At 47.6% G+C, this 57,671-nt stretch carries 51 protein-coding genes and 1 pseudogene (1 of these 52 running past the window's edge); 34 read left to right on the top strand and 18 right to left on the bottom strand.

The window, feature by feature from the left end:
* A protein-coding gene (locus tag AEA42_RS03770; protein WP_348625485.1) for a ribonuclease T2 crosses the window boundary here: on the top strand, positions 1–722 show its 3' portion. Its footprint begins 361 nt before the window's first position; only the last 722 of its 1,083 coding nucleotides appear in the window; its start codon lies beyond the left edge, outside the window; it ends in the stop codon at positions 720–722.
* 232 nt (positions 723–954) lie between these two features.
* On the opposite strand, the gene AEA42_RS03765 is transcribed toward AEA42_RS03770, so the two are convergent.
* The 3 genes from AEA42_RS03765 to plsB form a co-directional block, all read right to left on the bottom strand.
* On the bottom strand, positions 955–1,737 hold the full coding sequence (locus tag AEA42_RS03765; RefSeq protein WP_037426612.1) for a VOC family protein: 783 nt from the start codon (positions 1,735–1,737) through the stop codon (positions 955–957).
* Between the two features lie 132 nt (positions 1,738–1,869).
* Entirely contained in the window at positions 1,870–3,126 is a 1,257-nt protein-coding gene (gene mtr, locus AEA42_RS03760) for a tryptophan permease (protein WP_037423680.1), read from the bottom strand.
* Positions 3,126–5,549 carry a glycerol-3-phosphate 1-O-acyltransferase PlsB gene (gene plsB / locus AEA42_RS03755; RefSeq protein WP_037423683.1) on the bottom strand — a complete coding sequence of 808 codons (2,424 nt, stop codon included), beginning with the start codon at positions 5,547–5,549 and terminating at the stop codon, positions 3,126–3,128. Before plsB ends, mtr begins: the two co-directional genes overlap by 1 nt.
* 285 nt (positions 5,550–5,834) lie before the next feature.
* On the opposite strand from plsB, the gene lexA reads away from it, so the two are divergent.
* The 6 genes from lexA to AEA42_RS03725 all read left to right on the top strand — a co-directional run bounded on the left by lexA (position 5,835) and on the right by AEA42_RS03725 (position 11,968).
* The gene (gene lexA, locus AEA42_RS03750) at positions 5,835–6,455 is read left to right on the top strand and encodes a transcriptional repressor LexA (RefSeq protein WP_037423686.1); all 621 of its coding nucleotides are present in this window, start codon (positions 5,835–5,837) and stop codon (positions 6,453–6,455) included.
* Positions 6,452–6,964 carry a SulA-like leucine-rich domain-containing protein gene (locus AEA42_RS03745; protein ID WP_037426610.1) on the top strand — a complete coding sequence of 171 codons (513 nt, stop codon included), beginning with the start codon at positions 6,452–6,454 and terminating at the stop codon, positions 6,962–6,964. Before lexA ends, AEA42_RS03745 begins: the two co-directional genes overlap by 4 nt.
* 405 nt (positions 6,965–7,369) lie before the next feature.
* Positions 7,370–8,911 (top strand): cytochrome c oxidase subunit II, encoded by a 1,542-nt coding sequence (gene coxB, locus AEA42_RS03740; RefSeq protein ID WP_055647006.1) that lies wholly within the window; start codon positions 7,370–7,372, stop codon positions 8,909–8,911.
* A gap of 9 nt (positions 8,912–8,920) precedes the next feature.
* Positions 8,921–10,513, top strand: coding sequence for a cytochrome c oxidase subunit I (gene ctaD / locus AEA42_RS03735; protein ID WP_037426604.1), 1,593 nt, complete (start codon positions 8,921–8,923; stop codon positions 10,511–10,513).
* A gap of 1 nt (position 10,514) precedes the next feature.
* Complete coding sequence (locus AEA42_RS03730) at positions 10,515–11,096, top strand: cytochrome c oxidase assembly protein (RefSeq protein ID WP_037426601.1); 582 nt, start codon at positions 10,515–10,517, stop codon at positions 11,094–11,096.
* The gene (locus AEA42_RS03725) at positions 11,093–11,968 is read left to right on the top strand and encodes a cytochrome c oxidase subunit 3 (RefSeq protein ID WP_037426598.1); all 876 of its coding nucleotides are present in this window, start codon (positions 11,093–11,095) and stop codon (positions 11,966–11,968) included. Before AEA42_RS03730 ends, AEA42_RS03725 begins: the two co-directional genes overlap by 4 nt.
* Before the next feature lie 28 nt (positions 11,969–11,996).
* Here the strand turns inward: AEA42_RS03725 and AEA42_RS03720 are convergent, their stop codons facing one another.
* Complete coding sequence (locus AEA42_RS03720; protein ID WP_055647005.1) at positions 11,997–12,227, bottom strand: DUF2909 family protein; 231 nt, start codon at positions 12,225–12,227, stop codon at positions 11,997–11,999.
* On the opposite strand from AEA42_RS03720, the gene AEA42_RS03715 reads away from it, so the two are divergent.
* From AEA42_RS03715 to AEA42_RS03695, 5 genes are all read left to right on the top strand, one after another.
* Positions 12,172–13,083, top strand: a complete 912-nt coding sequence (locus AEA42_RS03715; protein ID WP_055647004.1) for an SURF1 family protein — start codon at positions 12,172–12,174, stop codon at positions 13,081–13,083. The genes AEA42_RS03720 and AEA42_RS03715 overlap by 56 nt on opposite strands.
* 67 nt (positions 13,084–13,150) lie before the next feature.
* The gene (locus AEA42_RS03710) at positions 13,151–13,696 is read left to right on the top strand and encodes a hypothetical protein (RefSeq protein WP_055647003.1); all 546 of its coding nucleotides are present in this window, start codon (positions 13,151–13,153) and stop codon (positions 13,694–13,696) included.
* Positions 13,696–14,769: a COX15/CtaA family protein gene (locus tag AEA42_RS03705; protein ID WP_055647002.1), complete on the top strand. Its 1,074-nt coding sequence runs from the start codon at positions 13,696–13,698 to the stop codon at positions 14,767–14,769. Before AEA42_RS03710 ends, AEA42_RS03705 begins: the two co-directional genes overlap by 1 nt.
* Before the next feature lie 2 nt (positions 14,770–14,771).
* A complete protein-coding gene (gene cyoE, locus AEA42_RS03700) occupies positions 14,772–15,674 on the top strand; it encodes a heme o synthase (RefSeq protein ID WP_055647001.1) in 903 nt (300 codons plus the stop codon).
* Between the two features lie 60 nt (positions 15,675–15,734).
* The gene (locus AEA42_RS03695) at positions 15,735–16,364 is read left to right on the top strand and encodes an SCO family protein (RefSeq protein WP_197278417.1); all 630 of its coding nucleotides are present in this window, start codon (positions 15,735–15,737) and stop codon (positions 16,362–16,364) included.
* Between the two features lie 15 nt (positions 16,365–16,379).
* Here AEA42_RS03695 and AEA42_RS03690 read toward each other — a convergent pair whose 3' ends face one another.
* Positions 16,380–17,426 (bottom strand): polysaccharide deacetylase family protein, encoded by a 1,047-nt coding sequence (locus tag AEA42_RS03690; protein ID WP_037423857.1) that lies wholly within the window; start codon positions 17,424–17,426, stop codon positions 16,380–16,382.
* 22 nt (positions 17,427–17,448) lie between these two features.
* Between AEA42_RS03690 and AEA42_RS03685 the strand changes: the two genes are divergently transcribed.
* Both AEA42_RS03685 and AEA42_RS03680 read left to right on the top strand, forming a co-directional pair.
* Positions 17,449–18,816 (top strand): MATE family efflux transporter, encoded by a 1,368-nt coding sequence (locus AEA42_RS03685; protein ID WP_055646999.1) that lies wholly within the window; start codon positions 17,449–17,451, stop codon positions 18,814–18,816.
* 77 nt (positions 18,817–18,893) lie between these two features.
* Complete coding sequence (locus tag AEA42_RS03680) at positions 18,894–20,831, top strand: S9 family peptidase (protein WP_055646998.1); 1,938 nt, start codon at positions 18,894–18,896, stop codon at positions 20,829–20,831.
* A 65-nt stretch (positions 20,832–20,896) separates the two neighbouring features.
* Here AEA42_RS03680 and nfuA read toward each other — a convergent pair whose 3' ends face one another.
* Together nfuA and AEA42_RS03670 are read right to left on the bottom strand one after the other, a co-directional pair.
* On the bottom strand, positions 20,897–21,475 hold the full coding sequence (gene nfuA, locus AEA42_RS03675; RefSeq protein ID WP_037423725.1) for a Fe-S biogenesis protein NfuA: 579 nt from the start codon (positions 21,473–21,475) through the stop codon (positions 20,897–20,899).
* A 167-nt stretch (positions 21,476–21,642) separates the two neighbouring features.
* Positions 21,643–22,449, bottom strand: coding sequence for a ComF family protein (locus AEA42_RS03670; protein ID WP_055646997.1), 807 nt, complete (start codon positions 22,447–22,449; stop codon positions 21,643–21,645).
* 25 nt (positions 22,450–22,474) lie between these two features.
* Here AEA42_RS03670 and bioH point away from each other — a divergent pair, with 25 nt between their 5' ends.
* Positions 22,475–23,269: a pimeloyl-ACP methyl ester esterase BioH gene (gene bioH, locus AEA42_RS03665; RefSeq protein ID WP_055646996.1), complete on the top strand. Its 795-nt coding sequence runs from the start codon at positions 22,475–22,477 to the stop codon at positions 23,267–23,269.
* Between the two features lie 61 nt (positions 23,270–23,330).
* Positions 23,331–23,882, top strand: coding sequence for a hypothetical protein (locus AEA42_RS03660; protein ID WP_055646995.1), 552 nt, complete (start codon positions 23,331–23,333; stop codon positions 23,880–23,882).
* 56 nt (positions 23,883–23,938) lie between these two features.
* On the opposite strand, the gene AEA42_RS03655 is transcribed toward AEA42_RS03660, so the two are convergent.
* From AEA42_RS03655 to greB, 3 genes are all read right to left on the bottom strand, one after another.
* Complete coding sequence (locus AEA42_RS03655; protein ID WP_055646994.1) at positions 23,939–25,903, bottom strand: LTA synthase family protein; 1,965 nt, start codon at positions 25,901–25,903, stop codon at positions 23,939–23,941.
* 215 nt (positions 25,904–26,118) lie between these two features.
* Positions 26,119–28,485: a Tex family protein gene (locus AEA42_RS03650; RefSeq protein ID WP_055646993.1), complete on the bottom strand. Its 2,367-nt coding sequence runs from the start codon at positions 28,483–28,485 to the stop codon at positions 26,119–26,121.
* 129 nt (positions 28,486–28,614) lie between these two features.
* Positions 28,615–29,130 (bottom strand): transcription elongation factor GreB, encoded by a 516-nt coding sequence (gene greB / locus AEA42_RS03645; protein ID WP_037427391.1) that lies wholly within the window; start codon positions 29,128–29,130, stop codon positions 28,615–28,617.
* A 375-nt stretch (positions 29,131–29,505) separates the two neighbouring features.
* Between greB and ompR the strand changes: the two genes are divergently transcribed.
* The 3 genes from ompR (at position 29,506) to AEA42_RS03630 (ending at position 33,681) form a co-directional block, all read left to right on the top strand.
* Positions 29,506–30,231: a two-component system response regulator OmpR gene (gene ompR / locus AEA42_RS03640; protein WP_037423742.1), complete on the top strand. Its 726-nt coding sequence runs from the start codon at positions 29,506–29,508 to the stop codon at positions 30,229–30,231.
* A gap of 40 nt (positions 30,232–30,271) precedes the next feature.
* Positions 30,272–31,588, top strand: a complete 1,317-nt coding sequence (gene envZ, locus AEA42_RS03635) for a two-component system sensor histidine kinase EnvZ (protein ID WP_037427393.1) — start codon at positions 30,272–30,274, stop codon at positions 31,586–31,588.
* A 116-nt stretch (positions 31,589–31,704) separates the two neighbouring features.
* Complete coding sequence (locus AEA42_RS03630) at positions 31,705–33,681, top strand: methyl-accepting chemotaxis protein (RefSeq protein WP_055646992.1); 1,977 nt, start codon at positions 31,705–31,707, stop codon at positions 33,679–33,681.
* Positions 33,682–33,763: 82 nt separating this feature from the next.
* Here the strand turns inward: AEA42_RS03630 and AEA42_RS03625 are convergent, their stop codons facing one another.
* The gene (locus AEA42_RS03625) at positions 33,764–35,047 is read right to left on the bottom strand and encodes a DUF5666 domain-containing protein (protein ID WP_055646991.1); all 1,284 of its coding nucleotides are present in this window, start codon (positions 35,045–35,047) and stop codon (positions 33,764–33,766) included.
* Positions 35,048–35,135: 88 nt separating this feature from the next.
* Here AEA42_RS03625 and AEA42_RS03620 point away from each other — a divergent pair, with 88 nt between their 5' ends.
* From AEA42_RS03620 to AEA42_RS03610, 3 genes are all read left to right on the top strand, one after another.
* Positions 35,136–35,804: a response regulator transcription factor gene (locus AEA42_RS03620; protein WP_055646990.1), complete on the top strand. Its 669-nt coding sequence runs from the start codon at positions 35,136–35,138 to the stop codon at positions 35,802–35,804.
* A complete protein-coding gene (locus tag AEA42_RS03615; RefSeq protein WP_055646989.1) occupies positions 35,776–37,059 on the top strand; it encodes a HAMP domain-containing sensor histidine kinase in 1,284 nt (427 codons plus the stop codon). The genes AEA42_RS03620 and AEA42_RS03615 overlap by 29 nt, the downstream gene beginning before the upstream one ends.
* A gap of 99 nt (positions 37,060–37,158) precedes the next feature.
* Positions 37,159–37,548, top strand: coding sequence for a NirD/YgiW/YdeI family stress tolerance protein (locus AEA42_RS03610; RefSeq protein WP_047535597.1), 390 nt, complete (start codon positions 37,159–37,161; stop codon positions 37,546–37,548).
* A gap of 102 nt (positions 37,549–37,650) precedes the next feature.
* Here the strand turns inward: AEA42_RS03610 and AEA42_RS03605 are convergent, their stop codons facing one another.
* On the bottom strand, positions 37,651–38,127 hold the full coding sequence (locus AEA42_RS03605; RefSeq protein WP_037423763.1) for a peroxiredoxin: 477 nt from the start codon (positions 38,125–38,127) through the stop codon (positions 37,651–37,653).
* A 203-nt stretch (positions 38,128–38,330) separates the two neighbouring features.
* On the bottom strand, positions 38,331–38,921 hold the full coding sequence (locus AEA42_RS03600) for a hypothetical protein (RefSeq protein ID WP_055646988.1): 591 nt from the start codon (positions 38,919–38,921) through the stop codon (positions 38,331–38,333).
* A gap of 300 nt (positions 38,922–39,221) precedes the next feature.
* Here AEA42_RS03600 and AEA42_RS03595 point away from each other — a divergent pair, with 300 nt between their 5' ends.
* Positions 39,222–39,665 (top strand): hypothetical protein, encoded by a 444-nt coding sequence (locus AEA42_RS03595; RefSeq protein WP_055646987.1) that lies wholly within the window; start codon positions 39,222–39,224, stop codon positions 39,663–39,665.
* 285 nt (positions 39,666–39,950) lie between these two features.
* On the opposite strand, the gene AEA42_RS03590 is transcribed toward AEA42_RS03595, so the two are convergent.
* Positions 39,951–40,871, bottom strand: coding sequence for a choice-of-anchor H family protein (locus tag AEA42_RS03590; RefSeq protein ID WP_055646986.1), 921 nt, complete (start codon positions 40,869–40,871; stop codon positions 39,951–39,953).
* 360 nt (positions 40,872–41,231) lie between these two features.
* Between AEA42_RS03590 and AEA42_RS03585 the strand changes: the two genes are divergently transcribed.
* From AEA42_RS03585 to AEA42_RS03570, 4 genes and pseudogenes are all read left to right on the top strand, one after another.
* Positions 41,232–41,534: a PepSY domain-containing protein gene (locus AEA42_RS03585; RefSeq protein WP_037423775.1), complete on the top strand. Its 303-nt coding sequence runs from the start codon at positions 41,232–41,234 to the stop codon at positions 41,532–41,534.
* Between the two features lies 1 nt (position 41,535).
* Positions 41,536–42,231 (top strand): response regulator transcription factor, encoded by a 696-nt coding sequence (locus tag AEA42_RS03580; protein ID WP_037423778.1) that lies wholly within the window; start codon positions 41,536–41,538, stop codon positions 42,229–42,231.
* A complete protein-coding gene (locus AEA42_RS03575) occupies positions 42,224–43,588 on the top strand; it encodes an ATP-binding protein (protein WP_055646985.1) in 1,365 nt (454 codons plus the stop codon). Before AEA42_RS03580 ends, AEA42_RS03575 begins: the two co-directional genes overlap by 8 nt.
* Before the next feature lie 149 nt (positions 43,589–43,737).
* Positions 43,738–45,240: pseudogene (locus AEA42_RS03570) on the top strand (DUF3300 domain-containing protein).
* A gap of 60 nt (positions 45,241–45,300) precedes the next feature.
* Here the strand turns inward: AEA42_RS03570 and AEA42_RS03565 are convergent.
* A complete protein-coding gene (locus AEA42_RS03565; protein ID WP_037423787.1) occupies positions 45,301–45,777 on the bottom strand; it encodes a hypothetical protein in 477 nt (158 codons plus the stop codon).
* Positions 45,778–45,851: 74 nt separating this feature from the next.
* Positions 45,852–49,532, bottom strand: coding sequence for an EAL domain-containing protein (locus AEA42_RS03560; protein ID WP_055646984.1), 3,681 nt, complete (start codon positions 49,530–49,532; stop codon positions 45,852–45,854).
* A gap of 568 nt (positions 49,533–50,100) precedes the next feature.
* On the opposite strand from AEA42_RS03560, the gene AEA42_RS03555 reads away from it, so the two are divergent.
* From AEA42_RS03555 to AEA42_RS22535, 7 genes are all read left to right on the top strand, one after another.
* A complete protein-coding gene (locus AEA42_RS03555; protein WP_050991325.1) occupies positions 50,101–50,421 on the top strand; it encodes a hypothetical protein in 321 nt (106 codons plus the stop codon).
* 188 nt (positions 50,422–50,609) lie between these two features.
* Positions 50,610–51,638 (top strand): ubiquinol oxidase subunit II, encoded by a 1,029-nt coding sequence (gene cyoA / locus AEA42_RS03550; protein WP_047535575.1) that lies wholly within the window; start codon positions 50,610–50,612, stop codon positions 51,636–51,638.
* A gap of 2 nt (positions 51,639–51,640) precedes the next feature.
* Positions 51,641–53,620 carry a cytochrome o ubiquinol oxidase subunit I gene (cyoB, locus tag AEA42_RS03545; protein WP_055646983.1) on the top strand — a complete coding sequence of 660 codons (1,980 nt, stop codon included), beginning with the start codon at positions 51,641–51,643 and terminating at the stop codon, positions 53,618–53,620.
* A 1-nt stretch (position 53,621) separates the two neighbouring features.
* Entirely contained in the window at positions 53,622–54,242 is a 621-nt protein-coding gene (gene cyoC, locus AEA42_RS03540; protein WP_047535571.1) for a cytochrome o ubiquinol oxidase subunit III, read from the top strand.
* On the top strand, positions 54,242–54,583 hold the full coding sequence (gene cyoD, locus AEA42_RS03535) for a cytochrome o ubiquinol oxidase subunit IV (RefSeq protein ID WP_055646982.1): 342 nt from the start codon (positions 54,242–54,244) through the stop codon (positions 54,581–54,583). Before cyoC ends, cyoD begins: the two co-directional genes overlap by 1 nt.
* Positions 54,584–54,596: 13 nt before the next feature.
* Positions 54,597–55,529, top strand: coding sequence for a heme o synthase (gene cyoE, locus AEA42_RS03530; RefSeq protein WP_055646981.1), 933 nt, complete (start codon positions 54,597–54,599; stop codon positions 55,527–55,529).
* A 94-nt stretch (positions 55,530–55,623) separates the two neighbouring features.
* On the top strand, positions 55,624–55,800 hold the full coding sequence (locus AEA42_RS22535) for a hypothetical protein (RefSeq protein WP_197278416.1): 177 nt from the start codon (positions 55,624–55,626) through the stop codon (positions 55,798–55,800).
* A 75-nt stretch (positions 55,801–55,875) separates the two neighbouring features.
* Here the strand turns inward: AEA42_RS22535 and AEA42_RS03525 are convergent, their stop codons facing one another.
* Positions 55,876–56,334, bottom strand: a complete 459-nt coding sequence (locus AEA42_RS03525; RefSeq protein WP_055646980.1) for a hypothetical protein — start codon at positions 56,332–56,334, stop codon at positions 55,876–55,878.
* A 129-nt stretch (positions 56,335–56,463) separates the two neighbouring features.
* Complete coding sequence (locus tag AEA42_RS03520) at positions 56,464–57,222, bottom strand: hypothetical protein (protein ID WP_055646979.1); 759 nt, start codon at positions 57,220–57,222, stop codon at positions 56,464–56,466.
* Positions 57,223–57,671: the final 449 nt, after the last annotated feature.

The following is a 57,671-nucleotide window of genomic DNA, read 5'->3' as shown; positions in this document are numbered from 1 at the left end:
AAAGCCTAAAAGAACGAGGTACGCTAGAGAAACGCCAAGGCCATGTGTGTCAAATCGAGGATAATTACGACTCCCATGTGCTTGCCTTAAGTTGGCAAAGCACCTTTTGTGAACTCTATGGCAGTCGTAAAGCAGAATGCCGCGCCTTAAGCCAAACCAGTGATGCGCCTCAATGGCAACACTTTAGCCTGCATGGCCTCTGGCCTAATCGCCAGCAATGTGGCACTCGTTACGGCTTTTGCAGCAGCGTAAAACAACAACCAAGTGATTTTTGCGATTATCCTGAAGTACCACTCAATGCCTCTGTGCAAAAGAATCTGGAAGAAGTGATGCCAAGTGCTCGCTACGGTACCTGTTTAGAACGCCATGAATGGTGGAAGCACGGTACCTGTCGTAATCAAGACCCCAATGACTATTTTTTACTGGCGACTCAGCTGACGCAGGAAGTCAATGCCTCGACATGGGTACAACAATTTATCCATGAAAGAATTGGTAAAAAAGTCACACAACAAGAGTTGAATCAAAGCTTTGATACTAGCTTCGGTAAAGGTGCACACACTAAGATCACGCTTGATTGCGCCAAGGGACTCTTAAGCGAAATCCGGATTAATCTTCCACAAGAGATCAAGCTATCAGACTCAATTCCGAGCCTACTTGCTAAAGCACCCAAGGCGAAAAAGACTAACTGCCCAGACCCACTCTCTATCGACAAACCAAACTAACTTAATCTGAACTTGGGGTAACGAGTGTCGAAAAAATCTAAATTTAACAAACCAAGATAATGCCATAAACTATTGTTTTTAAAATACAATTTCTCATGACTGAATGCGCAGATTTTGTGCATATCAAGGCGCTCTGTCGTATGCCATAGCGAGCTATGGTTAGACAGAGCAACGCAGAGAGGCCCGAAAAGATGCCTATTCAGCGGCGCTACTTATCCCTGCTCAGGTTAACTTATTGGTTTTCATTTTGGGATAGGTGTATTACTGCGAAAGTAGCACCTTGGGCGTCAGCAATCACCGCAAAACGTCCCACATCAGGGATATCGCTTGGCGGCACGCATAGCTGTGCGCCCAGCCCCTGCGCCTTAGCGGCAAAAGCATCACAATCCGCCACCACAAAATAAGGCATCCAATGGGCGGGGATCTCGCCCCATTCCGGCATCATTTTCATCATTCCCCCCATAGACTGACCGTCAATTTGCCACTCGGTGTAATCGATGCCGGGCACATGACTGGGGAGCGCGGTCCAAGGAAACACTTGAGTGTAAAAACTGGCTTCGGCGCTAGGTTCACGGCAAGCCAGCTCCACCCAACACAGGGTATTTTCTTCACCTTGGCGACGTGAGCCCGAGTGGTTTTTCGCTTGCCACAGGGCAAAGCGTGCTCCTTCGGGATCGCTCACCTGCGCCATCACGCCCGCATCACCCACCACATGCGGTCCCATGTGCAATTGCCCACCCGCAGCCAGGATGGCGGTAACCGTCGCTTCGATATCCTTAACCGCAAAATAGATCCGCCAATGGCTAGGGATCTGTGGTTCCGACTCAGGGATTTGATACATGGCCCCTAAATCGTCCCCCTCCAGATTGAACAGCGAGAAATGACCATTAGGAATTGCCATTTCCACCGCATTCCAACCAAACAGCGCATGGTAAAAACCCTGTGCATCCTGCCAGTCATGGCTCGCCAATTCAACCCAACAGGCCTGTCCCTGTGCGTACTGAGTAATCCTCATTGCAGACTCCAATCAAACAGATAATGTGTTCGAGTTAAGCTGGAGTTTATGCAACTGTCCAGTTTTGGCGGTAAAAAGATGAATACAAAGAAAAAGCCCTCAATTTGAGGGCTTGATTTGCGAGCGAAATACTTAGGAGAACTGCGGTAATAGATTCGCCATCGCGAGTAGATGACAAGCACCCGTCACAACACCAAACAACACTACAAGGATAATTAACGGCGTGCCACCAAAGACCCTAAAACCTTGATGGTTAGGGAAGAGTTGTCTCGACTTGTAGGCCATCAGCGCTGGCACGATAACAGCCCACACGGTTGCCGCTAAGGCTGCAAATCCAATGGCAATTAAAAAGCCATCGGGAAACAGCAAACCAAATATGGTGGGCGGCACAAAGGTGACAATTGCCGTTTTCATCCGGCCAGAGCGCGTATCGTCGAATCCGAATAAATCGGCCAAATAATCGAATAAACCTAAGGTCACACCGAGGAAAGAAGACGCCACAGCTAAATTAGCAAACAGGGTTAACATGCTGTTTAACCAGCTGCTTTCCATTACCTTTGACAGGGCGCCGACTAACACGCCCATATTGCCACCCTGGGCAATAATCTCACTAAACTGGCTGCGGGGAATATTGCCCATAGTGGCGACTAACCAGCAGGCATAAATGATCAGCGCGATAAAAGTCCCGACAAAAATGGCTTTGAAAATGGTCGATGAATCTTTGCCATAATACTTCACCAGACTCGGCACGTTGCCATGGTAACCAAAACTGGCTAGACCAAATGGCAAGGCCGCCCACAGATAAGGCATAAAGCTTTGCTTTCCATCCGGTTCGAGTAACTTAGTCACATCGATTTCGATCAGCAAATTACCAATCGCGAGGAAGAAAGTGATGATCATCCCGCCGAGCATAATGGTCGTAATACGATCCACCGCCTTGGTACTGATCAACACGATACAGGCGAGCACGACAGCAAATACTAATCCGGCGACACTTTGAGGCAGCTCAATCCCCATGCCTTGGAGACTATGGTTAACAATCGAGCCACCGCCACTGATGTAGGCGTAGGTTAAGATGTAGAGCACGAAGGCAATGGACACCCCATTCACGATGCGCCAAAACTGCCCTAGGGTTTCCTTGGTCAGGGTATCGAAACTCGCTCCCGGCTCGAAATGCAGGTTGGTTTCGAGCAGTAACAGTCCCGACATCAACATGCAAAACCAAATACCGAGTAACATCAGTACCGAGTAGCCAAACCACATGCCAGCGCCCACAACGGGCAGAGAAAACATCCCCGCCCCGACTGTGGTACCGGCAATAATCATGGCACCACCGAGCAAAGATTTGCCCACCGGCTTATTCTTCGCCGCATTCATATGGTTAGCCATTAAGCGATATGCTCCGCGGTCACGCTGGCGACAATCGTTTGCCTTACAGAGGCTCTGAGTAAGCTATTAGCTTGATCGCGAATGCGCTCAACATCAGATTTATCTTCCTTACCAGAGAAATAACCCAACTCTTTTAGCTTAACACTCAAGGTGTTATAGAGTTTCTTATCGTAAAATTCTGGTGCGGTAATGCCATGCAGCGCCCCTAGACGTTGGGCAAGCAGATGGCTTTCAGACTCGAGATCCGAACGCTCCATCTTAGGTCTGTGGGCCAGCAGATTGAAGATAATGGCATAGCGTTGCAAGGTCTCACTAACGCTGCCAGCCAACAATAACATTTGGCTGGTGTGCTCGGTCACAACCGACAACATATCGCTTTCCTGCACTAGACCTTGCTCAATAAACAGCTCGAGCACTTGATTCACGTAGCTTGGGAGATCTTTGATCCCCATAAACAACTCCGCCTTCAATAACGGATAAAAGTCGTTCACTATCCCAAGGATTTGCGCTCTTGAAATCTGTTTATTATTGATTAAACAGCTGGCAATTAATGACGGAATAATAAATAAGTGAATGATATTATTGCGATAGTATGTCATTGACGTCGCTTGTTTTTCATCAATTGACACTATCTCACCCAAAGGATCGGCGTTGATGGAGAACTTGTTCAGCTCTAATCCTTGCTGTACTAAGTGCTTGCCATCACCTTCGGCAACCGACGTAAACGACGTGTAAGGCACACGCTTAAGCAGGGTCAGGTATAAATCTAACTGACGCTCGAGCAAACAACGCTCTAAGGCATTTTGCTCCGACGCCAACAACACTAAACTGGTCAAGGTAATAGAGCTGGCGGCAGCGGCGTCGTTAATCCGCGTCATCACCCGATTTGCTAACACGTTCACCGCTGGGGTTAACCAAGTCGGTTTTTGCTCAGGATCATCAGCCACTTCACTGCGCCAGTTTGGTGCCGTTTCATTCAAGAAATTTTGCAATGTAATCGGCTCACCAAAGTTGACATAACCTTGGCCAAAATTACCTAATTTACGAATAGCACCAAAGACTTGCCATACAGATTCTTTCTGTTTTTTCTTACCGCTTAGCTCTTTGTGATAGGTCGCCACTTCCATCACGTGATCGTAGCCTAAATACACAGGCACTAAGGTGACTGGGCGTTCGATACCACGCAGCACACTGTTGATCGTCATAGCGATCATGCCCGTTTTAGGCGCCAATAGACGACCGGTACGAGAACGGCCACCTTCAGAGAAATACTCAACCGAATATCCCTTAGCAAACAGCTGATCGAGGTACTCACGGAACACGGCCGTATAGAGTTTGTTGCCGTTAAAACTACGGCGAATAAAGAAAGCCCCGCCACGGCGGAACAGCGGCCCCGCAGGCCAGAAGTTTAGGTTGATACCCGCAGCAATATGCGGTGGCACCATACCTTGGTAATACAGAATGTAAGATAACAGCAGGTAATCCATATGGCTGCGATGGCAGGGCACATACACAATCTCATGACCATCGTGGTGTAACTGCCGAATATGCTCGGCACCTTTGATGTTAATACCGCTGTAGAGCTTGTTCCATAACCACGTTAAAAAGCGCTCAGCAATACGTACGAGACTATCGGAATAATTCGCCGCAATTTCATCAAGATATTCAATTGCTGTTTCACGCGCTTGGGTTTCAGAAATCTTCTTGCTCGCGGCTTCTTCCTGAATCGCCTTGCGTAAGGATTCAGATTTCAGCAAGGAATGGAATAACGCCTGACGATTAGGCAACACAGGCCCCGTCATCACCTTACGTTGGCGGCGGAAATGCACTCTCGCTACTCGAGCCAATTTATGGGCAATGCCCATATCGGTACCATGTTCGTCGGCCATGTAACGCAGCGATACCGCATTAGAAAATTGCACAAAGTTGTGACGGCCCAAAAATAGGATCATCAAGCACTTACGTAACCAAGTAGGGTTCTCGCGCTCAAGCACTGCCGCCTTCATGGTGTCGTCTTCTTTACCCGGAGTACGACCCCAATACAGACTCACAGGCACCAGCTGGATATCTAACTCTGGCTTTTCCTTATGGACGGCCAACAAACGCATAAAACATTCGAGGAATGGCTCATTGCTGGCGCGTTCACCAAATAAGGGCTTACGACCTTCAAGGCATACCACCCGTGGCGCCACAACGCCATTCACCACCAGCGGCTCGTAAGGGCTTGGCAAACCAAGTTTCGTGGTGATCTCGCTTAACGCAGCAATATCACTCAGGGATTCTGTTTTCATTACATAAGCAAGCGGTCTGGAGGCATCCAGATTCAGATCGGCAAAGGGATCCTGTGGCACAACAATAGTGTGCACTAAGTGCTTTTGGATCCAACGTAATGATTTCAACCAAAGAGAGTCTTGTTTAGGCATTATTCTTATGCAATGTAAGTACGTTCATTAGCCCCATAGAATACCAGATTCTAGAGAATATACCCAAACAACCTAAAGATGCAGGATTCAGCTGCTGATTTTAATGACTTAGTAACGCACTTTAGGCGACACCATTTATTGATACCGTGCAAATGGCATTCACCCCATAGATGACGATTACGGTTATTTGCAGATCTAGCTGACCAAGTTAAAAGTGGTTAATACTTGCACTACCAATAATACTGTATATACTAACAGTAACTGTATAGAAAAACAGGAAAGACCATGAGACCGTTGACGCCACGCCAAGCCGAAATTTTAGAGCTGATTAAACGTAATATTGCCGAGACTGGCATGCCACCCACTCGGGCCGAAATTGCCACCCGTTTGGGTTTTAAAAGTGCAAATGCCGCAGAAGAACACCTTAAGGCATTGGCGAAAAAAGGCTGCATCGAGATCATGCCTGGTACTTCCCGCGGGATCCGTCTCCCTGTAGAGGAAGAAGATAACCGCGAAACAGGCTTGCCACTTATCGGCCAAGTGGCAGCGGGTGAACCTATTCTCGCCCAAGAGCATGTCGAACAGTATTACCAAGTCGACCCCAGCATGTTCCACCCTGCTGCCGATTTCCTGCTGCGCGTAAAAGGCGACAGTATGAAGAATATCGGCATCCTTGAGGGTGACCTGCTTGCCGTTCATAAAGTACAACAAGCGCGCAATGGACAAGTTGTTGTTGCTCGCGTTGACGATGATGTAACCGTAAAACGCTTTGAAAAAAAAGGTAATTTAGTCTACCTACATGCCGAGAATGAAGACTATTCACCGATTAAAGTCGATTTGAGTTTCCAAAGTCTAACAATTGAAGGGCTCGCCGTAGGGGTGATCCGCAACGGAGATTGGCTATGAACAAACTATTAGGTAATGCCCCGCGTCACCCCGGTTTATGGCTCGATACGGTTCGAGATACAGAGACCGACTGGCAGCATACATCAATAGTCACTATGCCAACTCAGAGCCAAGGGCGCCAAGAGCTGACACAGCTGAGCAAACAACTTGCCCAACTGAGCCAACAGGGAAGATGGATAGTGCTCATCAACCCACCTAGTATTGGCTACAAGCAGCTATTAGCAAACGCAGGTGTGCGTATGGATCGCGTACTATTGGTTCACGCAAAAGATGAGGTCGAAACCCTTTGGGCGATGGAAAAAGCCTTAACCAGTGGCACATCTAGCGCAGTGATTACTTGGATTAACGCCCTAGATACTCGCGATAATCGTCGCCTACAAATTGTAGCAAAGAGCGCACGTGCAATGGGTATCGTGCTTGAAGGTTCAACGAATGACCAACCTTCTAGCACCAATCTCACACAATCGGCTAAATTTACTCAACCCGCATTTTTCAGCTCTGTTCATTAAAAATTTTTCACACCGTATTTAGCCTTGAAAGCCGCCTCACCTGTGAATGTGAGGCTTTTTTTTGGCAATTTTTCAGACAATTAGAAAAAGAAGTGATCTTGATCAATTTTTAAACAGCAAGTATGTTTGATTTAGGCGCACATGATATATGGCCTGTTTAGGCAGAAATATCGCGTTATTTTCGAATATCGCTCGCCCACAAAAATTGAGAATAATGGATTTATTCAGCAGTATGTGCCAGTGTGGCTAATACCAGCAGTAACAATACTTGATCATAAGTAAGCCGCCAACGCACGTTGAAGTCAGAAACACTTTTTTGGGAACTGAAGAGTTTGCATAGAGTTGAGACTTACTGTGTTGCTCTTCTTTGTAGTTGCTATTTGCAATTAGCAGAGGAGAAGTCTTGTGAAGCAATGGTTGTATTGTTTACTCGTGGTGCTATTCGCCCCACCGTTGGCCGCAGCAGACATGCGGTTCAATATGACGCCTGGCGTAACAGAAATCAGTGGCAAGGTATACCACCTGCACATGACGATTCTGTATATCTGCTGCGCGATAGGCTTAGTGGTTTTTGGCGTGATGATTTATGCCATGATCAACCACAGAAAATCCAAGGGCGCGGTCGCGTCACACTTCCATGAGAGTACAAAAGTTGAAATCGCTTGGACGATAATTCCCTTTATCATTCTGATCTTAATGGCGATTCCGGCAACTAAAACTCTGATTGCCATGGAAGACCCCAGCAATGCCGATCTCACGGTAAAAGTCACAGGATCGCAATGGAAGTGGCATTACAGCTATTTCGATCAAGATATTGAGTTTTACAGTATTCTCGCCACACCAAGACCTCAAATCGAAGGTAGTGAGGCCAAGGGAGAGCACTACTTACTCGAGGTCGATAAGCCCCTTGTCCTGCCTGTAAATAGAAAAATCCGCTTTCTGATGACTTCTGAAGATGTTATCCATTCATGGTGGGTACCAGATTTTGCAGTGAAAAAAGATGCTAACCCAGGGTTTATCAACGAGGCGTGGACCCATATCGATAAACCCGGCATTTACCGTGGTCAATGTGCCGAACTTTGCGGCAAAGATCATGGATTTATGCCGATAGTGGTTCAGGCACTGCCCGAAGCCGAGTTCGATGCTTGGGTTGCAGAACAAAAACAAGCTGCCAATGCCGCAGCGCAAGCCGCACAAGCCGCCTTATCACAAACACTGAGTAAAGAAGAGCTGATGACTCAGGGTGAGCAAGTTTACCTTGGTCACTGCGCAGCCTGCCATCAACCTAATGGCGAAGGTCTCAAAGGCGTATTCCCACATCTCAAAGGCAGCCCCATAGCTACCGGGCCACTGAGCGGTCATCTTGAAATCGTGCTCAATGGTAAAACGGGTACGGCCATGCAAGCCTTCAGTAAACAATTAACGCCCCAAGAAATTGCCGCAGTGATTACCTATGAGCGTAATGCGTGGGGCAACAACACGGGTGATGCGGTGCAAGCCAAAGACGTTGATGCCCATAAATCCGGTGGCACCAATAGCGAACCAGTAGCAACGACTCAGCCCCCCTCAACCACCGATGCGCCCAAAGCGGCGACAGAGCCCATCGCCAGTGTCGATCCCGCGAGTCTTCCCACGCTCAGCCATGATGAACTGATGGCCGAAGGAGAAAAGACCTATGCCACAGTTTGCGCCGCCTGCCACCAGCTAACGGGTGCAGGTATGCCTCCCGCCTTCCCCGCCCTTGCTGGTAGCGTTATTGCAACAGGCCCAGTCGCCAATCACATCGATATAGTGATGCACGGTAAACCGGGCACGGCGATGCAGGCATTTGGCAACCAACTCACGCCACAACAACTTGCCGCCATCATTACCTATGAGCGCAATGCGTGGGGCAACAATACCGGCGATACAGTGCAACCCGCTGATATTGCTCGCCATGGACAGTAGGGGATTAAGATGAGCACACTGACTCAAGATCAAATTGCCGCCCATGATGAACACCATCACGGTGCACCTAAAGGCATCATGCGCTGGTTACTCACCACCAACCACAAGGACATTGGCACCCTGTACCTATGGTTTAGTTTCATTATGTTTTTAACTGGTGGTGCGATGGCCATGGTGATCCGCGCCGAACTCTTTCAGCCCGGATTACAACTCGTTGAACCTAACTTCTTCAACCAAATGACCACAGTGCATGGGCTAATCATGGTATTCGGCGCAGTGATGCCAGCCTTTACCGGACTAGCTAACTGGTTAATCCCGATGATGATTGGTGCGCCAGATATGGCGCTTCCACGTATGAACAACTGGAGTTTTTGGATCCTGCCCTTCGCCTTTGCAATATTGTTGAGTTCATTGTTTATGGAAGGCGGCGGCCCTAACTTTGGTTGGACCTTCTACGCACCACTCTCGACCACTTATAGCCCTGACAGCACAGCATTATTTGTATTCTCGATCCATATCATGGGGATAAGTTCGATCATGGGTGCCATCAACGTGATCGTAACCATAGTCAACCTGCGCGCGCCAGGGATGACGTGGATGAAGTTACCGCTGTTCGTCTGGACTTGGCTGATTACCGCCTTCTTGCTGATCGCCGTTATGCCCGTACTCGCTGGGGCCGTCACTATGGTGTTAACCGATAAGTTTTTCGGTACTAGCTTCTTCGAGGCGGCTGGCGGCGGCGATCCTGTGATGTTCCAGCATATCTTCTGGTTCTTCGGTCACCCCGAAGTCTACATCATGATTTTGCCTTCCTTCGGCATTATCTCCGCCATAGTCCCGGCTTTCAGCCGTAAACCATTATTCGGCTATGCATCCATGGTGTATGCCACGGCGAGTATTGCGATTTTGTCCTTCCTCGTGTGGGCGCACCATATGTTCACCACCGGTATGCCTGTGTTTGCAGAGTTATTTTTTATGTACTGCACTATGCTGATTGCCGTGCCGACTGGGGTAAAAGTGTTTAACTGGGTAGCCACTATGTGGCGCGGCTCACTGAGTTTTGAAACCCCAATGTTGTTCGCGGTGGCCTTTATTATTCTGTTCACTATTGGCGGCTTCTCTGGCCTGATGCTCGCCATCACGCCAGCCGACTTCCAATACCACGATACTTACTTTGTGGTGGCTCACTTCCACTACGTGTTGGTCACTGGTGCGATTTTCTCCATAATGGCAGCGGCCTATTACTGGCTGCCAAAATGGACCGGCCATATGTACAGCGAAAAGCTCGGCCAGTGGCATTTTTGGTGTTCGGTGATTTCGGTCAACGTGTTGTTTTTCCCGATGCATTTCTTAGGTCTTGCGGGTATGCCAAGGCGTATTCCCGATTACTCGATTCAATTTGCCGATGTAAATCAAATCGTGTCGATTGGGGGGTTTGCGTTTGGGCTATCTCAGCTGATTTTCCTCGTGCTGGTAATTAAGTGCATTCGGGGCGGCGAAAAGGCGCCCGCCAAACCTTGGGAAGGCAGCGAAGGCTTAGAGTGGACCCTACCAAGCCCAGCGCCCTATCACTCTTTCACCACGCCACCCGAGGTGAAATAACATGCAAGGCCAACCCCATCAGCAAAACATCAAGTCCAACCGTAAGCTCATTAGCCTGTTGGTGCTGGGCTGCCTTGCGATGTTTGGCTTTGGGTTCGCCTTAGTGCCGCTCTACGATGTGCTGTGCGAAAAACTGGGTATTAATGGAAAAACCTCTAATACTGCCAGCAGTTATCAGGCGATCACTGTGGATAAGAACCGGGTGGTAACGGTGGAGTTTATCTCGCAGGTGCAGACGGGCATGCCGTGGAAATTTGAGCCACAAACGAAACGGCTCGAAGTGCATCCGGGAGAACTCATCCACACGGCATTTCTGGCGCAAAATGTCTCGAATAGAGCAATTGTGGGCCAGGCGATTCCTTCAATTTCGCCCGGCCAAGGCGCAGCTTATTTCAATAAAACCGAATGTTTTTGCTTTAACCAACAACACTTAGCCGCCGCGAGTCGCGCCGAGCTGCCGTTGATCTTCTTCGTGGATCCTCAATTACCCGAGTCTATCCACACCTTAACCCTCTCTTACACCCTCTACGACATTACCGACAAGCAGTTAGCGTCTGCCATAGAGCAAGGAGCTGCAAAATGACCACTAAACATGAGACTTACTACGTCCCCGCCCAGAGTGCTTGGCCGATTGTTGGTGCTATCGGCTTGTTTTTAATCGCCTTTGGGGCGGGACATTTTGTACATCAACTCAAATCTGGCGCTTCGGGTGGCGGCTATATTTTACTGGCAGGCATCGCCGTTATCCTGTTTATGCTGGTAGGCTGGTTTAGAACCGTGATCAAAGAATCGATGACGGGCCTCTATTCCCATCAGATGGATAGATCGTTTCGCCAAGGCATGAGCTGGTTTATTTTCTCCGAGGTGATGTTCTTTGCCGCCTTCTTCGGCGCCTTATTTTACGCCCGCATGATCGCAGTGCCCTGGCTCGGCGGCGCGTCCAACAATGCCATGACCCACGAAGTCCTGTGGCCACACTTCGAGGCCGTTTGGCCACTCGTCACCACACCAGATGGCACCAAAACCGAAGCCATGCCATGGAATGGGCTACCGCTAATCAACACCATTGTGCTGCTGACTTCCTCAGTCACGCTGCATTTTGCCCATATCAGCTTAGAAAAGGGTAAGCGTTCGGCCATCACCCTCTGGCTAGGGCTCACGATTTTACTGGGAATTAGTTTCCTTGCTTTGCAGGCGGAGGAATATAGCCATGCCTACCATGAGATGGGGCTAACGCTCACCTCGGGCGTGTATGGCAACACCTTTTTCCTGTTGACGGGCTTCCATGGCATGCATGTAACCTTGGGCACTATCTTTCTATTAGTCTTGTTTTTCAGAGTGTTAAAAGGCCACTTTAGTGCGGATAAGCATTTTGCCTTCCAAGCAGGCAGTTGGTACTGGCACTTTGTCGACGTAGTTTGGCTCTGCCTGTTTATCTTTGTTTATGTGCTTTAAATATTCGTTGAAACAATAAGTTGAAAACTTAAGGCGTGGGATTAAGACCAAGCAGTCCAGTCTCTAAAGCCACCAGCAAGAGCAGGATAACCAGTACAGAAAATATCACCCTACGGCCCAAATAGCGGCTCATTGGCACTGGGTGTTCAGCGGTTTGGTCGTCACCTTTAACCATAATAATTAAGGCTCTGCCTAGGTTAAAAATGATAAACAGCAACAGCAGTACTAAAACACACTTAAAAATGAGCGGGATGTTCATACGCTATCCTTATGTTTTGCTGACCAAATTGATTTGGTTACCAAGATATATTTGGTTGCATAGGGGAGTGTCGTTACTACTGATATTGACTGTGGTGGTATTCGTGGTTTTGGTCAAGCTAGGTTTGTGGCAAATGGATAGGGCAGTTAAAAAAACCGAACTACTCGCACAAATGGAGGCAAGACAATCCGCTGCCACACTCAATCCTGAACAGCTCATAGCTGAATTGACCAAAGGTGGCGTTACTGGCTATCGCCTTGAGGTTCAAGCCAGCCCCGTTAATCCACAAATCTGGTTACTCGACAATCAGGTCTATCAAGGGCAAGTGGGCTATCTCGCCTTTCAGCTACTGCAAATAACGTCAGCAAATCAGACAGATAATCCTGTTCAACCTTGGCTGTTACTCGAACTTGGCTTTATTGCCGCTAAATCCCACCGAGATGCCCTGCCCGAAGTCAGCCCCATAGTCGGTGAACTGGTTCTTACAGGCCGCCTCTATCAAAAACAGATTAATCCCTTAAGCCATCACTTATTGGCAGACCCCTTCACCACGGAACAAGGCGAACGGATTCGGTTTCAAAATCTTAATCTACCCGAAATGGCACAAATGTTAGGACATCCTATCCTGCCCGCGGTGTTACAACCCGATGCCTTACCCCAATTACAACCCGCGCAGGCCTTACCCCACCCTTGGCAGCCTTTTCCCCTCTCTGCCGAAAAACATTGGGGTTATGCGTTGCAATGGTTTGCCATGGCAACAGTGTTTGCGGGGTTGATGGGCTGGCAAGCATTGAAATACCTCAAAAAATCACGACAACGGCATCAAGCCGATAAGGAGGCGACTAAGACCGAGTGACAGATATCAGCAAGATGTTAATAAAAAACAATAAAACAAAGCATTAGGGACAATAAGAGGAGCAAATATGGACTCCCAACAAACAGCCAAATACCGCGCATTGGGGTTATTGCTACTGGCCTTTATCGCGCCTGTGGTCATCGCTAAGTTAGTGCTGAGCATGCATTGGTATCAAGGCGGCTCCACCAACCACGGTGAGCTCATCAGCCCAGAAACCAGTTATACCAGTCTTGGCCTTAACAATCCTCAGCCTAAGGAATGGCAACTACTGTATTTATTGCCCGCAAAGTGCGATGAAGCTTGCCGCGAGCGCTTGTATATCCTGCATCAGAGTCATACCGCCTTAGGGCCAGATCAGGCTCGTGTCGAACCGCTTATTCTGGTGAATCCAGACAGTGACTTAAACGCATTAACCAGCTTTAACTTCAACACTCAGCCCGCCAGCCAAAGCCTCAGTCAATGGCTTGACCAACAACAGCTGATTATTGTCGATCCACTCGGCGCACTCGTGCTGCGTTACCCCCAAGTGCAAGGCAAGGCGGCACATTTAGCTCAGGGTAAGGCCTTGGTCGCGGATCTCCGTAAGTTATTGAAACTATCGAGGGTAGACTAATGCAACTGACTTGGCTCCTCCGCGTCACCATAGTCTTTACCCTGTTAGTAATTTTAATGGGGGCTTACACTCGGCTCTCGGACGCAGGACTTGGCTGCCCAGATTGGCCCGGTTGCTACGGCCATATCAAAGTGCCCACCCACGACCATGAGATCTCCCATGCCCAAACCCTATTTCCCGACCACGATATCCATCCCGAAAAAGCTTGGCTCGAGATGATCCACAGGTATATTGCGGGCGCCTTGGGCATCCTCGTCTTACTGGTTTTTATTCTCTGCCTAAAAACATCCGAAGCTCCCAAAAAACTGCCTTTGGCCATAGTGTTACTCATCATATTTCAGGCAGCGTTGGGGATGTGGACTGTGACGATGAAACTCATGCCGATTGTCGTGATGTCCCATTTAATTGGCGGCTTTAGTTTACTCTCGCTCTTGCTATTGCTGTATCTGCGAACACGACCCAAGCGAATTTTCGAAACCGCTGATATTCACAGTCAGCGTGTTGCGGGCGCAGTATTTAATGGCTCCCATGGTTCGCGGATTGGCACGAGCCTTAAATTCATTGGCCAGAGTAAACACTTGCCGAAACTGGCGCTGTTGAGTCTGCTGGTGCTTATCGGCCAAATCATGCTCGGCGCCTGGACCTCCTCCAACTATGCGGCCCTCGCCTGCACAGCTTTACCGATTTGTGAAGGTAATTGGATGGACAACCTCGCTATTGCCGATGCGTTTTCCCCTTTCCAAGGGCAACATCCAAGCTTTGAATTTGGCGTATTGGATTACCATGCCCGCATGACCATTCATATCGCCCACCGCGTTGGCGCCATCATTACCGCCAGCCTATTGTTGTTGCTCGCCTATCGATTATTTTTCGGCACTCAGCTCAAGGCTCTAAGCCTGTTGTTGGTCGCCTTAGTGATACTGCAAGTCAGTTTGGGGATTTCAAACGTGGTGATGCATTTACCACTGGGGATTGCCGTTTCCCACAATGGCGGCGCGGCATTATTGCTACTCGCCCTAGTCGCAATTAACTATTTTCTTTGGCATAAGCCATCTTCAACATCGAGGGTTTAACCATGGCAAAACCGCTCTCAATCAGTAGTCACCCTAGTGTTAATGTGGCTTGGCGTGCCTATTTCGAGATGACCAAACCTAAGGTGGTGGCTTTAATGCTACTCACCGTCTTAGTCGGCATGTGTTTAGCTATGCCAACGATATTACCCGTACAACCTTTGGTCGCAGGACTTTTAGGTATCGCTATGATGGCGGGGTCTGCCGCAGCCTTAAACCACCTGATAGATAGGCGAATCGACGGCATGATGGCACGCACTTACAATCGCCCACTCCCCAAAGGACGGGTCTCGGCGACGAGGGCACTGCTGTTCGCGGCACTCTTAGGCAGTTTAGGTTTTGTGATCCTCTATGTTTTCACTAACCCGCTCACCGCTTGGCTCACCTTTGCCAGCTTGATTGGTTATGCCTTGGTTTATACCACCTATTTAAAACGGGCCACCCCGCAAAATATTGTGATTGGCGGTTTAGCGGGCGCGATGCCACCCTTGTTGGGCTGGACGGCAGTGACAAATCAATTCCATGGTCATGCGCTATTGCTCGTCATCATCATATTCCTGTGGACGCCGCCGCATTTTTGGGCGCTGGCGATTCACAGACGCGCAGAATATGCCAAAGTGGATATTCCCATGCTGCCCGTGACCCACGGGATAGAATTTACTAAGACCTGTATCTTGCTCTATACGATTTTGCTGGCGATGGCTTGTCTATTACCCGTGCTAGTTGGGATGAGTGGCCCGCTCTACTTTGTGTGCTCAAGCATACTAAGCACCGGATTTATCTATAAGGCGTGGCAGTTAAAGTATCAGGATCGTGAAGGACTGGCGATGCAGGTGTTTCGCTTCTCGATTTATCATTTAATGTTGTTATTTATGGCATTACTGCTCGACCACTATCTTTGGGCGTAATGTGCAACGCTCGATAGGCATAGGACGGGCATGGCCTGAGGACAAAATATGCAACAAAGAATCTCCAACAAGATCTTAGTGATAGCGATTCTATTAATAGGATTGGGAGGGCTATTTGCAGTGAAGTTCAATCCACCTAAGCCCGTTGAGTTAGAGAGTGGTTTTTTGTTTCCAGAGGCCTTCGAGCTAGCGCCCTTTGAGCTTATCGATCAACAGCAACAACCCTTTACCAATGCGAATTTGAAAGACCAATGGAGCCTATTTTTTATTGGTTTTACTTACTGCCCCGATGTCTGCCCAACTACCTTAAACAAACTCGCCGCCGCCTACCCTGAGCTGAAAAAAATTGCGCCCATTCAAATCGTGTTTTTATCCGTGGATCCGAAGCGGGACACCCCAGATAAACTCCTCACTTACGTGAATTTCTTTAATCCTGAGTTTAAGGCGGTGACGGGTGAGCAAACCCAAATCTTCCCCCTCACCCACAGCCTAGGACTCACCTATGCTATGGTAGGTGAAGGAGAAAATTATCAGGTCGATCATAGTGCGGGCTATGTGCTGGTTTCCCCTCAAGGCACGCGGGTAGCAGTGTTTAAACCCGCAGTCACCTTAGGTAAAGCGCCTCAGATTCTAAACGAGGCCTTAATCAGCGACTTCGATAAAATCGTCAACAGCTATAAACCTAAATAGCCATCGCAGATGAGACTATTCTTTGACCCAAGAACCGTCGTCTTTCGGTCTCACCCAAGGCTGAGAAAACCAGTAAAAACCATTGCGCGTCTTACTTGGTGCCGTACAGTTGTAGCGCGAGCGGCCAGCAGGCAAGGCTAAATCGGCTTGAATGCTAAACTCGTTTTCACTTAACCAAGTAGGTGTTTTTGCGCCTTGCCCTTGGATATAACACATCACTTGCTTAGCCGAAATATCGCTCATATCGAGCTTCACCTTAAGCTCGGGGCGCCAATTTCCGCCCTTAAGCTCAGGATCGCTAGGTGTTTGCTCAAGCACTGGCATATTGAGACTGTATAACTTGGCTTTTAGGCTCTTTAAATCCGCATATTGCCCCGCCACAGGGAAGCGCGGCAGCGCCGTGAGTGGCGAATAAGGGCCTGCCGCCCCTGACTGTTGGCCAAAGGCAACAAAGCCGTTTTCGGTCAACATGTCTTGAATCGCCTGATTGTATTCACCATAGGGATAGGCCAGCATTTTAAAATTCTGCCCAGTCGCCTCGCGAATCGCATTTTCGGTGTCCTGAATATTGGCCTTAATTCGCGCCAACCATTGGCTTTGAGATTCATTGTCCAGCCTGCGGATCAGATGTTCATGGGCCCAGCTGTGGTTAGCAATATCGGCCCCTTCCTTGGAGAGCGTGATGAGCTGCTCCCAAGTCATCATCTCAGTAAACTTTTGTTTAATAGGCTCAATTGCCACAAATAAGGTGTAGGGAAAACCAAATTCCTTTAGGATGGGATGCGCTGTGGTCGCAATGCTGCGATAACCATCATCGAAAGTAATCGCCACCGTTTTGGCGGGTAAATCTTGTTTTTGCTTTATCGCTTCGACCACCTGCGATAACGGAATCACCTTAAAGCCATCATCCGCCAAGAACTGCATTTGCTCACGAAATTGTGCAGGCGTGACGCTCGTCGCCGCTGGCGTGGTTTCTGACACATGGTGATACTGTAAAATGACCACGGCATTGGCCGAAAAAGTCATCAACCCGAAGAGTGCCAATAACGCACGTTTAACCATAATGTGAATACCTCCAATATCAATGACTACTGCAAAATCTACCGCACTCGCGCTGCTGTTTAATGGCGCTAAAAATCGCCAACTGTTCGCGCTTGCACTGCCGATGATCCTCTCCAATATCACGGTTCCGTTATTGGGATTAGTGGATACCGCTGTGATAGGGCATTTGAGTGACGCCTATTATTTAGGGGGCGTCGCACTCGGGTCAACGATTATCACATTAATCATTTGGTTATTAGGCTTTTTACGAATGGCGACCACAGGCTTAGTCGCACAGGCCTATGGCGCAAACGATACCGCGAGCCAATTAAAATTGCTGGTTCAAGGCGCGATGCTGGCGACTGGACTGGGTATCGCGGTGATCCTATTGCAGCTCCCGATATTGAATTTAGCGCTCGGCCTCTCCGAGGCGAGTATGGAAGTGGAGCGTTATTGCCGAGAATATTTTCAAGTCCGCGTTTGGTCGACGCCATTCGCCCTACTCAATTTAGTTATGCTCGGCTGGCTCCTTGGCCGGCAACAACCCAAGGCGGCGATGTGGCAGCTTATCCTCGCCAATTTAGCCAATATTATACTCGATGTACTGTTTGTAATGGGATTCGGCTGGGGCGTAAAAGGCGCAGCACTCGCTTCAGTATGTGCCGACATCACCGCCTTTAGCGTTGCGCTCTACATGGTATTACAACAGCTTAAGCTGTCGTCTCAATTTAAATTTGACCAATTGCGTGTCCATCTGACGTTTGCCGGTTACGGCAAACTGCTCAAACTCAATAGCGATATTTTTATCCGCAGTCTATGCCTGCAAGCTGCCTTCGCCTTTATGACCTTTCACGGTGCAGGCCTTGGGGACAATACCGTCGCAGCCAATGCAGTGTTATTGAATTTACTGCTATTAATCTCCTACGCCCTCGATGGCATCGCCTATTATGCCGAGGCCGAAGTGGGCAAAGCCTATGGTCAAAAGCGTGCGCAGCAATTGCATGAAGCCGTGGTGCTGGCTTGGTGTTGGTCTGCCATCACAGCAGTTGGGTTTACACTGATCTTTAGCCTTTGGGGAAGCCATATTATCGAACTGTTGACCAGTATTGATAAGGTCAGAACCACAGCACAGACTTATCTGATTTGGTTGGTATTGCTACCGCTTTGGTCTTTTAGCTCTTACCTATTCGATGGTGTTTATATCGGTGCGGCGCAGGGTAAAGTGATGCGTAATAGCATGATTATTGCGACATTTGGCGCCTTCTTTCCGACATGGTATTTACTACAATCGCTATTGCCTTCTGAGCAGGCTAACCATGCTCTGTGGGCGGCCATAACAGCCTTTATGTTAACGCGTAGCCTGACCCTTGCAGCACATTATCGCTTTAGTAAGACATTTATTGTTAGTTAACTCAGTAAAGACAGTAGCTTACTTAGGTTTGACCGATTATTATACGCACAACTTTTGTAATATAAATGTGATATAAAATGAAAAGGATTTTACCTCTACTGCTCCTGTGGCTAAGCCTGCCACTGCTTGCCCAAACGGTACCACAACTTCCCGTCGAGGCTTTTGCTAGTATTCCCGATGTCAGCTCTGTGCAATTGTCACCCGATGGTAAAAAAATTGCCTCCATTGTTCGTGTCGAACAACCTAAACTCAAGGGAACCGTTGTCAGCATTCTCGATTTAGAAACGGGTGAAAAAGACGTTGCAGTTCATACTGATAACCAAAAATTTGTAATGCTGTCGTTAAGGTGGGCAAACAATACTACATTGTTAATAAAAGCTCAGTTTCCAGCAAATCGTTATGGAACACCAACAACCGAAACCCGCCTAGTTAAGTACGATTTAACCACTCGAAAGACTTCGAGTGTACTTGCTCCTAGTGTTATCGATCGACTCAGTTGGATCCCCCAACATCAAGGGCAAGTTATCGATCTGATGCCAGATGACTCGGAACATATTCTGCTATCCCTTGATGGCATGGGCCAAAATGTAGGGGAAGACAGCGTACTCAAAGTCAATCTGTCACAGGGAAAGTCCTCCTACATTCAAAATGCTAAGCGTAATATCATCGGCTGGGTTACCGACAGGCAGCACAAGGTCCGAATTTCCATCTATAACGATGATACTGAGTACCGAATCTACGAACAGCCCGAACAAAAAGCAGAGTCTCGCTTGCTTTGGAGCTTTAAAGCTTTCTCTGAAGAGAGTGTCTGGCCACTGGGGTTTGATGCCGACCCGAATATTCTGTACGTACGCGCCTATCACCAAGGATTTGAAGCTATCTTTAAGGTGAATTTAACCGATCCTAAGCTCACCAAGGAGCTGGTGTACGCCAACGAAAATACCGATGTCGAAGGCGATCTCATCTATTCAGAATTAAAGAAAAAAGTTATTGGGATCAGTGAGGGTGATGGCGAAGAGTATACTTTTTGGGATCCTGAATATGCGGGCCTACAAAATGGGCTGAAAGCGGTATTACCCAATGCTCACAACTACATCACCCAATTTAGCGCCAATGAACGCCGCTATATCGTCTACTCCACCAGCTCGACTCAGCCCGGCACCTATTACTTTGGCGATAGGGATGAGAAGGCGCTGTTTCCGATTGCTGAGAGATATAGCAAGCTCAGCAGCGAGCAACTCGCCGACACGCAATACTTAAGCTACGAAGCGCGGGATAAACTCAAAATCGATGCTTACCTGACAGTGCCAAAGGGCCTCGAATCCAAGCAACTGCCAACCATTATCTTCCCCCACGGCGGCCCCATTAGTTACGACAGTAATGACTTCGATTATTGGGCACAGTTTTTTGCCAACCGTGGCTACGCAGTATTCAGAATGAACTTTCGGGGTTCAGCAGGCTATGGCTATGAGTTTATGAAAGCCGGCCTAAAAAGCTGGGGGCTCGAAATGCAAAACGATGTGGAAGATGGCACGCGTTACCTAATCAATCAAGGGATTAGCGATCCGCAACGTATCTGTATTGTCGGCGCGAGTTATGGTGGTTATGCAGCACTGATGGGCGCCGCAATGACACCCGAACTGTATCGCTGCGCAGTCAGTGTTGCTGGGGTGACAGACGTGGCTTACCTGGTAAAATCCAGTCGCCGTTTTACCAATTATGAAGTCGTCAAAGAACAAATTGGCGATGACTTTAACGTCCTCTATGAACGCTCGCCCATCAGCAAAGCCGATAAGATCACCATCCCAGTATTACTACTGCATGGCGATAAGGACCGAGTGGTCAAGGTACAACACAGCCGCGAAATGTTTGACGAGCTAAAATCTCGTAAGAAAAACGTCGAATATATTGAGCTTGAAAATGGTGACCATTATTTGAGTAACAATGACCACAGATTAACCACCTTTAAGGCGCTGGATAAGTTTTTAGCAGATAACCTAAAAACTCAGTTGTAGCATCAAAGCCAAATATAAAAAACGCGACTCAAGGTCGCGTTTTTCATTTAGCTCAACTCAAAAGATTAAGCGTAAGAATGCTCACCGTGTTGGTGATCGGTTACGTCACGCACACCCGTTAATTCACCAGGGAACATATCTAACAGTTGTTTTTCGATACCATCCTTTAAGGTGATATCCACTTGCGAACAACCGTTACAACCACCGCCAAACTGCAATACCGCAACGCCTTCTTTGGTGATCTCAACCAACATAATGTTGCCGCCATGGCTAGCTAATTGTGGGTTGATTTCTGATTGAATAACGTATTCGATACGCTCCACTAAAGGCGCATCACCCGCAACTTTACGCATTTTCGCATTTGGCGCTTTAAGGGTTAATTGCGAACCTAATTGATCGGTCACAAAGTCAATTGAGGCTTCTTCTAAGAAAGGTGCACTCTTTTCGTCTACCATAGCGCTAAAGCCATTGAATGCTAATTCAATATCATCGCTTTCAACGGCATCAGGTGGACAGTAAGACACGCCACACTCAGCTTGTGCGGTACCTGGGCTTATCACAAATACACGAATATGAGTGCCTTCAGGTTGATCTGCTAACAACTTTACAAAATGGGCTTGAGCCGCATCGGAAATCGTAATCATGGAAACCAGCTCCGTCAGGGGATACCTGAGTGTTTTAGTAAGAATTAGCCGTATGATACTCCTAGTCACTCGCGCTTTGTAGTCCCTAGGGTAGCAAGTTCTGGAATTTTGCAAAATCCATCACGCTTTAAATGCAGCAACTTAACATGCAAACCACTAATGTATGACTATCGCGACTCTATGTTTTCACCTGCGATATCTTCCAACAAGCCTGGCGCTTCGGCTCGTGCAAGACACCATATTTGAACATGCACGTATCGCGCTTCAAATAAACGGGCGATTTCCGCAACCGTCGTGCCTGTCGTTACCACATCATCCACTAACGCAATCCGTTGATAGGCAAAATCGGCATTTAACTCAAAGGCATCCTGTAGATTTCGTCGCCGCTGCGCGCCATTGAGTCCAGCTTGTGGGCGGGTATCTTGTAGCCGAACCAATCCGTCACTGATCAGAGGGAGCGAGAGCTGCTTCGATAATTCATGTGCGATGAGCCAAGCTTGATTAAATCCGCGTTGCCTTAATCGGTTGGGGTGTAAAGGTACTGGTACTATGGCCTGTGGTAGAGTGGTTAATCCTTGCTGTTCAAGCTGACCAACGCGCGCCACTAAGGCTTGGCACAATAAGGGTAAGGCGGCGAGTTGTCCCTGATATTTGATAGCGGCTATCCAAGGGCCAAAGCCTTGATGATAACTACAAGGAGCGATGACTTTTCGCGGCTGATGCTTTTGACATTGACCACAATATTCCAGCTCAAGTTGCATGGATTTGCCGCAACCTAAGCAAATGGGGCTGTGATACAAGCCAGTTTGCAGGCATACCTGGCAAAATCCTACTTCCGTTGAATTTAGGGATTGGTGGCACAGTAAGCAGCGGTTAGGTAAACTGCCTGCCAAGCAACGATGCACCCAATGCGAGACTAAGCGTAATAGCTTCGCCCCCTGTTGCGACCAAATCCATTTGCTATCGCCCGACATACAACATCCTATTTGAGGTATTTTAGTGAACGCTACAACGTCTACTCATCATCCCCAACTGCATATCGAAACCATTGGCCAAGGGCCAGATCTAGTGATGATCCACGGTTGGGGGGTTAATTGCGCCGTGTTTACGCCGCTGCATGAGCAACTGTCTGAGTATAGAGTGCACTATGTCGATCTGCCGGGTTTTGGCTTAAGCCAACCGATAGCGGGCGATTTATCTGCTTGGGTCGATGCGTTAATCAGTAGCTTACCCGCCAATGCAATTTGGGCTGGCTGGTCGCTGGGCGGTTTAGTGGCAACTCAAGCTGCCATTCGCTATCCATTGCAGATTAAAGGATTAGTCACTATCGCCTCTTCCCCCTGTTTTATGGCAAGGGAAGAAGAAGCATGGCCCGGTATCCCGCCACAAGTACTCAGTATGTTTGGCGAACAGCTTGGGCAAAATTTACCAAAAACCATTGAGCGCTTCTTAGCAATTCAGGCCATGGGCAGTGAAACTGCCAAAGACGATATCAAACAGCTACGGGATTTAGTCTTAGCTCGCCCACTTCCCGATGCTGCGGCATTAACTCAAGGCCTTGATATGCTGAACCAAATCGATCTTAGACCGCAGTTATCGGCGATACAGCAACCTTGGCTGCGGATCTGGGGCAGGCTCGATGGACTCGTGCCCAAACGCGTGCAACCTCAAATGCCCACCGCAAGCCATATCACAGATGTGATGCTCGCCAAGGCATCCCACGCACCGTTTGTGTCCCACAGGAAAGAATTCTTGCAAGCAATCACACCTTGGCTGGCGCAATTCAAGGACTAGCGCTTTATCTTTGAGCAATAAATGGCTAGTATTTAACCATTAAGGCTACAAGGAATTTTTCATGCTGCTTGTCAGTAATTACCCCCAAGTTCCGCTAGCGACCACCAATGTCGCGACGGACTCGGCTCGGGTCGACAATCAGCTCAAACCCGTGGTTATCCCACCACAGGCTGCGACTAAAGGCCATGAAGAACGCGCCTTTAACCCGCAAAATGAACGTACTGCCGACCAAGCTCAGCAACAGGCACGCTTACTCGAGCAAAATCAGCAACAAGTTCAAGATAAGCAGCAACAGCAGTCTTCACAGCAACAGAGCCAGCAACAGCAGGAAAAGCAAGCTCCTATTGTTGCCGCTGATCGCGCGCTTCCCAAGACATTAAAAGTGCCTGTACGCGGCCCAGCCGCGCTGCAACGTAAGGATATTCGCCTCAAAGTCGGCCAACAAAATCCGAGACCAGCCAATACCAATGCCAAAATGGGTACAACAACGGCTCGTCAACCTATTCAGGGCGAATCACCTCAGTTTTATCAGCAGGTTGGCCAGCGTATTGGACAATATTATGCGCAGCAAACTCAGCCTGAGACCGAACCATCTATGTCGGCTTGGATTTAAAAAATGCTGATTTGAAAGATAAAAAATGCCGCTAATCAGCGGCATTTTTTATTCGGTTACTTACCCGAGCGATACAGCTCTTGCTGGTAGGCTAGGCTGCCCCACAGGGCCCAACTTAAGGCCTTTTTCTCTAGCGCCTGCGCCGCGGGTGCATAAGGCGTTAAGTGCTCAGTTTTTTCATCATATTGGAAACCTTGCGCCGCTTTCTCTGGCTGCAGGATCACCACATCCTTGCCTTCCATCAACGCAAAATTTTTGTCGTATTGCATCAGTGCACGTCCAGGCCAATCATCGCTGACCTGAGTTAAGTCACGCCCTAACATAGGGTAAGAGTCTGAAATACCAATCAAAGATAACAAGGTTGGCGGTAAGTCGATTTGACTCACGATACGGTGATCGCGTTTTGGTGCAACATTATCCCCAAGGATTAACCCAGGAATACGGAAACGCGATACTGGCACCAGATCCGCACCACCGACTCGACTGTCATGGTCAGCTACCACAATAAAGACGGTGTCCTTCCAGTAGTCGGCATTTTTGGCCAGCTTAAAGAACTCACCAATCGCATAATCGGCATATTTTGCCGCGTTATTACGGGTTTGTTTTGGTTGCTCATACAGCTCAATACGGCCATCGGGAAATTCGAATGGATCGTGGTTACTCGAGCTAAACACTAAACTAAAGAACGGTTTACCTTCGCTATGCAGACGCTCAAACTCACTATTTGCCTTACGCATTAAATCTTCATCAGAAGCACCCCAAGAGCCGACAAACGCAGGAGATTTATAATCCTTCTGATCGATAATGTCGCTAAAACCATTCCCGAGGAAGAAGCTACGCATATTGTCAAAATGGCTCTCACCACCATAGATAAATTGGGTGGTATAGCCGTGATTTTTTAACAATTCAGCGATACTGAAGAAACCCGTCTGGCTCTTGCCTAATTTCACCACCGCACGGGCTGGCGTAGGGGTAAAACCAGTCGTAACAGCTTCAATTCCGCGCACAGAGCGTGTGCCAGTGGCGTAGAGATTATCGAAATACCAGCCTTCCTGTGAGAGGGCATCGATATTTGGCGTTAACGGCAAACCACCTAAACTCCCCACAAAACGGGCTCCCAGACTTTCTTGCAGCAGGATCACTAAATTTTTAGGCTTTCCGGTATAACTGGCTTGGTTAAAGCTCAGAGAGGGAAGTTCATTTGAGGTAAACGCACTCTCAGGGCGACCGCTCTCCTGCCTAATGACCTTGATAATCTCATCTTTGTCCAAGGAGCCATACACCTTAGAAGCATCTTCCTCACTGCCCATTTGTTTGATCGCAAACACTAAAGAATAAGCGGAGTTGATCACTAAGGAGTTTACTAACGGATCATCGGCAAATGCCACCATCGCAGGGTTAATCGGTCTATGACCTAAGGTTGAACGCGCACCCAATAGGGTCAAAACGATAACCAGCACGGCTAACACCGGGCGCCAATACCAACGGGGGAAACGCAGGTTTTTACACAACTTACCGCTCAATACCCAGCCGCCCCATAGGGTTGCGATACTCAGCACCACAGAAAAAATCAGCTCAAGCTTGCGTCCCGCCCACAGCATCGACAGCACTTCTTTGGGATAAATCAAATACTCCACATACAAACGATTAGGGCGAATGCCGTATTCCTCAATAAAGGCGGGCGTTGATACTTCGAGGAATAAGATAGTCCAGAGGCCTATGGTTAGCCATAAACGCAGAATCCATTGCCATGCTCGGCCAATCAAATGATCGCCCGAAAATATCGCTGTACCTAAGGCTGCCACACCCCATAACCAACATAGGGTTGCAATATCGACACGAATACCTTGCAGCAACAAATGCGACCAACCGTCAACAGCGGCTACACGTTCGCCTTGCCACAGGCCTAAACCGATTCGGCTAGCGGTAGCAATAGCCAGTACTAACAGACTGAAAATAAGAATGACGCGAAAGGGCCCGTGGGCGCCCTTGCGTCCACCAGCAGATAAACCTGACTGCATGTATTACCCCAAAAACATTAAACGCACACTCAGCTTTGGAGTGTCAATTTGAAAAATTACCAGAAGTTGCTATATGACAACCGATCTGGCTTAAGGTTGCATTAAATTGCCGCCTTTATATTACCTGTCGTAGCAAACATGCAACAATTTTGTGATTGAGGGGTAAAAAATGTCGACTCGGGCACATGCTAATGCCCGAGTCACATCGAGATGACTTACTTTTTCAGCTTAGCGAAAGCATCAGCAAAGGCATTGCCCATCGCCGCATTGACAGGGGCTGGCTTGGGTGCTGACCGCCCAGACTGAGGTTGTGATGATTTGTGCTGTGACGCTTTGTGCTGATTCGGTTTGTTACCCTGATGCTTACCCTGCACTGGCGTGCGAGTTTGCGACTTACTCTGATCAATCGCCTCATCCAGACGCATACTCAGGCCAATTCGGCGGCGCTCCACATCCACTTCCATCACCTTCACTTTTACCACATCACCCGCTTTGACCACGGTATGGGGATCAGTAATAAATTTGTCGGTTAATGACGAGATATGCACTAAACCATCTTGGTGCACGCCGATATCCACAAAGGCACCAAAGTTAGTCACGTTGGTGACAACGCCTTCGAGGATCATCTCAGGCTTGAGATCCTTAAGCTCTTCAACCCCATCTTTAAACTTAGCGGTTTTAAACTCGCCACGGGGGTCACGGCCAGGTTTATCCAGCTCGCTAAGGATGTCGGTCACTGTCGGCAGACCAAACTCAGGAGTCGTAAACTCCTGCGGTTTGATGTTGCGTAATAATTCTGAATTGCCAATAAGGCTCGCCACATCGACTTGTTTGGTCTTGGCAATCGTTTCGACCAGCGAATAGGCTTCCGGGTGAACCGCTGACATATCTAATGGATTATCGCCGTCACGAATACGTAAAAAGCCTGCGGCTTGCTCAAAGGCTTTAGGGCCTAAACGCGGTACTTTTAACAGCTCTTTACGATTTTTGAAGGCGCCGTTGGCATCGCGGTAATCCACCACGTTTTTGGCCAAGGTTTTATTTAAACCTGCAACTTGCGATAGCAAAGGCACAGACGCCATGTTTAAGTCCACGCCTACACCGTTTACACAATCCTCGACCACGGCTTCGAGCGAGCTAGAAAGCTGGCTTTGACTCACATCGTGTTGATATTGACCAACGCCGATAGACTTAGGCTCAATCTTCACCAGTTCCGCTAAGGGGTCCTGTAAACGACGGGCAATTGAGACCGCGCCGCGAATCGAAACGTCTAGCTCAGGGAATTCTAATGCCGCCAGTTCTGATGCGGAATACACCGAGGCGCCCGCTTCGCTCACCATCACTTTGGTCAGCTGTGGTTGGCTGTCCTTGAGGCTGGCGATCAACTCAGCCGCTAATTTATCGGTTTCACGGGAGGCGGTGCCGTTACCAATCGCGATTAACTCTACCTTATGCATTTGCACTAAGTTGGCGAGGGTACGAATCGACTTGTCCCATAAATTCTGTGGTGCATGGGGGAAAATCGTGGTGTGTGCCACCAACTTACCCGTGTTATCCACCACGGCGACTTTAACGCCAGTACGTAGACCTGGGTCTAGGCCCATGGTTGCCTTGGCGCCCGCTGGCGCGGCCATCAGTAAATCACCCAAGTTACGGGCAAATACGTTAATGGCTTCCGCTTCGGCGCGCTCACGCATTTGCGAGATAAACTCGGTTTCCATTTGCAGGGCAATTTTAATTCGCCACGTGGCAGTAACGACCGTTTTGAGCCACTGATCCACACTGCTATCGCCCAGCTTTAAGCCTAAATGCTCACTAATAATGACTTCACAGTAACTGCCTTGACCCGCCTCTGCACCGGGATCGGCATTCATCGATAATGACAGGAAGCCTTCATTACGGCCACGGAGCATAGCTAAGGCGCGGTGAGATGGCACTTTGGCCAAAGGTTCGTTGTGCTCGAAATAATCGCGAAACTTCGCGCCTTCCTTCTCTTTGCCGGCAATAACACGGCTCTCTAACACACTGTTTTGGCTTAAATGTTCGCGAACTTTACGCAGTAATTCCGCATCTTCGGCGTAGCGCTCCATCAGGATATAACGGGCACCTTCCAATACCGCTTTGGTGTCGGCAAAACCCGCTTCTAGATTCAGATAACCCGCAGCCAATGCTTCAATATCGGCATTGCGATCCGCTAACAAGGTTTCGACCAGCGGCTCTAATCCCGCTTCAATGGCAATTTGGCCCTTAGTGCGACGCTTAGGTTTGAAGGGAAGATACAGATCCTCGAGACGCGTTTTACTATCGGCGCCTTCGATTTCCCGTTGCAGCTCAGGCGTTAATTTACCCTGCGCTTGAATGCTGGATAAAATCACCTGACGTCTGTCATTCAATTCACGCAAATAACCTAAACGGGTGTACAGCGTACGTAACTGGGTGTCGTCTAAACCACCAGTCGCCTCTTTACGATAACGGGCGACGAAGGGAACAGTGGCACCATTGTCGAGCAAATCTATGGTGGCAGTGACTTGATGCTCACGAACATTGAGTTCCTGAGCAATAATTTGGGCAATAGTCTGCATAAATAAAGTATCGTGCCTAACGGTTTGATTAATCCTAATTGCGCCCAAGATACCACAGGCGCAGTCGTTGTTTCATATGATGCGAGCGATTTGCCGCTGAAAATCGCCGAGAGTTTGATCTCGCGAGGTTTATTCCCCCTCGTCCGCGAGCGCCGAGTCAAGCAAGGTGTCGAACGGCGTATAACGGATTTCGTTGATATACCATGTCTTTGGGCCAGAGGGCGTTTGCACCACCACTTCATCATCAACTTGTTTGCCGATAAGCGCCCGTGCCATGGGGGAATCAATAGTGATATAACCCAGTTTAGTATCGAGCTCATCTTTACCGACAATCCGATAACGCACGCGCTCACCCGCGTCGTTTTCAAGCTCAAACCAAGCGCCAAAGTAAATTTTGCCTTCCTGCTGCGGAGAATAGTCGACAATTTTGAGTTCTTCGAGGCGCTTAACCAAATAGCGAACACGACTATCTATTTGACGCAAAAGCCTTTTGTTGTAAGTGTAATCCGCATTTTCACTTCGATCGCCCTGCGCGGCAGCCTCTTGCACTTTGAGGGTGATCTGCGGGCGATATTCCTTCCACAGGTATTTTAATTCTTTATCTAAGGTCATCCAGCCTTGGCGGGTGATCAAATGCGCTTTCATGTTAAGACTCTATAGTTAACTAAAACGAGCATAATTTTAAACAGGCATAGCACTGATGATACTCAGAGTCGCCGCCAAAGTTAAGGACTAGCAAAAAGCACCGCTGCCAGAAATGCCAATTTAGTTACAATTTCATATGTATAGTGAATATATTCAACGATTCCCATGCAATTTCATTTGCTTAGTATTAACATGAGTTGGCAATTTGTCGCATTCGACCGTGGTTGGCTTACATCATGAGCTAGTCGCTCAGATTGAATCCAGCTATATTAAGCGCATTCTTGGCAGATTCGTTTTCAATTTCAGCCAGTTAATCTTTGTTGTATGACGGCATAAAAAATAAAAGCAATAATCCGAGCAATTTAAGGACATCCCATGGGACAAGAAACCTCGAAAATCCTCGTTGTCGATGATGATATGCGCCTACGAGCACTACTCGAGCGTTACCTGATGGAGCAAGGCTATCAGGTACGCAGTGCGGCCAATGCTGAGCAGATGGACCGTTTACTGGAGCGAGAAAACTTTCATTTGATTGTGCTCGATCTGATGTTGCCCGGGGAAGATGGCTTATCTATCTGCCGTCGTCTGCGTCAACAGGGCAGCACCATTCCGATTGTGATGCTCACCGCCAAAGGCGATGAAGTCGACCGCATTATCGGCTTAGAACTCGGTGCCGATGATTATCTGCCAAAACCTTTTAATCCGCGTGAATTATTGGCGCGGATTAAAGCGGTGATGCGCCGCCAAATTCAGGATGTGCCCGGCGCGCCCGCGCAGCAAGAAGCCGAAATTAGCTTTGGCGAGTTTTCACTCGACCTAGCTACCCGTGAGATGTACCACGGTGATGAGGCCATCGCGCTGACCAGTGGCGAATTTGCGGTATTAAAAGTGTTAGTTACCCATCCACGCGAACCGTTATCGCGGGACAAACTGATGAACCTCGCCCGTGGTCGTGATTATTCGGCGCTCGAGCGCTCGATTGACGTGCAGGTATCGCGTCTACGGCGCTTAATTGAAAAAGACCCCGCTAATCCGCGCTACATTCAAACCGTGTGGGGATTAGGCTATGTATTTGTGCCCGACGGTGCCGCCCGTCGATGAGCTGCTTTTGGCCTGTTGTTGACGCTTTTTTGGCACGACTATGAAACTTAAGTGGTGGCAGCGACTCCTTCCACGCAGCGCCTTTAGTCAAACGGTACTGCTGATTGGTTGTTTGCTGCTGATCAATCAGCTGGTGTCCTATGTCACTGTCGCTGTGTATGTGTTGAAACCCAGCTATCAACAAATCAACCAGTTAATCGCCCGTCAAATCAATCTGTTATTTGTCGATGGTGTCGATATCGGCCGCGAGCATTTAACCATAGTCGATGCGCTCAATGCCAAAGTCCGCGACGATGGCATGAAGGTGTATAACCAACAGCAAGCCCGTGAAGCTGGCATCGAACAAGCCACCTACTACGGTTTTTGGTCATCACAGATGTCGGAATATCTCGGTGGCGATGCCGAAGTCCGTGTTACCCACGGCAGTGTTTTGCAAATTTGGATCCGCCCACCGCAGGCGCCGTCTGTGTGGATTAAAGTGCCGCTGATTGGGCAAAATGTTTCCGACTTGTCGCCACTGACCTTGTACTTGATGGTGATCGGCGCACTCAGTGTTGCCGGCGGATGGTGGTTTGCTCGCCAGCAAAACAGACCATTAAGGCGCTTACAAAAAGCCGCGATCTCGGTGTCCCGTGGCGAGTTTCCCGATCCTTTGCCGCTTAAAGGCTCCAGCGAACTGGTGGAAGTGACCAACGCCTTTAACCAGATGGCCCATAGCATGAAGCAGCTAGAGCAAGATCGTGCACTGTTGATGGCGGGAATTTCCCACGATTTGCGCACGCCGCTGACCCGCATCCGCCTTGCCTCTGAGATGATGGTTGAAGAAGATCAATATCTTAAAGACGGTATCGTCAACGATATTGAAGATATGGATGCCATTATCAGCCAATTTATTGCCTATATTCGCCAAGATCAGGAAGCCAGCCGCGAGCCCGGGCAAATCAATAAACTCATTCAAGATATTGCCCAAGCCGAAGCCAATCGCGATGGTGAAATTGAAGTCGTACTGAGCGATTGCCCCGAGGCCTTATTTCAAGGGCTGGCGATTAAGCGGGTGTTGAGCAACTTAGTTGAAAACGCCTTTCGTTATGGCTCCGGCTGGGTGCGGATAAGCTCGCAATTTGACGGCAAACGCATCGGCTTTAGCGTTGAAGATAATGGCCCAGGGATAGATGAATCACAAATTCCTACTCTGTTTCAACCTTTTACTCAAGGTGATATTGCCAGAGGCAGTGTCGGCTCAGGGCTTGGGCTCGCCATCATCAAACGAATTATCGACCGCCACCAAGGCCAAATTACCCTCTCGAATCGCGCCGCAGGCGGTTTAAAAGCCCAAGTTTGGCTACCGCTAGAATAATCCCAAAATCATAATGACAACGCTGACATTTGATTGGTTCTGTCATATTTATGTCACGCGAAATTCATAAACTTTAGGCAGTTAACTTACCTTAAGTTTCCAATGAAGATTGCATCATGAAGATTTCGACCTTGTCACGTACTGCTTCGGCGCTGTTGTTATTGCTTGCGGGATTATTAGCAGCAGTAGTACTTTGGAGTAGCGATCAAAGACAGCAGATTGAGCAACAAACCCAAGTACTCCAAGGCCTGCAACAGGACTTTCTCGTAGGCGTGCGCCGCGATCTTGATGGCTATTTAACCAGCGGCAACGCGACCCAACTCGAAGAAGCCAAAGCCAAGCTGAGCAAAATCAAAAACCAACTCAGCGAACTCAACCTTGCCGCATCAGGCAATGCCGATGAGGAATTACAGGCAGGCCTGAATCAATTTATTCAAGACTTAGACACTAAATACCGCGCGGCGGGCAAACTCGCAGGCAACCCAAGACAACTGCTGGCTCACGCCGAATCCGAAATGCTCGACTATAACCGCAGGCTTGGTAGCTATGCCGACAAAGGCTTAGCCGTTAATGCAGCAATAGCCGAGCAATATTTGCAATTAAGCCGTGACTTTCCCAGTATTGTTTATCAACTGTCGCAGCTTACCGATGGCTATCTCATTGATAAAAACCAGCAACTTAAGAATATTCTCGACAGCACCAGTAAAGCGCTTAACCAATGGCGCGATCAACTCAACGCCCTGCCATTAATCGGTGTATATGAACAACAGGAAGCCGATGAATTTGCCCTCGGCGCAAGTGAGCCGCAGCAAATTGAAGTGGGCGAAAATGATCGCAACGAGCTGTTAAGCCTTGCCAATCGATACAATAAAGAAGTCGCCAATACCCACCAACTGCTGCAAGCCAATCAGGAGATGCAAGCGCAATTAATTCAAGCCATTAGCAGAGTTGAACAGCAGCTCATTGCCCTCGGTGAAGCCCAAGCGGCCAAAAACCAACAGCTCAAATATGAGTTACAAGTCATTCTTTATGCAATGGTTTCGATTATGGCGCTATTTGCGATCGGCTATTTAATCCTGCAACAGAACCGCGTGGTTAACCCCCTCAAACGCCTCAATCAAGCCTTTATGCAATTAAGCGAGTCCAACAGCCGTGAACGTTTGGACATCAATCGCCGCTGCGAAACTGGCCAAATTGCAGGGCATTTTAATCAGCTACTGCATCGTTTTGAACAGGAAGATGAACTCCAGCGCCAACAAATGACTAAGGTTTCTCAATCCTTAAGTCAGTTGGTCGCGCGCATTACTCAACTGTCGCAGCACACCGAACACACTCAGACCATAGTCGCCGACACGCAGTCGCAAACCGAGCATATCCGTAGCCTCGCCAATGAGGTCAGTCATACCTCGGCTCTAGTCGAGCAGAGTGCGGTCGAAACCATGCGCCAAATGCAGTCGAGCCAAGCCGAGGCCGAAGCGGTACTGAGTGCCACAGAGCAAACCCAAACGGCGGTTGGCCTTTGCCATGCCTCGCTCGAAAGCCTGAATAACTCAGTGGCAGATGTGGCAAAAATCATTGATGTAATTGGCAATATCGCCGAGCAAACTAATTTACTGGCACTTAATGCCGCTATCGAAGCCGCCCGTGCAGGCGAGCAAGGTCGCGGTTTTGCCGTGGTCGCCGACGAAGTGCGCAGCCTGAGCCAACGTACTCAGGTGTCGTTAAATGAAATCGTGAAAATCCTGCATCAGCTCACCCAATCTAACCTTGCTCTCGGCGAGAGTGTCGATGGCATTGCCCAAGCGACCAATAGCCAAAAACAGCGGGCACAGAGCCTATGGCAAATGGCACAAACCGTACAAAATCAAGCGAGTGAAATGGCCAATACCGCCAAACAAGGCTCGCTCAACGCCAAGGAACAGGTGGATTACCTCGATGAATTTGTTCGCAGCATGGATAACCTGAAAGACCAAGCGCAAACCAGTTCGCAGCAGAGCGAAGTCATCGCCCAAGAAGTACAGCAAAGCGTGGAAAATATCGAAACCAGTTTAGGTATTGCCGACAGTCGTGTCGTGCCAGTGCGCGCGGCTTAAGCTTAAGCACATAAAAATGGCAGCAAGAGATCAATCTTGCTGCCATTTGCAGGGGTTAACGAGCGTTAGTCGTTAACAGGCATTAGTCGTCAATGCGGCAACTGTGGATTTGCATGCCATCAAACTGACATTCCACATTAACCCATTTACCATCAAAGGTCGCTAATGAGGCATCACTAGCATGGTAACCCCACAGACTGTTCTGGCTCACCTTTCCGGTTAACTCCAGTTCATTACTCTGCTGTTCGAGATCAATTTCCTTCACTAGCCATTGGCCATCGGCTAATTCAACGCCCTCAATTTGCAGCCATTTTTGATCAAGGGTTGCAAGGGTTAAGCCATCGTCAAACTGGGTTCTCGCGTCGATAATAAAGGTAAAGCCATTGATTTGTAGCTGGTTATTGCTATCGAGCGTCGCTCGCCCTTCAAGCTCAAACTTGTTGCCTAAATCGGGTAATGGACCACCCGCATCTGAACTTTCAAAGTCGACCTCTTTGGCCCACAGGCCCTGAGCAGTGGATTGAATATCCACCTCTAGGCGCTTACCTTCCAGCAAATTGCTGCGATTACCATCTTCAAATTGAGTCTGTTCAGTCACATAGAGTCGTGTGCGGCTATTAAGCTCAAACTGGCTCTTGTCTTGGTTAACCCAAGTCACAGTGCCCTCTAACTCCATCTCGTTGAACGTCGGCACATCACTCGCATCTTCTACGTCGACTTCGTGGGCCTTAAATACGGCGCCATCCTGTTGACCTTCAACCTCAACCCACACACCTTCGGTGAGTTGACCCTTTGGGGTGATACCAGCGTAATCGATCAAGGCTGAGCCCAGGCGGAATTGCTGCGCAACAGGATCAAGCTCTGTTACTCGACCTTCGATTTCAGCAATTGCGAGATTTGGGAAAAGGTTAATCGACTCTACCTGCCATTGTCCGACCACTGTGGGGTAGCCATTTACCGCTACCCAATCGCCCTTTTTATATTGGCTAGCTGATGCAACGGCTAACTGTATGCCATTGACCGTAATATTATTTTGATTGATGGCACTGATTTCACCGACCAGCGCAGGATCGACAGCAACCGTTTTAGCCTGCTGACCTTGGTTAACCAAATCTAGGCGCATCCCCACTTGAATAGCTTTTGCATCCAGTGGCTGTTGTTGATAACGAATATCTGCATTGGCGATATTAATCTTGTATCCATTCACAGTGATCTGTTGATGGTCTGCGGACACTTGAGTCACAGTCCCCATCACTTTAGCGGGTAAATTCGCGGGAGGTGGCGCCACATCCGTTGATGAACCATCGCTACCACAGGCGGTTAATAGTAATGCGCTAATACCTATACCTACTAAGTGCTTATTCATTTTTTCTCCCTTATTTACCTTGTTAAATCAACGGCTGGCATCTTAGTATGGGAAACGTCAAGCAAACGTGAAGAAATGAAGATAAGCAATGAAAGTATTAATTGTTGATGACAATCATGATGTTATAGAAACAATCATGGACTATTTAACCCTCGAAGGCATTATTGCTGACTGCGCCTATCACGGTGAAAGCGCCATCAATTTAATACAGCAAAACCATTATGACGTGATCATTATGGATATTATGATGCCCAAATTAGACGGTATTCGTACGGTCAAAAAACTGCGCGAAGAGCTGTTTTGTAATACACCAATTTTGTTTTTAACCGCCAGAGATAGCCTGCAGGACAAAATTGACTCCTTTACCTCGGGCGGTGATGACTTTTTAAATAAACCCTTCGCCATGGAAGAACTGTGTTTGCGCCTACGGTCACTGCATAATCGCGGGCCGCGTTTAGATGTAGGCATATTGCGCTTTGGTGAAATCAGCTTAAATGTCGCAACGCAACAAGCATGCCGCGCGGGTAAGGAAATCAAGCTGAGTAAAATCCAACGCACGATTTTGACGCTACTGCTCAAACATGCCCCCGCCATTGTGAGTAAAGAACAAGTTATCGATGCGGTTTGGGGTGACGAAGCCCCCTGTAGCGACGCGCTTCGTAGCCATATTTACGGCCTGCGTAGTGCATTGGATAAGGGCTTTACAGATTCCAAACTAGAGACGATTCATGGCCAAGGTTACCGACTCCTCCCCTAAGCCATTACCGAGCTTATACAAAAAAATTCGCCTAACGTTTTTAGTGCTCACGAGCCTAATGTTCGCGATTTTCTGGGGTTTGATTTATATCGCCGAAGAACAAATTGAGGTCATTAGCCTTGAACACAAACTGGCGACCGAAACCCGCGAATACCAAAAAAACTATCAACGATTTGGCGATAAAGCCCAGCTCCCCGATATCCACGAACTCACCACCTATTGGAGCAAAGAGTTTGTGCCGCAATGGCTGCAAGCTTATCAACAAACGGGTTTTTATGAGCACCAATTGGGCGCCGAAGATAAGCACTTTTTAATTTCACCGCACCCATCAGGGCAGGGTTTATTGTATGTGGTGTATAAGGATGATGCGGATGACTTTCTCGATGGGTATGAGGACAGGCTGCATTTTTTGATATCCCTCTTCGGGGTAGGTTTACTGCTGTTCATCATGGCCTATGGCTTGTATTTTGTGCGGCTACTATCGGCACCATTTTTTGAAATTGAACGAAAAATCAATGCGCTGACGCCAGAGGAGCCGAGCTTTATCCCTAGCACGCCCTACCGTGAAACCCGCCATATCGAACAAACGCTACTGGAAAATAAAGCCAAAATTGCCGCCTATTTTACTCGGGAGCAGGAGTTTAGTCGCTTTGCCTCCCATGAACTGCGCACGCCCATTATGGTGATCCAAGGCTCGACAGAATTGCTTAAAAAACTACCAAACAACGCCAGCGAAGCCCAGCAGCGGATCGCTAACAAAGCCATTGCCCGCATTGATTACGCAGGCCAACAGATGAAAACCCTCACCGAAACCTTTTTGTTATTAGGAAAGGAACAAATTGAATCGCAACACTATGACCAAGTTGATTTAGCCGCACGGCTTACGCAGTTATTAAGTGAAATGGCGCAGCATTTTGCCAAACACGAAATCCACCATCAGCTCAACGTTAACCAAAATACCGCCATTTGCGCACCGGTGAGTTTTGTGGACATAGTGATAGGTAACTTAATTAAAAATGCCTTTAACTACAGCAGTGGCGATATTGAAATCACGTTGAAAAACAATCAACTAACCATAAAAAACCCGCTTAGTCACCACAGCGCCGAGCCCACGGGCTATGGCTGTGGTTTGATCATTATTGAACGGATAAGCGAGCGCATGGGGTGGCACTTTTCGGCCCAAAGCCTAGGGAATGACTATCTGGCAACAATCCAATTTATGGATAACGGCGAGCCACAACAGCATCTAAATTAATCCGCTTAAATTCTTCACAACTGCTTCACGCTCGTCTTGGCATGATACTCGCTGCAGATGAGTCGCCCAGCGGCGTAAGATCAGAAAGAGGACATTTAGATGAATAAAATCACCTTAAGCATGTTAGCAATCACATTGTCATTGAGTGCCTTGTGCAGCCAAGCTGGATTTCAACCAACAACGGGCGAACCCCAATTACGTGGCGGTTTTCAAGGCCCTAGTGCACGGCAAATCATTCATGATGTCGTCAGTGCGCTCAATGCCAGCGATGACACTCAAGTGGAGTTAACCGGTCATATCATGTCTTCAATTGGCCACGATGATTATATTTTCCGTGACAGCACGGGCGAGATTAAAATCGAAATTGACGATGATCTGTGGCTCGGACATACCGTCACACCAGAAACCCAAGTCATTATTCGCGGTGAAGTGGATAAGGATTGGTCAGAAGTCACTATCGATGCCGACAGCATTCAACTCGCTCAATAACCGTATAAAAATCCCAAATAAAAAAGCCAGCCTAGGCTGGCCATTGTTCTCGCTCAAGCAAGCGACACATCAGCCCCATAAGTTCAGGGGCATCCGCTTATCTTAACTTAAAGCCGCCAACACCACTTCGGCCTTGCTGACCTCGAATGACTTAGGTGCTTCAACATTCAGTAACGTCACCACGCCGTCATCGATGATCATCGCATAACGCTGTGAACGCACACCGCCAAAGCCTGCGGTATCCATCTCTAATCCGAGCGCCTTAGTAAAGCTGGCATCGCCATCGGCTAGCATCAGTAGCTCAGACGCATTTTGCGCCTCGCCCCAGGCTTTCATCACAAAGGCATCGTTTACCGATACACAGGCAATTAAATCAACGCCTTTGGCTTTAAACTGATCGGCCAGCACCACATAACCTGGCAAATGTGCTTCAGAACAGGTTGGTGTGAAAGCACCAGGCACTGCAAATAACACTACTTTTTTACCCGCAAACAGCTCGGTAACTTGATGATTTACCATGCCATCTTTTGTTAATTGGCTTAACGTCGCCGCTGGTAATTTTTGACCTTGAGCAATCATGTCTCTCTTCCTTTAGTTAACGTAACTCGCCCATACTAGCCCGAATCGGAAATGATAAACACCGAGAGAAAAAGGGGATTTGTGCAGTGAAGCAAATTACGATACGGGAAAACCTAGAATGGAATAGCAAGTTTTTACTTTGGGATGCACCACTTACTTTTTTTGAATAAACGATGGCTATTTTTCGATCCCAACGTTTGAGCTTAGCGGCGCAGCATTTTTGTGTCGGCTTGACCGAGATTTATGGTTACCTCGAACTCAAGGCCTGCTAGTTTCTCAGCAATAAGTAACTTCTTTGCACGCTCCGTCGCTATGATCATTCGGCCACGGCTATTACCAGAGCCGAAAACAACATCAGTGCCAGAAAGATCAGATTCTGGTTCCTTTAGAAGAATTGCGGGTGTTGCACCAGCAACAGCCTTATGGAAACCACACGCAGTACAAAAGGATTCAAATTTTGTTTTTCTTGATGCAGAGTCAAACGATGTTATCGATGTTGGTTTTATCACAAAGAATTCAGAATCAGATGGGAGGGCAAGAAATTCAAGCCCACCCAGTTGCAATCGTTGACATGTCTCCTTGAACTTAAGGGAGGCGATGTTGTAACCGTCATAGGTTGCAGATAAGTCGTATTCCCTCTTTTTGACTCGAAAGAGTGAATTAATAAAATAAAGCTCCGTCTTATAACCACATACGGAGCAAATAGGGATATCTTGAACCTCCTCAAGCAGGCTGTCGCAAGAGCCACACATGTTTGAATCGTTATCACGACCGTGAAGGGGAAATGCAGCCACTAACTTCCTCTAATTAAAAAATAAATGAGGCCACCCAAGATAAAACAAGAACCTAATGCACTTTAGGTTTGCGCACAACTTACTCATAGGCCATTGAAAGAACTTGAGCAGCATCATAGGCAAAAAATCGACATAGCAAAGTATTCACTTTACGATGAGAGTAGACTTTTTTCAACATGGTCAACTCATACTTTAGCCTACCCTAAAGAGCAATTGAGATTCGTTGAAAACACAATTACACTGAGATAGATTAAAATATTAGCAACTAAATTTAACATCGGTATGCGACAGGGAAATGTTATGAAATTAAACTATGCCATATTTGCGATTGTTGGCTTTTGTGGGATATTTTTTACTGCAAAAGCTCATGCAAATACTCCAGAATTACCCGCTTGTTCAGCAGTCGTTTGTGAAAAAGTCTTCCTAGATGAAAAGCACATGCAAGCTACGCTTTTTGTTTGGACTGGTGATGCAAAGATTTTACATTCATATACTTTTGAGTTAAAAAATAAAATTTCATTTGATGATATAAGCACTAACATTAAGGAATTAAAGGTTGGTACATTAGATTCGAGTGTTCAAAATCTTCCGCCCCCAGCAGCCCCTTGTAAAAGCGGAGTTTGCGCAAGCGTTTTACAAGAAACATTCCAAACAATGACACAAATGGTAACAGTCAGCCTAATATTTATACATTTAGATGGTGAATTAGTTTCAGTGTCATCTGTAACAAATGAACAAACATAAATGACTAAGTAGTGAATAAGCGAGACCCCAATTATCGAAATTCTTTATGCATAAATAGGCAGTTATATATTTACTGACGCAACTTCATTAGAAGTAAAGTATATTAACGCATGAAGCGAACAGCATTTTTCGAAATCGTTTAATTATCCCATTGCTAAGTTAAAAAAGCAGCGTATCTATTGATACACTGCCTTTTTAGTGTGAGATCTACTTTTTACCCTAGAGGGTATTACTCAAGCATTAATCGTGATGATTTACATAAGATTTTATTTGGCTCTAAAAGTATTAAACCCATTTTTCACGCTTACGCATTGCTGCTAATAGCCCTAAACCAAGCAGAGCAAAGAAAGAAACTGCGCCGCCTTCTTCGACAATAATTACCTCACCAGAGCTATCGCGGTCACGACTTTCTAGCGGCAAGGCATATAAGCCATCAGTATCATCGGCGCTAATGGTCGCAACAATATCGCTATAACCAACCTCATAGACATCGATTAATACATCGTAGTGATCCGTTTGATAGCCAGTGTAGAGGGTCGTCAGTACTTCGTAATCATCCTGAGTCGAGTCACCGTAGATGGTAAACACGTCCGTGGTGTAGTAATGCACCCAAGGGCCACCGTTACGGCTGAGGTATAACTCGGCAAACAGGTCGGCGCGCTCATTAAGATATGCACCAAACACATCTACATCGAAGGTCACGCTAAAGGTTTGATAAAACCCATCGTAATCAAAGTCTTCAAACAAACGGCTGCTGGCATCAAAAATCGCAAAGCTGTGATAAATAGGGGCGCGATAGGGATCTTCTGTGGCGGCGCTTGAACTGGGGATCGGCTGACTCGTATGTTTGGCGATCACTTGTTCGCGAGTCATGGGGGTTGCACCCATCAATTGTACTCGCTGAACATTCGCACCTTGTGCCGAGAAGGACGGTGCCAGCGATTTAACCGCAGCGGCAGTAGCTTCCGCTACACTTTGAGCGGGAGCCGACTGTTGCAATAGGCTTAAGGCTTGCTGCTCTTGCTTGACGGCTTGCTCGGTATCGGTCTTTTTCATCATACCAATACTCGCTGCACTAAAAGGCGCCAAGTTTGACTCGTCGCTCGGCTGCGCGCTCACCATTGTCGATGCCAGAAATGCACTGGCCAATACTACAGCCTTCACATACGTCGTGGTTGCGATAACTTGTTGTTTCACTGTGTTCATCTTGAATACCCCATTGGATAATCCGCTCAAATTGGTGACATTAGAGGGCACTCAAGGTGAACATAAGCTGAACATTAAAATCTGCTGTATTTCAGAGCAACACTACTGTTCAGCCTTAATTCATCTGCTGTGGTTAACACTACTAATATGTCACAGGATATGACTCCTGATATGTAAAGAGGTTCGATGAGGATTAACTCGATAAAATCTCACGAATCACAGTGAATTTTAAAGGAATTGTGTTTACCAATTGGCTGATCTCTATGTGTTTGTTATGGTGATGAGGTATTCTTAGTCGACTCGATAAGCTAACCAGCTCGCCACTTACTTAAGATCGCCGAACCTGTACGGGTAACAGATATGAAACTTGGTTTGACACTGACCCTAGTCGCTTGTTTATGTGCCTCCTTTGGCTGCATAGCGGGCAATGATAAACACGATGATCGCAATCAATCGCGCGACCAAGGCGTTAAGAATGAGCAGCGCCGCCTTGTGGTGAATAGTCCAGACCAAGCCGTGGCTATGGCGCAGCGTCAATATCGAGGCAAAGTGCTCAGCGTGCAGTCGAGCGGCTCAGGCTATAGAGTCAAAATCCTCAATAATGATGGCCAGGTTTTTTCAGTTTCGGTGGATGCCGCCACAGGACGCGTGTCGAGGAATTAATATGCGACTCTTACTCGTTGAAGACGACTTAGCACTGCAAGCCAACTTAAAACAACACTTGCTGGATGCCCATTACAGCATTGATGTCGCCAGCGACGGCGAAGAGGGCTTGTTTCAAGCCGTTGAATATAACTATGACGCCGCCATTATCGATGTCGGTTTACCTAAACTCGACGGTATTAGCCTTATCCGCCGCATTCGCCAAAAAGAGCGCGCTTTCCCTATCTTAATTTTAACCGCGCGCGACAGCTGGCAAGATAAAGTCGAAGGCCTCGATGCCGGTGCCGATGATTATCTCACTAAACCGTTTCATCCCGAGGAATTGGTTGCCCGCCTTAAAGCACTGATCCGACGCTCGGCAGGTAAAGCAAGTCCAATCATCACTAACGGTCCCTTTAGTTTAAATACCAGTAGCTTAGAGGTGCGCAAAGGGGATGAACTCGTCACGCTAAGCGGCTCTGAATACAAACTATTTGAGATTTTTATGCTGCATCAAGGCGAAGTGAAATCTAAAACAGCACTCACCGAACATATTTATGATCAGGATTTTGACCTCGACTCTAACGTTATCGAAGTCTTTATCCGCCGTTTACGCAAAAAGCTCGACCCCGATAACCAATACAATCTAATCGAAACCCTGCGCGGCCAAGGCTATCGTTTAAGAGTCATTGCTCCTGAGCAAGGTACTGATGAGTAAACGCGCGCTTGCCTGGCAGTTGCTCAACTCCTTAAAGACTCGGCTCGTCCTTAGCGCGCTGTTGTTTATATTGGTGCTGCTGCCGCTGATTGGGGTCGCCCTCAATGACGCCTTTGCTGAACAGGTAAAGAGTGCCGCTAAAAATGAGCTAAGTGCCTATGTATATTCAGTATTAGCGGTGACTGAAGTCGAAAATAAACGGATTTTTATTCCTGAATTAGTGCTCGAGAACCGCTTTAACCTTATTCAATCAGGCCTCTATGCCATAGCCACCACCGAAGATGCGGAGCATAAACAGAGCATCGTCTGGCATTCGCAATCCTTTATGGGCATCACGCCACCAGCACAGTTCACCATTCCGCCAACGGGCCAAAGTGCCTTTGAGCAAATCGACCTCGCGGGCGCGCCACACCTTATCTATAGCTTTAGTGTGAGCTTTGCCAGCCTGAATGAAAATGTGCCGGTGACTATCCATATCATTAAAGATGAACAGGAGTTTCAGCAGCAGATAGCTCAATTTAATCAACAGCTTTGGACTTGGTTACTGATCTTAATTCTCGTGATGCTGATATTTCAGCTGAGTTGGTTGATTTGGACCATTAGACCACTGGCACGCTTTACCCAAGAGCTGCACGATGTGGAACAAGGTAAATCAACCCAGCTGAGCAGCCAGTACCCCAGCGAGTTACAAGCGGTGGCGAGGCAGCTCAATATCTTGCTCAATACCGAACAAACCCAGCGTAAGCGCTACCGCAACGCCCTTGCGGATTTAGCTCATAGTCTCAAAACACCACTGGCGGTGATTAAAAGTCAGGTGGATTTAAGTGAAGCCTCGAGTGAGCAAGTGTCGAACATCAGTCGCATCATCAGCCACCAGCTTAAACGCGCCCAAACTGCGGCGGCCGCCTCATGGCATTTAGGGATTAAGGTTGATGAGGTGGCCAATAAACTGCTACGCACCTTAGCCAAGATTTATCGAGAACCGCAAATTAACCTCGGTGGCGAAATCGCTGAACAAGCGGTTTTTAAGGGCGATGAAGCCGATCTCACCGAGATTTTAGGTAACTTACTCGACAATGCCTGCAAAGCCGCTAAATCAACGGTCAAATTAACCGTCACCGGCGATGCTTATCAATTGCAACTTTGTATCGAAGATGACGGCCCAGGGATCAGCGAACCCCTACAAACGCAAATCTTTGAGCGCGGGATCCGCGCCGATTCCTATCATCAAGGTAACGGCATAGGTTTAGCGATTGTCCGCGATTTAGTGGATAGCTATAACGGTCGAATTTCTGTTTCCCGCTCAGAAAATTTAGGTGGCGCCAAGTTTACCGTTAACTTTACTCATTCTGCTTAATCTTTTATTTTCAATGCCATATATCGTTTTATTGGTAAGAAAATAAATCTACAACACGCTTTTGCCGCACAATATACTTTCAGCTTATGTTCATATTCACGCGCCTATGATGCCAATAACATCCGCAAATAGGATTATTGGAGCGAACCATGAACAGATTATATCGATGGAAATGGCTAGTGTTATCGGCGGCTTTAGTTGCTCTGCCTTTCACCGCGCCGACGCAAGCTGCGGGCGTATCCATTAGCCAAGGTTCAAGTGCTTCATTGAGCCAAGCCGAACTCGAGCAGATGCTTGCGCCTATTGCCCTCTATCCCGATAGTTTGTTGAGCCATATTTTGATCGCCTCAACCTATCCACTCGAAGTAGTACAAGCGCAACGTTGGTTGGAAGATCATCCTAAGTTGTCGACTGATCAAGTGATGTCTCGCACCGAAGACAAGGACTAGGACCCGAGTGTTAAAGCACTAATGGCTTTCCCCAATGTCTTACAGAAAATGAGCGAAGATTTGGATTGGACCCAAAGGCTTGGCGAAGCCTTCTTGGCCGATGAGGCGCAAGTGATGGACGGTATTCAATCACTCAGACAACAGGCGGATAAAGCCAACAGTTTAGCCAGTATGGAGAATATGGCGGTAACTCGCGCCAATAACCAGATCATCATCGAGCCTGTACGCCGCGAAGTGGTATATGTGCCTTATTATGACCCCCGCGTAGTTTACGGTACTTGGCGTTGGGGCGTGGCCTATCCGCCTGTATATTGGGAGTTTGGCGGCTATGTTGGCTACCCTTACCGCCCAAGCCATAGCTACTTTTACTGGTCGCCTGGGATCCATATTTCCTTTAACTACTTCTTTAGCTCATTTCATTGGCATCGCCATAAAGTCGTCGTGATAGATCACCATCACTCCCACCATTATCGTCCACGGGAAAGGTACTCGGTCAGCCATGGCGCTCAACCTTGGAAGCATAAACCCGAGCACAGACGCGGCGTGGTTTACCATAATCCCGTGGTAAAAGAACGCTACTACGCTGACAGCAAGTTCCGTGGCCGCGACTCCCACTCCAGTGGCAGCAGCCAGCACTTTACCAGCCAGTACTCGAAATCAAGGGAACACCAAAACGCACGTTATAACCGAGACAGCAAGGGCTATGATAAAAGCCATGATAAGGATAGAGGCAATAACTTAAGCCGCGACAACAACTATAGCCGCGAGCGGGCGCCCAGCTTTCAGAATACTCAAGCCGAGTTAAAAGAGCGCCGTGTGGCACCGACGAATTCGGCGCAAACCAAAAGGGAAGGTTACCAAAAAGAGCGTAACGACAATGCCCGCAATGATAATCAGGTAAGGCAAATGCAGGCTAAGGCATCGCGGGAACAAGCTAAGGATATCTCGCAAAGGCAGTATCAGAGTCGAGACCAGCAGCCGCGTAACGTCGAGACTCGCTCTCAGCCACAAAGACAGGAAACGCGCCCCGAGGTGAGACGCTCCGAACCACAACGTATGGAGCAGCCCCGTCAAGCACAGCCAAGACAAAGGGAAGAGACGAGAGTAAGGCAGGAACCCCGACAAAATATGCAAGCATCACGCAGTGTGGAGCGTAATCAAGGCCGCTCAACTCAGAGCCAAGAACGTCGCCACCGGGAATAAGCAAAGATCAAATATAGAAAAAGAGCGCGAAGATTCGCGCTCTTTTTGATAGCTCAGTCGTTAAAACTTTAAGGTCAAGGACTGGCCTTCACCCATGCCTTGCCACTCGATGGTCAACTCCATTATCTCATTGATAATATGTTCAAAGTCAGATTGTGATATCTCAGGTACGGCTAATTTACGGTTACTACAGGCCTGCTCGAGTAAATAGATAAATCCCGCATAGCTAGGCGTATCAGCAGACCATAGCAGAGATTGCAATGCTTCGACGATCGATTCGGTTTGCCAAATGTCAGTTTTATCAGCAACCGCTAAAGAAGCTTCGTTATGCTCAAGGGTGAAATTGATATCGGCACCAGCACGTATTTGCGCGAAAAAAGCGCCTTGAATCCGCAGGCGTTTTTCAACGACGTAGTGAATCATATCGTGGGGAGCAATCCCCTGCTCAGGCATCTGAGTTTGTGTGGCACTACCATCCATGCGAACACAACGTAATTGAGCGTAACGGGTCGAACCTTTAGTGAAGATAACTTGCATAGCGCTGTCCTTAATGTATCCATGTCCTATCGCCAGACTGACTCAAGTATAGTGCTAAATGGATAAAAAACGGCCTAAAAATTGCGTTCAATAAAACGCAAACAATCATCTGCAGATAAGGGTTTACTGAAATAATATCCCTGCACCAGATCGCAACCCATGCTCGAGAGCAACACCAGTTGTGCCTCGTTTTCCACTCCTTCAGCCACCACGGTTAACCCTAACTCATGGGACATCGAAATCGTGGCCGCGCTGATTGCCGCATCGTTTGGATCATTTTCAATATCCTTGACAAAGGAACGGTCGAGCTTAAGCCGATCTAAGGGCAGCAACTTCAAGTACGAGAGTGACGAATAGCCGGTGCCAAAATCATCAATAGCCAATTCAATCCCATATTGACGCAACTCGGCCAGCAACTTGGCATTTTGCTCAGGATACTGCATGGCGACACTTTCAGTGATCTCAAGCTCCAATGCTCCCTTGCCAAGATCATATTGAGCTAACACATTGATAATATCAGCAACTATGGTCTCTTTACGCAGCTGATGCGCCGACAGATTAACCGCCATTCGCAAGTCTTTCGCGCCTTTTTTACGCCACTGCGCCAGTTGTGCGAGTGCTTGCTCTAATACCCATTGGCCGATGGGGATAATCATGTCGATCTCCTCGGCAATAGGAATAAAGCGATCGGGAGCAACCAATCCCAATTCGGGATGCTGCCAGCGGATCAACGCCTCAACACTCACCATTTGTCCGGTGTTGATATCGATCTGCGGCTGATAATGCAGCAGTAACTCATCACGGGCAATGGCTTGCCTGAGCCCAGTTTCAATTTGCTGGCGCTCAGTCACTAAGGTATTCATTGCAGCGGTGAAAAACTGATAGTTGTTTCGCCCCGCCGCCTTGGCGCGGTACATGGCCATATCGGCATTTTTCATCAATGCCTCAACACTGTCACCATCGGTTGGGAACAGGCTGATGCCTATGCTAGGTGATGAATGTAAGGGCTTGTTATCTATGATGTAGACTTGATTCAGACCGCTGCGCAAGGCTTCCGCCACCTTAGCGACGCTATCGTGATTCGTATCGGACAACACCACGACAAATTCATCACCGCCTAAGCGCGCGACGATATCGTCACTGCTTACAATACTCTTTAAGCGCCGCGCCACTTCGAGCAACAACATATCGCCGACATGATGTCCCAGGGTGTCGTTAATATTTTTGAAATGATCCATATCGATAAACATTACGGCAATCTGGGTTTGGCTGACAAAAGCCTCCTGAAAAACCATCTCCAAACGCGATTGCAGACTCAAACGATTCGGTAGCAAAGTTAAGGAATCATGATGCGCTAAGAAGTGAATGCGCTCCTCATTCACCTTGCGTTCGCTGATATCGGTAAAACTGCCGATGTAATGGCTGATTGCCCCAGTTTCGTCGCGAACCACAGACATCATCAGCCATTTCGGGAAATCATAGCCATCTTTGTGGCGATCCCACACTTCTCCTTGCCAAAACCCCGTTTGCTCAAGCGCAGCTCGCACTTGAGCATCAATGTTTTTATCGGTTCGAGCGGCTTCAATAAAACGACAGTTTTTACCTATGATTTCATCCCTTGAGTAACCAGTAATTTGGCTAAAGGCGCTATTAACATCCACGATGACATCATTGGCATCGATAATAGTGATACCTTCCCCACTTTGCTGGAATACCTGTGCCAACAAGTTAACTCGGGCAATAGTGCGCTCTTGCGCGGTAATATCTTCCACAATAAACAGGATAAGCGGCTCACCATTAGCTGCGGCCACTAAGGAGCCATTCAGTCTGACGGCTACTAGCTGTCCGTCTTTATGCCGATAGTGCTTCTGATAAGGACCATAACGGCGTGTTTGCTTGAGGCGTTCAAGCTGCTCAGCCTCAGTCACTTGGTAACGAATCGGGGTAAGCTCCCAAGGATCAAGCGCTTGAAGCTCCTCTAGTGTGTAGCCCGTAATTTCAGTAAATGCTTGGTTAATGGCGACAAAGTGCCCATCCTCAAGACGTTTTAAAACATGGCCAACGGGTGCCTTATCGAATAGGTTACGGTATTTTTCTTCGCTCTCGACGAGGGTGGCTTGAAATGCTTGATTACGCGCAATCTCCTTCGAAAGTGCCATAGTTTTTTCTGCCACTTTATCCTCAATCCGATGACGCTCACCGGAAGAGATTAATGTCACACCACTCACAACGGCACAGGTGATAAAGGCTAAAAGTAATAGCAACAGTGACAGACTGTAAGATTCACCCATCAGTTGAGCATACGACTCGTAAATCACAATATGCCATTGCCTATCGGCAAGCGTTAAGTGGGCCTGATAGTATTGGCCTGTTTTATCGCTATGTAACTTACCAGAAAAGGTAGGAAATTCTTTCTGACTATTCGCATAGAGCAAGGCTCCATCAGCACTCATATCCGTTAGCCGCCAATGCAAACCTTTTACCTGTTCGACTTTATTGATGATGCTTTGGATATCGATCACCGCCGAACAAAATCCTTTAATGTTACCAACGCGATCGAAAGAAGGCACCAATAGTAGCGTGCCTCCAAGGCCATGAGGGTCTTCAGCTAATTGGATTTTGCCTGTGATGACCGGCGCAAGCGTTGATCTCCCTTTTGCTATGGCTGCCGCCCTCGCAGACTCGCTGTTGAGATCTAATCCAAGTACGGCGCGACTGCTATACATAGGTTGCACATACTTAACAGGCACAAGCCAGCCGTCGGCGTTTGGTTTGCCCCCCTCTAAATATTTGATATTGAAAGGTCGCCCCAGCTCAGCTGTGGTTGCAGACTCAAAACTCTGTTTATCGCTCGCCGCAATCAATGGTGACCAAGCCCAAGCCTTAAAGCCATCTAATTGGAGTCGATTACGTTTACCGAACTGAATAAATTCATCTTCCGTGACTATTTCACTGTTATCAAACAGGCTGGCAAGGGCAACTAATTGTTGTAGATTGGTTCCCTGAAAAGTTTCCACACTACTGATAATCGCATTGGATTGAATTTGAAACTTATCCTGCAGTTGCTGCCGCTGGTTCATATCTGCGTAATAATAAATCCCCACGCAAAGTAAAAAACCAATCACCAAAGGTAGTCCTGTTTGAATCCGCCTTGAGCGCCAAATGGGTCGCCTATCAAACACTAATATGGTTAGCGGGATAAAAATGACCGCTCCAAGGAAATCGCCCATCCACCAATTGAGCATACTGGTAACGAGATCCGAACTTGGAATCATGCCGTAAACTGCAAGTGCAGCATTACCCAATAGAGAGGCAATAATACAACCAGCACTGAGACTAACCATTGATTTTATAACAGTTTCTGGTTTATCAAAGGTCAGTAAAGGATCGATGTATCGAATAATTCGAGCAGAAATAATGGTCTGTAGTAACGTTCCCAAGGCAATACTGACGGGCAACCAACCGAGATGTAGTTGCCCACCAATATTAATATTAATCAGCAATGCCCCTATAAAAACCCCAATCCAAGGCGCATATGCTTTCCATAAAAGACAAGCAGCGATTGCGATCCCTGCCGCAGGCCAAATTGCCGCAGAATATCCGGGAGGTAAGGCAATCATCAAACCCATTTTACCGACAATAAAGTAGGCTAAGGCTATGAATAAATTGACCTTAAAATAGTGCGCAAATGCGTTGATATTTAATCCCTTGTAGTAATTGGGTTGATAATCAGAATGGGCCCATAATGCCTTAATCTACAAATCAATCTCAAGAGTAGTCAAACCGTTAGCTCATTGGGGGCTGAAAACCAAAGCGGTACCATGATGTAAAAATTATTTTTACGCTGTCTAACCAGTTAAACTGCCACAAAACACCCTAGGGTGATAGCTATGCTTTATTGTAGGATTCAGCATTGAATATCGGCAAGGCATCACTAAAATCAGAAAGTATAAACAACCAACTCGGCAAATAAGCGCGCAAAACGACTCACAGTAAAGCCAAGACATTTACATATCGCCATCACATTTTCCACACAGAATGTGAGTGAAATCAGTTTATTTTTAGTTAAATATGTAACCACAATGTTTAGCCATGGTTTCAATTAAGGTTTTTTTAATGCAAAAGCCCTTTTGTGACCTAGATCTACTTTCAATCAATCCCCGCTTCTTGTTATCCTCCCGCCCGCACAAAAAAGTTGCAGCTTGAATTTTTATTCAGCCAACAATTCTTCTCGCTCAACGCCGGACCTGTTAATTGAAATTCGCACTCAGCCAATTTTGCGCTGAAGGATTGAATCTCGTTGCGAGGTTCTCCCACTTCAGTATGACAAACTTAGCCTTGCTTTTTGGGTTACTGTTTGTGCTGCCCGCAGCTGACTTAGTGTCAGTGATGGTCGGCGGCTGCATCGATATTGGCGAATTAATCACCCTGAGCGATGGATTTTTAATCGAGTTTTTCGGCGCCACGCTGCTGAGCATTTTGCTGCTCAATCCCCAGATTATTAAGCAATTGTGGAATTTGTTCGACAATGGCTTCAAGTTTTTCAACAGCTTAGATTTAACTAATGCAGCCCTGTTTTTAGCACCCCCAAGGCTAAAATCTCTCGAGCACCTTGCGCACGGTTGTCGCGCCCCACCATTGTAACTCTCTGTTTTAAAATTCAAATTTGCATTAAGCGCTGAAGGTCGATCCTCAATCTTACATTGGGGTGGCAGGCATTTTTTGTGCCGCGCTCGAGCCACTTTCGGATTTGCCTTCGGATAACGCCGCTCAATGCTACTGCCAATCTCTCAGGGCAGAGTTGTAAACCTTAGGGTTAGAGGAATCTTCCTTTGTTAATTCGAAATTTAAGTAAAGTAGCATTCGCGGCGCTTGCCCTGATGCTCGCAGGCTGTGATGGCGGCGTATTGGATCCCAAGGGCCAGATCGGTGCCGATGAAAAGCACCTGATCATCATCGCTACCCTACTCATGCTGATTGTGGTTATCCCCGTGATCTTTATGACCTTGTTCTTCGCTTGGAAGTATCGCGATGGTCGAGATCAGGAGGTTTACGCGCCCAAATGGTCCCATTCGAGCGCGATTGAAACCGTGGTTTGGATTGTGCCGATAGTAATCGTCGTGATTCTAGGGGTGATTACCTGGGGCTCTACCCATGATCTCGACCCTTACAAACCACTCGAACACGAGGCCAAGCCGATTACGGTTGAAGTGGTTTCTATGGACTGGAAATGGTTGTTTATCTATCCAGAACAAGGTGTTGCATCGGTAAACGAACTGGCTTTCCCAGCGAACGTACCAGTGAACTTTAAGATCACCTCTGATACCGCAATGAACTCTTTCTTTATCCCGCAGTTAGGTAGCCAAATCTACTCAATGGCAGGGATGACGACTAAGTTGCACCTGATTGCCAACGAACCCGGTACCTATGACGGTATTTCCGCTAACTATAGCGGCGCAGGTTTTGCGGGCATGAAGTTTAAAGCCATTGCCACGCCAACGGCAGCCGACTTCGATGCTTGGGTAGCCAAGGCAAAACAACAGGCGACTAAGACCTTAGACTCTGCGACTTACCAAGCCTTAGCACAGAAGAGTGAAAACAATCCTGTTGAATACTTTGGCTCAGTGAGTCACGGCATGTTCGATCAAATCGTTATGCAATACATGCACATGGACTCAAACGAGCACATGGCAGGCCATGAAGGTATGGAACACATGAGTACCGACCACAATATGGCTGGCATGCACCACGATATGGCGCATATGGCGAGCGAACAGAAGATGGCCGACATGGAAAGCTCAACCCATTCTGACACTTCATCAACAGAACACTCATCCACTCACCAAGTGGAGGCGGAGTAATCATGTCTTTTCTCGGTAAATTAAGCTTAGATGCGATCCCGTATCATGAGCCTATCATCATGGTGACCCTTGCGGTTGTTGCCGTGATAGGCCTGTACGTCGCAGCCTTGATCACTAAACACAAAAAATGGGGTGTGCTTTGGCACGACTGGTTAACCTCGGTTGACCATAAACGCCTCGGTATCATGTACATAGTGCTTGCCTTTATCATGCTGATCCGCGGTTTTTCCGACGCCATCATGATGCGTACCCAGCAGGCACTGGCCACCAATGGCGCCGCAGGTTATCTGCCGCCAGAACATTACGACCAAATCTTCACCGCCCACGGCGTGATCATGATTATCTTTATGGCGATGCCATTTATGATCGGTCTAATGAACTTAGTGCTGCCACTGCAAATCGGTGCCCGCGACGTAGCCTTCCCCTTCTTGAACAACCTCAGCTTCTGGCTAACCGCGTCTGGTGCCGTGCTGATCAATATTTCATTAGGTTTAGGTGAATTCGCCCGTACCGGTTGGGTAGCTTACCCGCCGTTGTCTGAACTAGCTTACAGTCCGGGCGTTGGGGTCGATTACTATATCTGGGCGCTGCAGATTTCGGGGATAGGGACAACCTTAACCGGGGTCAACTTTATCGCGACTGTGCTTAAGATGCGTGCTCCAGGCATGAAGCTGATGCAAATGCCCATCTTCACTTGGACTTGTACTTGGGCCAACATCCTGATCGTGGCGTCGTTCCCGATCCTGACTGCGGTTTTAGCGCTGTTAACACTCGATCGCTACATGGGTTTCCACTTCTTCACCAATGATGGTGGTGGTAACGCCATGATGTATATCAACCTGTTCTGGGCTTGGGGTCACCCTGAAGTGTACATCCTGATTTTACCTGCGTTCGGTATCTTCTCGGATGTGATTTCAACCTTTACCTCTAAGCGTCTGTTCGGCTATTCCTCAATGGTATGGGCCAGTGGCGCGATTTCGATCCTCGGTTTTATCGTGTGGTTACACCACTTCTTCACCATGGGCTCGAGTGCCAACGTCAACGCCTTCTTCGGCGTGATGACCATGGTGATTGCGGTCCCGACTGGGGTAAAACTGTTTAACTGGTTGTTCACCATTTACCGCGGCCGCCTGCGCTTAACTGTGCCAGTGCTGTGGACCTTAGGCTTTATGGTGACTTTCACCATTGGTGGTATGACGGGCGTGTTATTGGCCGTACCTGGCGCCGACTACGTACTGCACAACAGCTTGTTCCTGATCGCTCACTTCCATAACACCATTATCGGTGGTGCCGTGTTTGGTTACTTAGCCGGTTTTGCTTACTGGTTCCCGAAAGCGACGGGTTTCCACTTAAATGAGCGTTTAGGTAAAGCGTCATTCTGGTGCTGGCAGATTGGTTTCTATGTGGCCTTTATGCCGCTGTATGTACTCGGTTTTATGGGGATGACTCGCCGTATCAACCATATTGATAACCCAGCATGGAACCTGTGGATCTATATCGCTGCCGCGGGTGCTTGCATCATCATGGTCGGTATCATTCTGCAATTCGTGCAACTGTACGTAAGTATCCGTGACCGCGACCAAAACCGTGACACCACTGGCGACCCATGGAATGGCCACACGCTGGAATGGTCAACCGCATCACCACCACAGTTCTACAACTTTGCTAAGTTGCCACAAGTGTCTGATATCGACGCCTTTACCGATGCCAAAGAAAAAGGCACCGCGTATCAACGCCAAAAACACTATCAGCCAATCCATATGCCGAAGAATACCCCGAGCGGTATCTTGATGGCGCTGGGCATTACTGCCGCGGGCTTTGCGGCCATTTGGCACATTCTGTGGCTCGCGATTGTGGGCATGGTGGGCGCGTTTATCGTGTTCTTATTCCGAGCTTATAACAACGATGTCGACTATTACGTTCAACCCGATGAAGTGGCACGCATTGAAAATGCTCACTTAAACAATGTAGTAAGGGGCTGATATGAGTGTTGCAATCCCAGCTGATTTAGACGTTGCTCACGCCGAGGAGCACCACGAGCACCATGACACGGGTGGCAACACCCTGTTTGGTTTTTGGCTCTACCTGATGACCGACTGCATCCTGTTTGCATCGGTATTTGCCACCTACGCCGTGCTCTATATGAACACCGACGGCGGTGTATCGGGTAAAGACATTTTCGAACTGGACTTTGTGCTGATCGAAACCGCAGCCCTGCTGCTCAGTAGTATTACCTATGGCTTCGCGTTGATTTTCGCTAAGCGCCACAACAAAGCGGCGACCCTCACTTGGTTAGCCATTACCTTTGCACTGGGTTGCGTGTTTATCGGCATGGAAGTCTATGAGTTCCATCACCTGATCGAACATGGCAACGGCCCACAACGCAGCGCCTTCCTGTCATCTTTCTTCACCTTAGTGGGCATGCACGGCTTGCACGTGACCGCAGGGTTAATTTGGATGGCAATCATGATGATTGAAGTCGCCAAAACGGGCTTAGGTAACCGCAGCATCACTCGCCTGAGCTGCTTAAGCTTGTTCTGGCATTTCCTCGACATCGTGTGGATTTGCGTATTCACCGTTGTGTACTTATTGGGAGCACTGTAATGGGCGCACATACTCAATCACACGATCATAGCCATGGCGCAGACGATCTGGCCGCCAGCATCAAGTCCTACTTAGTCGGTTTTGTGCTGTCAGTGGTGTTAACTGCCATCCCATTCTGGGCGGTAATGACCCATCACTTCGAGCAATCGACGACGCTTGCCATCGTCGTTATCACGGCACTGGTGCAGATTTTGGTACATCTTAAGTACTTCCTGCACTTGGACTTCTCTAAGGAAGGCAAGATCAACACCTTCTCCTTCCTATTTACCGCGCTGATCATCGTGATGGTGGTTGGCTTGTCGGTATGGATCATTCTCGAAGCTAACGCTTTGATGATGTAACGAGACACAGCAAATGAACACACAAGCTAGATTGACATCGACGCAATGGAAAGCACGCTTCAAAGGGTATGTACAGGTGACTAAGCCTGGCATCATTTTCGGGAATCTGATTTCCGTTGCTGGCGGCTTCCTATTGGCCGCGAAGGGCGATGTGGATCTGGTCTTGATGCTGGCAAGCTTAGTGGGATTATCCTTAGTCGTCGCCTCAGGCTGTGCGATTAATAACTGTATTGACCGTGATATTGACGCCAAAATGCAGCGCACCTGCAAACGCGTCACCGTCACGGGCGAAATCCCCCTAAGCCATGTATTGCTGTTTGGCATCGCCTTAGGCGTGCTTGGATTTGGCATCTTAGCCCTGTTCACCAATGCCTTAGCCCTGCTGTTTGCCACAATTGGCTATGTCGTTTATGTCGGGATTTATAGCCTCTATATGAAGCGAAACTCGGTTTACGGCACCTTAGTCGGCAGCTTTTCGGGCGCAGTACCGCCCGTGGTGGGCTATTGCAGCGTGACGGGGCAAATGGATATGGGCGCAGTGATTTTATTGCTGATGTTCAGCCTCTGGCAGATGCCACACTCCTACGCCATCGCGATTTTCCGCTTTAATGACTATGCAGCCGCGAAGATCCCCGTGCTGCCGGTCGCCGAAGGGATGGCCAAGGCGAAACACCATATAGTGCTCTATATCGCAGTGTTCGCCTTGGTCAGCACTATGCTGCCACTCGCAGGTTACACAGGCACCGCCTTTATGGCCGTGACCTGTGCCACCAGCCTCTGGTGGCTAACTATGGCCCTCAAAGGTTATCGTCAAGATGTGGATATGCCACGTTGGGCCAGACAAGTGTTTGGTTTTTCAATTATTACCATCACAGCACTCAGTGTAACCATGGCGCTGGATTTTCAAGCGGTCAGTCAAACCCCACTGTTTACCTTAGTGCGATAAACATAACCTTTATTCAAAAACAAAAGCGCTAACCTAGGTTAGCGCTTTTTTATTGCCTTAATCCTCAATAACCAAGGGACAAGAGGGCGTTAAAATGGATGGAAAAACAACTGAGTTACCTGTGACTAAAAGCTCTAAATTCAATCAACGAGTTATAGATGACCCATGGTATTTGCTCACCGACACGCAGCAAGTCCATCCGTGGATGCTCGACCGCCCCATCCATGGGGCGGACGGTCGGCTCGCTAATCACCATGGCTCACTTTTTTAGCATTCGCGTAATCTGTAGGTATCAAGAAAATACACCGTCAATAATGACCACAATGAACGATGCAGGCAGACTTGGTTATACGACTAATTTCACTTCATAACATTCAATATCGGCAACTATGTCCTCTAGCAGCTCTTTGTCTGCAACCAAACTTGATCCCTTAAGCTGCAACATCCAATTCTCATACAGTCGCAACACGGCTTCTCTCTCATTTTCAGGCCATGTAGCCCATCCACCATACTCTAGCTTTGCGAGAAACAATCCAAAATCACATGGTGCGTTCCAATAATCCGTTACGTACAACTCAAAAATGCGGGGCAAAAAGTGTTTGAAATCGCCTACGTCACCAAATGTTGTCATGATTTTAAGGATAAATAGTTGAAGATCGTCCCAAGAGAGCTGGGTTAACTCTTTTGTGTGCAATAAAGAATCTAAATTTTGCAGTTCACAATGAGAGCACCCTACTATTTGCAATTTAAGAGGGTAACCACTAAATGCGCTGTATAAATTATAAATTTGTGGTTGTGTATTCATCGAGTCGTATAACTCCCAGCGAAGGTGTGAATAACGCAATACTAAAGCAACCACATACAAGCTTAAACACTAAAAACCAACGCATAGTGAAATACCACACGTTGTGAATCCCTCTTGAACTGCTTATCATCAATTTATATTTTGAATTAATTCAATTAGTTCACTACCTTTTTGAGCCATTCCTTGTACAGCCCCAAGTCTTTTCTCCGCCGAAACGACGCCATCTAAAACACTTTTTGTTTTTTGCCACATAATCGAAAGTTTATTTACCTCTGGACTACTTTTAGCCTCTTTAAATACTCCTTCGTTGGCAATGACTTCACCATATGCCGACCGAACTACGTCTTCTAAAGCTTTAGCTCCAACCGCACGATATTTAGAGATGGCTTCCTCTATTTTATTTATATGTTTTTCAATTATATGTATCGAATGTGTGGGTAAGGTGGAATTTGGTAGCATGCTTTTAAGCTCAGTTGCCATTGCAGCTAGCTCTTCTAAGTTAGTTAAGTCAACTAACTCCTCTTCGTTAGGTAGAATTTCTGAACAAAAGCCTAATACGGTAAGAACTTCCGACTTGATATACTGCTTTGGTGAAGACCAATGACTGGTTACTAACTGAACGGCAAATACATTGTTACACGAATTTAGACTTGGGTTATATAGCTCAGGACTATAACCTAACTTGAGCATTTCGGAGCGAATTAACTCAACTTCATCGTGTAAATCAGCAAGACAACGAGATATTATAAAGTTCTTTTTATGAGCATCCGACTCTTCGATTTTAAACACTTCAGCCCACACTTGATGAGAGGGAACTTGATCAGGTTTTGTAGATATCGTTTTCAGTATTTCCCTGACGCGATATGCTGAATTTATATTTACAGCCATGTGATTTCCTTACTGTGAACTCAAAAAATGTATGACTTTTTATTAGCGAGCTTGCGCGTTTACTTCATTCAACTAGTAAAAAAGCGCATAGTTAACTAACTGTATTGAAAAGAACTTATCAGCTTTTGAACAAATGCACTATGCGGAAAAACACAAATACGTGTTGTCTAAAACTATCATCTAAATCAAAATTCAAATAAATACTTAATTTTTAAATAACTTTTTAAGTTAACAGTGGAGATAACACATATATAAATCGGCTTAAAAATGCTCAAAACTAATTAAATTTAAATACGACTTTATAGCAATTTAATACTCAGCTCTGAAGGATCCCCTCATAAATCAGCCATAGCATAGCCATATTTGAGCAACTGATTGGCGAATAATACCCAGGCCGCCAGCAATTCTTTCTCCGTGATTTGATAATCAGGCCGCCTGAGTACCTCCAA

Origin of the sequence: Shewanella sp. Sh95 (assembly GCF_001308045.1) — a bacterium.
GTDB lineage: Bacteria > Pseudomonadota > Gammaproteobacteria > Enterobacterales > Shewanellaceae > Shewanella > Shewanella xiamenensis.
Note: the sequence above shows the minus strand (reverse complement) of the source record. Positions and strands in the feature narration are given on the sequence as shown.

Excerpts from the sequence above, each read along its gene's own strand:
- AEA42_RS03765 (WP_037426612.1), bottom strand. The coding sequence starts at position 1,737 with ATGAGGATTACTCAGTACGCACAGGGACAGGCCTGTTGGGTTGAATTG.
- mtr (WP_037423680.1), bottom strand. The coding sequence starts at position 3,126 with ATGGCTAACCATATGAATGCGGCGAAGAATAAGCCGGTGGGCAAATCT.
- plsB (WP_037423683.1), bottom strand. The coding sequence starts at position 5,549 with ATGCCTAAACAAGACTCTCTTTGGTTGAAATCATTACGTTGGATCCAA.
- lexA (WP_037423686.1), top strand. The coding sequence starts at position 5,835 with ATGAGACCGTTGACGCCACGCCAAGCCGAAATTTTAGAGCTGATTAAA.
- AEA42_RS03745 (WP_037426610.1), top strand. The coding sequence starts at position 6,452 with ATGAACAAACTATTAGGTAATGCCCCGCGTCACCCCGGTTTATGGCTC.
- ctaD (WP_037426604.1), top strand. The coding sequence starts at position 8,921 with ATGAGCACACTGACTCAAGATCAAATTGCCGCCCATGATGAACACCAT.
- AEA42_RS03730 (WP_037426601.1), top strand. The coding sequence starts at position 10,515 with ATGCAAGGCCAACCCCATCAGCAAAACATCAAGTCCAACCGTAAGCTC.
- AEA42_RS03725 (WP_037426598.1), top strand. The coding sequence starts at position 11,093 with ATGACCACTAAACATGAGACTTACTACGTCCCCGCCCAGAGTGCTTGG.
- AEA42_RS03715 (WP_055647004.1), top strand. The coding sequence starts at position 12,172 with ATGATAAACAGCAACAGCAGTACTAAAACACACTTAAAAATGAGCGGG.
- AEA42_RS03720 (WP_055647005.1), bottom strand. The coding sequence starts at position 12,227 with ATGAACATCCCGCTCATTTTTAAGTGTGTTTTAGTACTGCTGTTGCTG.
- AEA42_RS03710 (WP_055647003.1), top strand. The coding sequence starts at position 13,151 with ATGGACTCCCAACAAACAGCCAAATACCGCGCATTGGGGTTATTGCTA.
- AEA42_RS03705 (WP_055647002.1), top strand. The coding sequence starts at position 13,696 with ATGCAACTGACTTGGCTCCTCCGCGTCACCATAGTCTTTACCCTGTTA.
- cyoE (WP_055647001.1), top strand. The coding sequence starts at position 14,772 with ATGGCAAAACCGCTCTCAATCAGTAGTCACCCTAGTGTTAATGTGGCT.
- AEA42_RS03690 (WP_037423857.1), bottom strand. The coding sequence starts at position 17,426 with ATGGTTAAACGTGCGTTATTGGCACTCTTCGGGTTGATGACTTTTTCG.
- AEA42_RS03685 (WP_055646999.1), top strand. The coding sequence starts at position 17,449 with ATGACTACTGCAAAATCTACCGCACTCGCGCTGCTGTTTAATGGCGCT.
- AEA42_RS03680 (WP_055646998.1), top strand. The coding sequence starts at position 18,894 with ATGAAAAGGATTTTACCTCTACTGCTCCTGTGGCTAAGCCTGCCACTG.
- nfuA (WP_037423725.1), bottom strand. The coding sequence starts at position 21,475 with ATGATTACGATTTCCGATGCGGCTCAAGCCCATTTTGTAAAGTTGTTA.
- AEA42_RS03670 (WP_055646997.1), bottom strand. The coding sequence starts at position 22,449 with ATGTCGGGCGATAGCAAATGGATTTGGTCGCAACAGGGGGCGAAGCTA.
- AEA42_RS03660 (WP_055646995.1), top strand. The coding sequence starts at position 23,331 with ATGCTGCTTGTCAGTAATTACCCCCAAGTTCCGCTAGCGACCACCAAT.
- AEA42_RS03655 (WP_055646994.1), bottom strand. The coding sequence starts at position 25,903 with ATGCAGTCAGGTTTATCTGCTGGTGGACGCAAGGGCGCCCACGGGCCC.
- AEA42_RS03650 (WP_055646993.1), bottom strand. The coding sequence starts at position 28,485 with ATGCAGACTATTGCCCAAATTATTGCTCAGGAACTCAATGTTCGTGAG.
- greB (WP_037427391.1), bottom strand. The coding sequence starts at position 29,130 with ATGAAAGCGCATTTGATCACCCGCCAAGGCTGGATGACCTTAGATAAA.
- ompR (WP_037423742.1), top strand. The coding sequence starts at position 29,506 with ATGGGACAAGAAACCTCGAAAATCCTCGTTGTCGATGATGATATGCGC.
- envZ (WP_037427393.1), top strand. The coding sequence starts at position 30,272 with ATGAAACTTAAGTGGTGGCAGCGACTCCTTCCACGCAGCGCCTTTAGT.
- AEA42_RS03630 (WP_055646992.1), top strand. The coding sequence starts at position 31,705 with ATGAAGATTTCGACCTTGTCACGTACTGCTTCGGCGCTGTTGTTATTG.
- AEA42_RS03625 (WP_055646991.1), bottom strand. The coding sequence starts at position 35,047 with ATGAATAAGCACTTAGTAGGTATAGGTATTAGCGCATTACTATTAACC.
- AEA42_RS03620 (WP_055646990.1), top strand. The coding sequence starts at position 35,136 with ATGAAAGTATTAATTGTTGATGACAATCATGATGTTATAGAAACAATC.
- AEA42_RS03615 (WP_055646989.1), top strand. The coding sequence starts at position 35,776 with ATGGCCAAGGTTACCGACTCCTCCCCTAAGCCATTACCGAGCTTATAC.
- AEA42_RS03610 (WP_047535597.1), top strand. The coding sequence starts at position 37,159 with ATGAATAAAATCACCTTAAGCATGTTAGCAATCACATTGTCATTGAGT.
- AEA42_RS03605 (WP_037423763.1), bottom strand. The coding sequence starts at position 38,127 with ATGATTGCTCAAGGTCAAAAATTACCAGCGGCGACGTTAAGCCAATTA.
- AEA42_RS03595 (WP_055646987.1), top strand. The coding sequence starts at position 39,222 with ATGAAATTAAACTATGCCATATTTGCGATTGTTGGCTTTTGTGGGATA.
- AEA42_RS03590 (WP_055646986.1), bottom strand. The coding sequence starts at position 40,871 with ATGAACACAGTGAAACAACAAGTTATCGCAACCACGACGTATGTGAAG.
- AEA42_RS03585 (WP_037423775.1), top strand. The coding sequence starts at position 41,232 with ATGAAACTTGGTTTGACACTGACCCTAGTCGCTTGTTTATGTGCCTCC.
- AEA42_RS03580 (WP_037423778.1), top strand. The coding sequence starts at position 41,536 with ATGCGACTCTTACTCGTTGAAGACGACTTAGCACTGCAAGCCAACTTA.
- AEA42_RS03575 (WP_055646985.1), top strand. The coding sequence starts at position 42,224 with ATGAGTAAACGCGCGCTTGCCTGGCAGTTGCTCAACTCCTTAAAGACT.
- AEA42_RS03565 (WP_037423787.1), bottom strand. The coding sequence starts at position 45,777 with ATGCAAGTTATCTTCACTAAAGGTTCGACCCGTTACGCTCAATTACGT.
- AEA42_RS03555 (WP_050991325.1), top strand. The coding sequence starts at position 50,101 with ATGACAAACTTAGCCTTGCTTTTTGGGTTACTGTTTGTGCTGCCCGCA.
- cyoB (WP_055646983.1), top strand. The coding sequence starts at position 51,641 with ATGTCTTTTCTCGGTAAATTAAGCTTAGATGCGATCCCGTATCATGAG.
- cyoC (WP_047535571.1), top strand. The coding sequence starts at position 53,622 with ATGAGTGTTGCAATCCCAGCTGATTTAGACGTTGCTCACGCCGAGGAG.
- cyoD (WP_055646982.1), top strand. The coding sequence starts at position 54,242 with ATGGGCGCACATACTCAATCACACGATCATAGCCATGGCGCAGACGAT.
- cyoE (WP_055646981.1), top strand. The coding sequence starts at position 54,597 with ATGAACACACAAGCTAGATTGACATCGACGCAATGGAAAGCACGCTTC.
- AEA42_RS22535 (WP_197278416.1), top strand. The coding sequence starts at position 55,624 with ATGGATGGAAAAACAACTGAGTTACCTGTGACTAAAAGCTCTAAATTC.
- AEA42_RS03525 (WP_055646980.1), bottom strand. The coding sequence starts at position 56,334 with ATGAATACACAACCACAAATTTATAATTTATACAGCGCATTTAGTGGT.
- AEA42_RS03520 (WP_055646979.1), bottom strand. The coding sequence starts at position 57,222 with ATGGCTGTAAATATAAATTCAGCATATCGCGTCAGGGAAATACTGAAA.